Origin of the sequence: Paraburkholderia nodosa, from assembly GCF_001718195.1 — a bacterium.
Taxonomy (GTDB): Bacteria; Pseudomonadota; Gammaproteobacteria; order Burkholderiales; family Burkholderiaceae; genus Paraburkholderia; species Paraburkholderia nodosa_A.
The window spans coordinates 516,600-573,158 of the sequence record NZ_MCNV01000002.1 but is presented as its reverse complement, the minus strand read 5'-3'; the positions used below and the strand labels follow the sequence as shown (position 1 = coordinate 573,158).

50 protein-coding genes and 1 riboswitch (2 of these 51 running past the window's edge) are annotated in these 56,559 nt (G+C 66.5%); of the genes, 26 read left to right on the top strand and 24 right to left on the bottom strand.

Translation table 11 applies throughout. From position 1 onward, the window contains the following. On the bottom strand, window positions 1-537 hold the start of the coding sequence (locus BFD71_RS05850) for an FAD-dependent monooxygenase (protein ID WP_069262313.1). Its footprint begins 681 nt before the window's first position; 537 of the gene's 1,218 nt are visible here — the first part of the coding sequence; the start codon lies at window positions 535-537; its stop codon lies beyond the left edge, outside the window. Window positions 538-675: 138 nt separating this feature from the next. Between BFD71_RS05850 and BFD71_RS05845 the strand changes: the two genes are divergently transcribed. Continuing rightward, window positions 676-1,620 (top strand): LysR family transcriptional regulator, encoded by a 945-nt coding sequence (locus tag BFD71_RS05845; protein ID WP_069262312.1) that lies wholly within the window; start codon window positions 676-678, stop codon window positions 1,618-1,620. 16 nt (window positions 1,621-1,636) lie between these two features. Here the strand turns inward: BFD71_RS05845 and BFD71_RS05840 are convergent, their stop codons facing one another. Together BFD71_RS05840 and zwf are read right to left on the bottom strand one after the other, a co-directional pair. After that, window positions 1,637-2,476 (bottom strand): ROK family protein, encoded by an 840-nt coding sequence (locus tag BFD71_RS05840; protein ID WP_083245078.1) that lies wholly within the window; start codon window positions 2,474-2,476, stop codon window positions 1,637-1,639. Between the two features lie 22 nt (window positions 2,477-2,498). Then, the gene (zwf, locus tag BFD71_RS05835) at window positions 2,499-4,133 is read right to left on the bottom strand and encodes a glucose-6-phosphate dehydrogenase (protein ID WP_069262311.1); all 1,635 of its coding nucleotides are present in this window, start codon (window positions 4,131-4,133) and stop codon (window positions 2,499-2,501) included. A gap of 223 nt (window positions 4,134-4,356) precedes the next feature. Between zwf and BFD71_RS05830 the strand changes: the two genes are divergently transcribed. The 4 genes from BFD71_RS05830 to BFD71_RS41335 all read left to right on the top strand — a co-directional run bounded on the left by BFD71_RS05830 (window position 4,357) and on the right by BFD71_RS41335 (window position 8,489). Beyond that, window positions 4,357-6,111 carry an IlvD/Edd family dehydratase gene (locus BFD71_RS05830; RefSeq protein WP_069262310.1) on the top strand — a complete coding sequence of 585 codons (1,755 nt, stop codon included), beginning with the start codon at window positions 4,357-4,359 and terminating at the stop codon, window positions 6,109-6,111. Between the two features lie 104 nt (window positions 6,112-6,215). After that, window positions 6,216-6,319: riboswitch (SAM-I-IV-variant riboswitch) on the top strand. 42 nt (window positions 6,320-6,361) lie between these two features. After that, the gene (locus BFD71_RS41340) at window positions 6,362-6,679 is read left to right on the top strand and encodes a hypothetical protein (RefSeq protein ID WP_176732832.1); all 318 of its coding nucleotides are present in this window, start codon (window positions 6,362-6,364) and stop codon (window positions 6,677-6,679) included. A gap of 43 nt (window positions 6,680-6,722) precedes the next feature. Next, entirely contained in the window at window positions 6,723-7,691 is a 969-nt protein-coding gene (locus tag BFD71_RS05820; protein WP_069262309.1) for an ROK family protein, read from the top strand. Between the two features lie 111 nt (window positions 7,692-7,802). Beyond that, entirely contained in the window at window positions 7,803-8,489 is a 687-nt protein-coding gene (locus BFD71_RS41335) for a hypothetical protein (RefSeq protein ID WP_176732831.1), read from the top strand. Window positions 8,490-8,500: 11 nt separating this feature from the next. Here the strand turns inward: BFD71_RS41335 and BFD71_RS05810 are convergent, their stop codons facing one another. The 5 genes from BFD71_RS05810 to BFD71_RS05790 form a co-directional block, all read right to left on the bottom strand. Then, window positions 8,501-9,598: an enolase C-terminal domain-like protein gene (locus BFD71_RS05810; RefSeq protein WP_069262307.1), complete on the bottom strand. Its 1,098-nt coding sequence runs from the start codon at window positions 9,596-9,598 to the stop codon at window positions 8,501-8,503. Between the two features lie 19 nt (window positions 9,599-9,617). After that, entirely contained in the window at window positions 9,618-11,897 is a 2,280-nt protein-coding gene (locus BFD71_RS05805; RefSeq protein ID WP_069262306.1) for a xanthine dehydrogenase family protein molybdopterin-binding subunit, read from the bottom strand. Next, on the bottom strand, window positions 11,894-12,925 hold the full coding sequence (locus BFD71_RS05800; protein WP_069262305.1) for an FAD binding domain-containing protein: 1,032 nt from the start codon (window positions 12,923-12,925) through the stop codon (window positions 11,894-11,896). The genes BFD71_RS05805 and BFD71_RS05800 overlap by 4 nt, the downstream gene beginning before the upstream one ends. Further along, on the bottom strand, window positions 12,922-13,503 hold the full coding sequence (locus BFD71_RS05795; RefSeq protein WP_069262304.1) for a (2Fe-2S)-binding protein: 582 nt from the start codon (window positions 13,501-13,503) through the stop codon (window positions 12,922-12,924). The genes BFD71_RS05800 and BFD71_RS05795 overlap by 4 nt, the downstream gene beginning before the upstream one ends. 111 nt (window positions 13,504-13,614) lie before the next feature. After that, window positions 13,615-14,607, bottom strand: coding sequence for a cation diffusion facilitator family transporter (locus BFD71_RS05790; protein ID WP_256094502.1), 993 nt, complete (start codon window positions 14,605-14,607; stop codon window positions 13,615-13,617). A gap of 172 nt (window positions 14,608-14,779) precedes the next feature. Between BFD71_RS05790 and katE the strand changes: the two genes are divergently transcribed. Continuing rightward, a complete protein-coding gene (gene katE, locus BFD71_RS05785) occupies window positions 14,780-16,876 on the top strand; it encodes a catalase HPII (protein ID WP_069262302.1) in 2,097 nt (698 codons plus the stop codon). Window positions 16,877-16,900: 24 nt separating this feature from the next. Further along, entirely contained in the window at window positions 16,901-17,725 is an 825-nt protein-coding gene (locus BFD71_RS05780; RefSeq protein ID WP_069262301.1) for a CHAD domain-containing protein, read from the top strand. On the opposite strand, the gene BFD71_RS05775 is transcribed toward BFD71_RS05780, so the two are convergent. Genes BFD71_RS05775 through BFD71_RS05765 form a run of 3 tightly spaced genes read right to left on the bottom strand, consistent with a single transcriptional unit; the run spans window position 17,722 to window position 22,055 of the window. Further along, window positions 17,722-19,290: an efflux transporter outer membrane subunit gene (locus BFD71_RS05775; protein ID WP_069262300.1), complete on the bottom strand. Its 1,569-nt coding sequence runs from the start codon at window positions 19,288-19,290 to the stop codon at window positions 17,722-17,724. The genes BFD71_RS05780 and BFD71_RS05775 overlap by 4 nt on opposite strands. A 1-nt stretch (window position 19,291) precedes the next feature. Continuing rightward, on the bottom strand, window positions 19,292-20,872 hold the full coding sequence (locus BFD71_RS05770) for a DHA2 family efflux MFS transporter permease subunit (protein ID WP_069262299.1): 1,581 nt from the start codon (window positions 20,870-20,872) through the stop codon (window positions 19,292-19,294). 10 nt (window positions 20,873-20,882) lie between these two features. Then, window positions 20,883-22,055, bottom strand: a complete 1,173-nt coding sequence (locus BFD71_RS05765) for an HlyD family secretion protein (RefSeq protein WP_069262298.1) — start codon at window positions 22,053-22,055, stop codon at window positions 20,883-20,885. 255 nt (window positions 22,056-22,310) lie between these two features. On the opposite strand from BFD71_RS05765, the gene BFD71_RS05760 reads away from it, so the two are divergent. The 4 genes from BFD71_RS05760 (at window position 22,311) to BFD71_RS05745 (ending at window position 27,756) form a co-directional block, all read left to right on the top strand. Continuing rightward, window positions 22,311-24,104 (top strand): thiamine pyrophosphate-requiring protein, encoded by a 1,794-nt coding sequence (locus tag BFD71_RS05760; protein WP_069262297.1) that lies wholly within the window; start codon window positions 22,311-22,313, stop codon window positions 24,102-24,104. 21 nt (window positions 24,105-24,125) lie between these two features. Continuing rightward, window positions 24,126-25,091: an NADP-dependent oxidoreductase gene (locus tag BFD71_RS05755; protein ID WP_069262296.1), complete on the top strand. Its 966-nt coding sequence runs from the start codon at window positions 24,126-24,128 to the stop codon at window positions 25,089-25,091. Between the two features lie 271 nt (window positions 25,092-25,362). Further along, window positions 25,363-27,150: a glycoside hydrolase family 15 protein gene (locus BFD71_RS05750; RefSeq protein ID WP_069262295.1), complete on the top strand. Its 1,788-nt coding sequence runs from the start codon at window positions 25,363-25,365 to the stop codon at window positions 27,148-27,150. Between the two features lie 294 nt (window positions 27,151-27,444). Beyond that, window positions 27,445-27,756 carry a hypothetical protein gene (locus BFD71_RS05745; RefSeq protein WP_069262294.1) on the top strand — a complete coding sequence of 104 codons (312 nt, stop codon included), beginning with the start codon at window positions 27,445-27,447 and terminating at the stop codon, window positions 27,754-27,756. A gap of 63 nt (window positions 27,757-27,819) precedes the next feature. Here BFD71_RS05745 and BFD71_RS05740 read toward each other — a convergent pair whose 3' ends face one another. The 4 genes from BFD71_RS05740 to coxB are packed head-to-tail and all read right to left on the bottom strand — an operon-like array spanning window position 27,820 to window position 33,233. Continuing rightward, window positions 27,820-29,118: a c-type cytochrome gene (locus BFD71_RS05740; RefSeq protein WP_069262441.1), complete on the bottom strand. Its 1,299-nt coding sequence runs from the start codon at window positions 29,116-29,118 to the stop codon at window positions 27,820-27,822. Continuing rightward, window positions 29,115-29,549: a hypothetical protein gene (locus BFD71_RS05735; RefSeq protein WP_083245077.1), complete on the bottom strand. Its 435-nt coding sequence runs from the start codon at window positions 29,547-29,549 to the stop codon at window positions 29,115-29,117. The genes BFD71_RS05740 and BFD71_RS05735 overlap by 4 nt, the downstream gene beginning before the upstream one ends. Continuing rightward, a complete protein-coding gene (gene ctaD / locus BFD71_RS05730; RefSeq protein ID WP_083245076.1) occupies window positions 29,546-32,200 on the bottom strand; it encodes a cytochrome c oxidase subunit I in 2,655 nt (884 codons plus the stop codon). The genes BFD71_RS05735 and ctaD overlap by 4 nt, the downstream gene beginning before the upstream one ends. 1 nt (window position 32,201) lies before the next feature. Further along, window positions 32,202-33,233, bottom strand: a complete 1,032-nt coding sequence (gene coxB / locus BFD71_RS05725) for a cytochrome c oxidase subunit II (protein WP_069262293.1) — start codon at window positions 33,231-33,233, stop codon at window positions 32,202-32,204. A gap of 95 nt (window positions 33,234-33,328) precedes the next feature. Here coxB and BFD71_RS05720 point away from each other — a divergent pair, with 95 nt between their 5' ends. Further along, on the top strand, window positions 33,329-33,511 hold the full coding sequence (locus tag BFD71_RS05720; protein ID WP_069262292.1) for a hypothetical protein: 183 nt from the start codon (window positions 33,329-33,331) through the stop codon (window positions 33,509-33,511). A 55-nt stretch (window positions 33,512-33,566) separates the two neighbouring features. On the opposite strand, the gene BFD71_RS41330 is transcribed toward BFD71_RS05720, so the two are convergent. From BFD71_RS41330 to BFD71_RS05705, 4 genes are read right to left on the bottom strand one after another with little or no spacing between them, the layout of a single operon-like run. Continuing rightward, window positions 33,567-33,719 (bottom strand): DUF6496 domain-containing protein, encoded by a 153-nt coding sequence (locus BFD71_RS41330; protein ID WP_176732830.1) that lies wholly within the window; start codon window positions 33,717-33,719, stop codon window positions 33,567-33,569. Between the two features lie 60 nt (window positions 33,720-33,779). Continuing rightward, window positions 33,780-35,441, bottom strand: a complete 1,662-nt coding sequence (locus BFD71_RS05715; protein WP_069262291.1) for a GMC family oxidoreductase — start codon at window positions 35,439-35,441, stop codon at window positions 33,780-33,782. Continuing rightward, entirely contained in the window at window positions 35,431-36,102 is a 672-nt protein-coding gene (locus tag BFD71_RS05710) for a gluconate 2-dehydrogenase subunit 3 family protein (protein WP_069262290.1), read from the bottom strand. The genes BFD71_RS05715 and BFD71_RS05710 overlap by 11 nt, the downstream gene beginning before the upstream one ends. After that, the gene (locus tag BFD71_RS05705) at window positions 36,099-37,031 is read right to left on the bottom strand and encodes a hypothetical protein (RefSeq protein ID WP_069262289.1); all 933 of its coding nucleotides are present in this window, start codon (window positions 37,029-37,031) and stop codon (window positions 36,099-36,101) included. The genes BFD71_RS05710 and BFD71_RS05705 overlap by 4 nt, the downstream gene beginning before the upstream one ends. Before the next feature lie 150 nt (window positions 37,032-37,181). Between BFD71_RS05705 and BFD71_RS05700 the strand changes: the two genes are divergently transcribed. The 3 genes from BFD71_RS05700 to BFD71_RS05690 all read left to right on the top strand — a co-directional run bounded on the left by BFD71_RS05700 (window position 37,182) and on the right by BFD71_RS05690 (window position 42,952). After that, window positions 37,182-38,171 (top strand): chemotaxis protein CheB, encoded by a 990-nt coding sequence (locus tag BFD71_RS05700; protein WP_069262288.1) that lies wholly within the window; start codon window positions 37,182-37,184, stop codon window positions 38,169-38,171. Window positions 38,172-38,244: 73 nt separating this feature from the next. Further along, entirely contained in the window at window positions 38,245-42,324 is a 4,080-nt protein-coding gene (locus tag BFD71_RS05695) for a CheR family methyltransferase (RefSeq protein ID WP_069262287.1), read from the top strand. A gap of 34 nt (window positions 42,325-42,358) precedes the next feature. After that, window positions 42,359-42,952 carry a recombinase family protein gene (locus BFD71_RS05690; protein ID WP_069262286.1) on the top strand — a complete coding sequence of 198 codons (594 nt, stop codon included), beginning with the start codon at window positions 42,359-42,361 and terminating at the stop codon, window positions 42,950-42,952. Here BFD71_RS05690 and BFD71_RS05685 read toward each other — a convergent pair. Then, the gene (locus tag BFD71_RS05685) at window positions 42,945-43,283 is read right to left on the bottom strand and encodes a hypothetical protein (RefSeq protein WP_256094501.1); all 339 of its coding nucleotides are present in this window, start codon (window positions 43,281-43,283) and stop codon (window positions 42,945-42,947) included. The two genes, BFD71_RS05690 and BFD71_RS05685, sit on opposite strands and share 8 nt — an antisense overlap. Window positions 43,284-43,580: 297 nt before the next feature. On the opposite strand from BFD71_RS05685, the gene hpnJ reads away from it, so the two are divergent. Continuing rightward, window positions 43,581-45,002 carry a hopanoid biosynthesis associated radical SAM protein HpnJ gene (gene hpnJ / locus BFD71_RS05680; protein ID WP_069262284.1) on the top strand — a complete coding sequence of 474 codons (1,422 nt, stop codon included), beginning with the start codon at window positions 43,581-43,583 and terminating at the stop codon, window positions 45,000-45,002. Window positions 45,003-45,253: 251 nt separating this feature from the next. Next, window positions 45,254-46,948 carry a hybrid sensor histidine kinase/response regulator gene (locus BFD71_RS05675; RefSeq protein ID WP_069262283.1) on the top strand — a complete coding sequence of 565 codons (1,695 nt, stop codon included), beginning with the start codon at window positions 45,254-45,256 and terminating at the stop codon, window positions 46,946-46,948. On the opposite strand, the gene BFD71_RS41325 is transcribed toward BFD71_RS05675, so the two are convergent. From BFD71_RS41325 to BFD71_RS05660, 4 genes are all read right to left on the bottom strand, one after another. Then, entirely contained in the window at window positions 46,945-47,100 is a 156-nt protein-coding gene (locus BFD71_RS41325) for a hypothetical protein (RefSeq protein ID WP_169739106.1), read from the bottom strand. The two genes, BFD71_RS05675 and BFD71_RS41325, sit on opposite strands and share 4 nt — an antisense overlap. A 347-nt stretch (window positions 47,101-47,447) precedes the next feature. Then, entirely contained in the window at window positions 47,448-47,708 is a 261-nt protein-coding gene (locus BFD71_RS05670; RefSeq protein WP_028204289.1) for a DUF1488 domain-containing protein, read from the bottom strand. Between the two features lie 81 nt (window positions 47,709-47,789). Then, window positions 47,790-48,053, bottom strand: a complete 264-nt coding sequence (locus BFD71_RS05665) for a hypothetical protein (protein WP_069262282.1) — start codon at window positions 48,051-48,053, stop codon at window positions 47,790-47,792. An 83-nt stretch (window positions 48,054-48,136) separates the two neighbouring features. Further along, window positions 48,137-49,393, bottom strand: a complete 1,257-nt coding sequence (locus BFD71_RS05660) for an MFS transporter (RefSeq protein ID WP_069262281.1) — start codon at window positions 49,391-49,393, stop codon at window positions 48,137-48,139. Window positions 49,394-49,550: 157 nt separating this feature from the next. On the opposite strand from BFD71_RS05660, the gene sufB reads away from it, so the two are divergent. The 9 genes from sufB to BFD71_RS05615 all read left to right on the top strand — a co-directional run. Further along, a complete protein-coding gene (gene sufB / locus BFD71_RS05655; protein WP_069262280.1) occupies window positions 49,551-50,999 on the top strand; it encodes a Fe-S cluster assembly protein SufB in 1,449 nt (482 codons plus the stop codon). A 13-nt stretch (window positions 51,000-51,012) separates the two neighbouring features. Further along, the gene (sufC, locus tag BFD71_RS05650; protein ID WP_069262279.1) at window positions 51,013-51,825 is read left to right on the top strand and encodes a Fe-S cluster assembly ATPase SufC; all 813 of its coding nucleotides are present in this window, start codon (window positions 51,013-51,015) and stop codon (window positions 51,823-51,825) included. Then, window positions 51,822-53,147 carry a Fe-S cluster assembly protein SufD gene (sufD, locus tag BFD71_RS05645; protein ID WP_069262278.1) on the top strand — a complete coding sequence of 442 codons (1,326 nt, stop codon included), beginning with the start codon at window positions 51,822-51,824 and terminating at the stop codon, window positions 53,145-53,147. Before sufC ends, sufD begins: the two co-directional genes overlap by 4 nt. Further along, entirely contained in the window at window positions 53,144-54,397 is a 1,254-nt protein-coding gene (locus tag BFD71_RS05640) for a cysteine desulfurase (protein ID WP_069262277.1), read from the top strand. Before sufD ends, BFD71_RS05640 begins: the two co-directional genes overlap by 4 nt. Next, a complete protein-coding gene (gene sufU / locus BFD71_RS05635; protein WP_069262276.1) occupies window positions 54,394-54,846 on the top strand; it encodes a Fe-S cluster assembly sulfur transfer protein SufU in 453 nt (150 codons plus the stop codon). Before BFD71_RS05640 ends, sufU begins: the two co-directional genes overlap by 4 nt. Window positions 54,847-54,874: 28 nt before the next feature. Continuing rightward, entirely contained in the window at window positions 54,875-55,201 is a 327-nt protein-coding gene (locus BFD71_RS05630; protein WP_083245094.1) for an SUF system Fe-S cluster assembly protein, read from the top strand. A 1-nt stretch (window position 55,202) separates the two neighbouring features. Continuing rightward, on the top strand, window positions 55,203-55,535 hold the full coding sequence (locus BFD71_RS05625) for a non-heme iron oxygenase ferredoxin subunit (RefSeq protein WP_069262274.1): 333 nt from the start codon (window positions 55,203-55,205) through the stop codon (window positions 55,533-55,535). A 143-nt stretch (window positions 55,536-55,678) separates the two neighbouring features. After that, window positions 55,679-55,894, top strand: a complete 216-nt coding sequence (locus tag BFD71_RS05620) for a hypothetical protein (RefSeq protein ID WP_069262273.1) — start codon at window positions 55,679-55,681, stop codon at window positions 55,892-55,894. A 69-nt stretch (window positions 55,895-55,963) separates the two neighbouring features. Next, window positions 55,964-56,559, top strand: partial view of an SDR family NAD(P)-dependent oxidoreductase gene (locus BFD71_RS05615; RefSeq protein ID WP_069262272.1) — the 5' portion only. Its footprint extends 151 nt past the window's final position; 596 of the gene's 747 nt are visible here — the first part of the coding sequence; the start codon lies at window positions 55,964-55,966; its stop codon lies off the right edge, out of view.

Genomic DNA, 56,559 nt, shown 5'->3' with positions numbered 1-56,559 from the left:
CGAATACAGGGCGTCGTCGTAACCCAGCATCCAGCGCCGGGTGATCGAGCGCGCGCCGTCCGCGCCGATCACGAGATCGGCATCGACGTGTTCACCGTTGGCGAATGTCAGGCTCACGTGGTCGGGTTGCTGCGCGAGATCGACGAGCCGATGACTGAGTTTGATGCGCTCGAGCCCGACCGCGCCCGACAGCACCGCTTGCAGATCGGCGCGATGCACGCCCCAGTACGAGCCGCCGAATTGCCCGCGGGAGTCCGGTGCGCCGCGATGGTGGCCGATCACCGCGCCGCTGCGGCCGTCACGATAGACGAGGCCCGGCACTTCCGCGCAGACTTTCTCGAAGGCCGGTCGCAGGCCCATGCGCTCGTAGAAGCGCGTGGCGTTGGCCGAGAGGGCGACGGCCGCGCCCACTTCGCGCAGCTCGTCGGTCTGCTCGAAGAGTTGCGCGTCGATGCCATGCTCGCGCAGCGCGAGAGCCAGTGTGAGGCCGCCGATGCCAGCGCCGACGATCGCAATCTTCAGATCACGTGATTTCATGACTGTGTCTCCGATATTCATATAGGTGGGGTCGGCTGGCGCTGCTTCGTCACGCTCACACCGTGTCCGTATTCTCGGCAGCCGCTTCTCATTCCACAATAAAATGGAAGGAATCTGCTTCATCACTGGATTGAATGAATGGAACTGGGCGACATCGATCTCAATCTGCTGCTGCTTTTTCATCGGCTCATGCGCGAGCGGCGCGTGGCGAGCGTGGCCGAGCAGATGAACATGAGCCAGCCCGGCGTGAGCAACGCGCTCGCGAAGCTGCGCCGCCTGCTGGGCGATCCGCTCTTCGTGCGCGGGCCGGGCGGCGTGGTGCCCACGCCGTTCGCGCTGCGTCTCGCAGAGCCGGTCGCGCAGGCGCTCGCCACGCTGCACGGCGCGCTCAATCCCGTGACCGGGTTCGATCCGTTGCGCGCCACGCGCACCATGACGATCGGCATGACCGACATCGGCGAGGTCGTGTTCCTGCCCGCGCTGCTCGAGCGTCTCGCGCGCGAAGCGCCGGGCGTCGCGCTCAACACCGTGCGCAATACGGGCGTCAATCTCAGCGAAGAGATGGCCGACGGCCGGGTCGATCTCGCCATCGGATTGCTGCCGCAACTCAAAGGCGGCTTCTATCAGCGGCGTCTCTTCGATCAGCGCTATGTCTGCCTCTTCAGGCGCGGGCATCCGCTGGAGAATGCGCCGCTCACGCTCGCGGCCTGGCGCGAGGCCGAGCATCTGGTGGTGGTGTCGGCGGGCACGGGGCACGGACAGGTCGACGAATGGCTGAAACGGCGCGGCGTGAAGCGCCAGGTGCGGCTCTCGGTGCCGCACTTCATGAGCGTGGGCTACATCCTCGAGCGCACTGATCTGATCGCCACGGTGCCGGAGCGGCTGGCGCTGCAACTGGCGAAGCCGTTTTCGCTGAGCCTGAGCGCGCTGCCCATGAAGCTGCCCGCCGCGCCGATTCATTTGCTCTGGCACGCGCGCGTGCAGCACGACGAAGGCAATCGCTGGCTGCGCGAACGCGTGATCGAACTCTTCGCGGATGGCGGCGGGCAAGCGCGCAAGGGTAGCGGCGCAGCCCGCGCCTAAGCCTCGAGCGATCCCGCTAGCGGAATTTGCCTGCGCGCTGCGTGGCCGCGGGCAGCTGCCGCGTTTCGCGCACCGAACGCGGATGCCACAGGCGCGCGCCGCCTTCGATGCCGCGGTCGTTCGGCACGGTGGCCACGTTCGGCGGCAGATCGAACGTGAGGCGCGCCGCGTTGCCGCCGCCTATCCAGAGCTTGTCGTAGTGCACGAGCGAGTCGAGTATGCCGATGATCTTCTCGACGCGCGCGTTCCAGCGCTTGTTCCCCGCCTTGCTGCGCGCGGCGTCGCCGATGTACTCGTCGTAGGCGCGCTTCCGGCTGACCGGATGATGCGCGAGTTCGAGGTGCGGCATCAGTTCGCCATCACGGAACATGGCCGTGCCTACCCCCGTGCCGAGCGTCATCACGAACTCGAGGCCTTGCCCTTCGATCGCGGCGAGGCCCTGCATTTCCGCGTCGTTGATCATGCGCACCGACGCAATGCCCAGGCGCTCGCCGAGCATCTGCGCGAGCGGCACGTCGTTCCAGTCGTCGGGGCCGAGATGCGGCGCCGTGATCACATGATTGTTGCGCACGACACCAGGAAAGCCGATCGAAACGTGGGTCGCCGGATACTGCTTGAGCAGCGGGCCGACGAGCGTCGCGAGCGTTTCGACCAGCAAGGCGGGCGGGCACGGATGCGGTGTCGCCACGCGCACGCGCTGCGTGCGCATTGCGCCGCTCGCGTCGATGATCGCGGCCTTCAGGCCCGTTCCGCCAACGTCGATCGCGAGAATATTTTCGATGTCGTTCGAGGTGTGCGTTGCACTTACCGCGCTTTTCACAGCGCTTTTCTTGACCGCTTTTTCGATTTTGGTCATACGTTCTCCTTGGCTGTCTGGTTCACGTCTTCTTCGCCGGCGCCGGCGCGAGGGTGCGCCACGCGCGGCCGTCGCGCGCGAGCAGTGCATCCGCCTGCGCCGGGCCTTCGCTGCCCGCGGCGTACTCGTACACGGGAAGCGCGGCGTCGAGTTCCGGGTGCAATACGCCATCCACCGTCGACCATGCCGCCTCAATGCCATCGGCGCGTTGAAAGAGCGTCTGGTCGCCGAGCATGCAATCGTAGAGCAGGGTTTCGTAGCCGACATTGGCACGCTCCGCGAAGAAGTCGTCGTAGTCGAACGACGAATGCACCGGGCCGATCTGCACGACTGGCCCCGGCGTCTTCACGTTGAAGTCGAAGCTCGTGCCATGCGACGGATCGATGCGCAGCGTCAGCACGTTGGGCGTGAGCGTATCGACCGGCGTGTCGCGAAAGAGCAGAAACGGCACGCTCTTCAGCTGCACCGAAATCCCCGTGCGCCGCGCGGCGAGGCGCTTGCCGGTACGCAGATAGAACGGCACGCCCGCCCAGCGCCAGTTGTCGATCTGCACGCGCGCGGCGGCATAGGTTTCGGTGCGGCTGTCCTGCGCCACGTCCGGTTCTTCGCGGTAGCCCACGCCCGCCGGGCCCTTCGCGTATTGACCGAACACCACGTCGTCGGGCGTGAGCGGCTTGAGCGCATCGAAGATGTCGGCCTTCTTGTTGCGCACGGCTTCGGCGTCGAACGAGTTGGGCGGCTCCATGGCGACCATGCCGAGCAGCTGAAACAGGTGATTGGGCACCATGTCGCGAAACGCGCCGGTCTGCTCGTAGAACTTGCCGCGGCCTTCCACGCCGATCACTTCCGAAGCCGTGATCTGCACGCTGTCGATGTACTCGCGCCGCCAGACGGGCTCGAACATGGCGTTGGCGAAGCGTAGCGCGAGTATGCTCTGCACCGTGTCCTTGCCGAGGAAGTGGTCGATGCGATAGACCTGCGATTCGCTCGCGAAGCGCAGCACATGCTCGTTCAAGTCGCGCGCCGAAGCGAGATCGGCGCCGAAGGGCTTTTCGATCACGATGCGGCGGAACGCGCCGTTGCGGTCGTTGCCCTCGTCGAGCAGCCCCGCCTTGCCGAGACGCTCGATAATCGGCTTGAAGAAGCGCGCGCCCACGGCGAGGTAGAACACGACGTTGCCGCGCGACTTGCCGTTCAGCTGCTGCGCGAGGCGCTCGAATGCGCTGTCGTCCTCGAATTCGCCTGCCATGTAGGTGAGCCGCTGCGCGACCCAGTCCCACGCCTCGTCGTCGAGCTTGCCGGCGTGGAAGGTACTCGCCTTGTCGGCGGCGAATTTCTCCAGCGCGGCGTGCAGATCGTCGACCCACGCCTTCGTTTCGCGCTCGCCATGATTCACGCCGATGATCTTCATGCCGTCGTCGAGCAGGCGGTCGACGGCGAGGTTGTAGAGCGCCGGCATCAAAAGGCGCTTGGTCAGATCGCCGCCCGCGCCGAAGATCACGAGCGTGCAGGGCGGTGCGGGACGCTTGCCAACGGGCGAGGCGGGCGCGGCCGGTGCGCCGTGCGGATGCGCAGGCACTTTCGCGCTGGGGGCCGCGCGGGAAGCTTCGTTGGAAGCGTAGGGCTGGGTCGCGGGGTGGGTCGGTTTCGTCGACATGATTTCGCTTCAGTGGGCCGAAATGAATACAGCGAGCAAGTCCGGTTCCTTGACTGACCGAGTTTGCGCGCATTGAGTTCATTCCGCCATCGAAGGCGTTTTGTAATATCGTGGGTACTCATGTCACGCCGTTCTCCCCCGCGCTGATTGCGCAATTCGCAGTACCCTTACCGGCGGCGGCAACTTCGACCAGGCTGATTGAACCGACCCGAGGATGGTGGCTATGTCCGATAAGCACTCCCCCGACGAAAAAGATTCCCATGATCCGCAGGGCATGCGCGGCGGACTCACGAACTACGGCGACACCGACTTCTCGCTGTTCCTTCGCAAGGCCTTCATCAAGGGCGCCGGATATACCGACGACGCGCTGGCGCGACCCGTCATCGGCATCACCAACACGGGCAGCGCGTACAACCCGTGCCATGGCAACGCGCCTCAGCTTCTCGAGGCGCTCAAGCGCGGCATTCTGCTGGCGGGCGGCTTGCCGATGGAATTCCCGACCATTTCCATCCACGAAAGCTTTTCGCAGCCAACCAGCATGTTCATGCGCAACCTCATGTCGATGGATACGGAGGAGATGATTCGCGCGCAGCCCATGGATGCGGTCGTGCTCATCGGCGGCTGTGACAAGACGGTGCCCGCCCAGTTGATGGGCGCGGCGTCGGCGGGCATTCCGGCCATTCAGCTCGTTACCGGGTCGATGATGACGGGCGCGCATCGCGGCGAGCGCGTCGGCGCGTGTACGGATTGTCGCCGCTACTGGGGCAAGTTTCGCGCGGGCGAAGTCACGGCGGACGAGATCGCCGAGGTGAACGACCGCCTCGTGCCGAGCGTCGGCACCTGTGCCGTCATGGGCACGGCCAGCACGATGGCTTGCGTGGCGGAAGCCATGGGCATGACGATGCCGGGCGGGGCCTCGCCTCCAGCGGTGAGCTCGGACCGCATGCGCGTGGCCGAGCAGACCGGCGCGCAAGTCGTGGAGATGGCGCGACGGCGGCTCACCATCGACCAGGTGCTCAGCGCCGAGTCGTTCGAAAACGGCTTGCGGGTGCTGCTGGCCATCGGCGGGTCGACCAACGGCATCGTGCATCTCGCAGCGATTGCCGGGCGCATGGGCTTCGACATCGATCTGGACGCCGTGGACCGTATGGGCCGCGAAACGCCCGTGCTGCTCAACCTGAAGCCGTCCGGCGAGCACTACATGGAAGATTTTCATCGGGCGGGCGGTATGGCCACGCTGCTTCACGAACTGAAGCCCTTGCTGCATCTCGACGCCATGACCGTGACCGGCCGCACCCTCGGGGAAGAGATGGAGCGCGCCGGGCCGCGCTTCGCGCAGGACGTGGTGAAGCCGCTCAGCGCGCCCATTTACCCGCAGGGCGGCCTGGCCGTGCTGCGCGGCAATCTCGCGCCGGGTGGCGCGGTCATCAAGCAATCGGCCGCCTCGGCGGCGCTCATGGAGCACGAGGGCCGCGCCGTGGTGTTCGAGGACGCGACCGATATGGCGAACCGTATCGACTCCGATGATCTCGACGTCCACGCCGACGACGTGATCGTCCTCAAACGCATCGGACCCAAAGGCGCGCCGGGCATGCCCGAGGCCGGCTACATCCCGATCCCGAAGAAGCTGGCGCGGGCCGGGGTGAAGGACATGGTGCGGATTTCGGACGGACGCATGAGCGGCACGGCATTCGGAACCATCGTGCTGCACGTCACGCCGGAAGCTGCCATCGGCGGCCCGCTGGCGCAGGTCCGTAACGGCGACAGCATCCGCTTGAGCGTGGCCAACCGCGAGATTACGCTGCTCGTGGACGACGAAGAACTGCGGCGCCGGGCGCAGGCGAACCCGGTGACTGCGCCCACGGCAAGCCGCGGTTATCACAAGCTCTTTCTCGACGCCGTGACCCAGGCAGACAAGGGCGCCGATTTCGATTTCCTCAGGGCGGTCGAATCGCGTGGCGCAGTGCCCAGGAAGTAGCTTGCGGGCCGGGAGAGCCGGGTGGCCGCACTTCTTGCCCGGCGTCCTGATTTCGGTATAATGAAAGCTCGTTCGGAATATCGAACAAGAAAAACCACGCAGCAGCAAAGCATCCAGAGTCGGACTGACCGACGCCAACCTGCCCTCCCGGGCAAGGTGGAAGCCCTCGAGGCGATGCGGCCGATTCACGGCAACGAAACGGGAACAGCCTGGCTGGCACCGGTTCGATCAACTTTCATCCGGAGCCACCATGCATCAAGATATCTCCTCCTCTTCGACCGTCTGTGAAGACCTGTCGCACTGCCTCCCCGGTTTCACGCTCACTCACACCGTGCATCTGGTGTCCGGTCTGGATCTCGGCGTCGTGTCGACCGCCGCCGGCGTGCTCGACGGCGAACAGGTGGTCGTCGACCGATGGGCCGTGACCCGCTTCGGCGACGTGCTCGAGCAAAAAATCGTATTTGGCGACATGACCGAACGGCGGGCGGCCCGGCTGCGCGAACAGCTCGCGGCCGTCGACGGCGTGTTGCGCGCGAAGATAGAGCATCATTTCGTGCGCGCCCGCTGAAACCAAAGGCTGGCGTCGCCGATGCACTTAACGAGGAGCCAGGGTGCCAGACACCAGCGTTGAACAAGGGCAACACTCACGCGTCTTTGTCGCGGACATCGGCGGCTCCTACATCAGGCTCGGTGTATCGGACCGTCCGCGCAGCGTGCGCCTCGTCGAAAGCGTGCCGACCCCCGTCGACAGTTGGGAGGCGTTCGGCGCGACCCTCGAAGCCCTGGCGGCCCGGCATATTGGCGAGACCCGCTCGCCTCTCGTCATCTCGATGGCAGGCGCGATCGATCCCGCAAGCGGCGTGATTTGCGCGTCCAACGTCCCCTGTGTCTCGGGCCGCGTGCTCGGCGCGGAGTTGTCCTCCCGGCTCAAGCGGCGCATACGCATTGCAAACGACGCGGACTGCCTCGCGTTGGCCGAGGCCGTCGAGGGCGCGGGTGCCGGCCACGATGTCGTGTTCGGCGTGGTCCTCGGCTCGGGTGTCGGCGGCGGGCTGGTCGTGGGCGGCCGCGTGGTGGGCGGCGCGAGCGGCATAGCGGGAGAGTGGGGCCACGGGCTGTCGGTCAGCGCGCGCGTCGACTTCGACGGCATGGGCCACGCGGAGCCCGTGATGGCATTGCGTTGCGGCTGCGGGCGAGTGGGCTGCGTCGACACCATCGGCGCGGCACGCGGTCTGGAACGGCTCCACGCACTCCTGAACGACGAGCAGAAAGACAGCCACACCGTTCTCGACGACTGGCAGCAAGGCGGCGAGCGCGCGAGGCGCACCGTTTGCGCGTGGCTCGCGCTGGTATCGGAGCCGCTCGCGGCCGTGGTCAACATCACGGGCGCTTCGGTCGTCCCGGTTTGCGGCGGCCTTTCAAATGTGGCCCCATTGATCGACGCGCTGGACGCGGCCGTGCGCAAGCGCACGCTGCGGCGGTTTCGCGAACGCGTCGTCGTTCCGGGCGCGTTCCGGCAGGACGGCGGACTCATCGGTGCGGCCATCATCGCGCGGCAGGACGACTGGCGCGAGCCGTAGCGCGCCGTGTTCGCCCGCACAGGAAAAATGGGCTTCCGACGCCTAAACTAATCTATGAAGCCAGACGGCTATCGGTCAGCGTTTCGGTCAGCGGCTACCGGGGTAAGCATCATGAAAGCGCGTGAATTGTGCAGACTCCTGCTCGTGCTCGTGGCGCTATGCATCAGCGCCGGGGCAAGCGCGGGTCGAGGCGGCGGTTGGGTGCATGGCGGCGGTGGCGGCTGGGGCGGCGGTGGCGGCGGCGGCTGGGGAGGCGGCTACGGCGGCGCGAATCACAGCAGCGGCTGGAGCGGCGGCTACCACGGTGGCTATAACGGCGGCGCCTGGTATCACGGCGGTTATTACCACGGCGGCTACTACCATGGCGGCTACTACCACGGCTACGGCTGGTATCACGGCGGCCACTATCACGGCTGGTATGGCTGTTGCGGATCGGCGAGCGTCGGCTTCTACTTCGGCCCCGGCTTCATCTACGGCTCTCCGTTCTATCCGTACTACTATCCGCCGTACGTCGCGAGCGTCTACTACCCCTACGTTTCCGGCGACTTCTCGCAGCCCACGCAGTGGATCGAACAAGGCCAGGGTCAGGCCCAGGTCGAGCCCCAGTACGGCGGCGCCAATATGTACGATCAAAACGAGCAGTACGGGCAAGGCGATCAAGCCGGCCAGGGCGGCCAGGGCGGCGAGGCGCCATACGGCGTGTGGTACTACTGCGTCGCGTCGCAGACCTACTACCCGTACGTGCGGACCTGCCCAGGCGGCTGGCAGCAGGTGCCCGCGCGGCCACCTGACAGTTGAATGACTGCGCGTCAGCGCACCGCGTAGCGTTCGGCGTCGGCGTGCCGGAACGTCAGGCCATGGCCGTGGCGCGCGAGGTCGGGCGCGATATGTCCGGCGTGCAGGCGCGGCGCGCCCTCGAACAGCATGGCCTCGATGCGCGCGTGATCGTGAAACCATTCAATATGCACGAGGCGCCGCGCCGAGCATGCTACATGCAGATGCAGCGCCGGCGCGCAATGCGCCGAGAGCGGCGTATGCCACGCATCGCACAGCGCGTCGGCCTGCAGAAAGCCGGTGATGCCGCAGCAGCGCGTGGCGTCGGCCTGAAGCACATCCACGGCGTGGGTTTCCAGCAGCGCGCGGAAGTCGTCTGCCGTATAGCCGTATTCGCCCGCGGCGAGCGCCATGCGCGCGGGCAGGGCGGCGCGCAGCGCGGCGAGGCCGCGGCGGTCGTCCGAAGAAAGCGGCTCTTCGAACCACTGCACGTCCTCTTGCGCGAAGCATTGCGCGAGCCGCTGCGCCTCCTCGATCTCATAGGCGCCGTTGGCGTCGACGAACAGGCCCGCCGTGCTGCCTATCGCCTCGCGCGCCGCCGCCACGCGCGCCGGATCGTCGGCCGGGTGCGAGCCGACTTTCATCTTGACCCACGCGCAGCCGTCGTTCTCGACCCAGCCGCGCAACTGCTTCGTGAGCGTTTTCAGGTCGTAGCTCGTGAAGCCGCCGCTGCCGTACACCGGCACGCGCTCGCGCTGCATGCCGAGCAGCGCGCACAGCGGGATGCCGAGCGCCTTCGCCTTGAGGTCCCAGAGCGCGGCATCGACGGCCGATATTGCGCAGGCCGCGAGGCCCGGCCGGCCGATGTTGCGCACGGCCCGCTGCATTTCGAGGTTGATGCGCGCGGTGTCGAAGAGGTCGTGCTGGCGCACGGCGTCGCCGAGCACGCTCTCCACGAGCGCTGTGGCGCCCGCATGCGCATAGGTATAGCCCACGCCGGTGAAGCCGAGCGCATCGATTTCAACCAGCACGAGCGTGGTGGAACGCCAGGCGATGGTGCCGTCCGCTTCGGGCAGGTCGGTGGGGATCGTATAGGCGCGCGCTTCGAGGCGCGTCAATCGGGTGGCATTCATGATGTCTCGCGCGTGTGCCTCACAGCAGCTTGTCGAGCGTGATCGGCAGATCGCGCACGCGCTTGCCCGTGGCGTTGTAGATCGCGTTCGCCACGGCGGCGGCCACGCCCACCACGCCAATCTCGCCCACCCCCTTCGCGCCGAGTGGGTTCACCACGTCGTCGTGCTCGTCCACGAACAGCACGTCGATCTCGCCGACGTCGCGATTCACTGGCACGTGATATTCCGCGAGGTTGTGATTCATGATGCGCCCGAGCGTATGGTCGAACTGCGCTTCTTCGTGCAACGCCATACCGATGCCCCATACCACGCCCCCGGCGATCTGGTTCGCGGCCGTCTTCGGGTTGACGATGCGGCCCGCCGCAACGGCGCTCACCACGCGCGCCACGCGCACCATGCCGAGCGCTTCGTCCACGCGCACTTCGGCGAACACGGCCGAATGCGTCGCCATGGAATACTGCTTCTGGAGCGCCTCGGGCTTCAGTGTGACCTGCGCTTCGAGCGTTTTCATGCCCGCGTCGGCGAGAACGTCGGCAATGCGGGCGCGCGTTTCGGGCCGGCCGGCGCTCTCGCTCAACCTCACCTCACCGCCTTCGATCACGAGCGCTTCGTCCAGCATGCCGGGGTCGAGATTGGCGAACGCCACGCCGCCGTGCGCGGGCAACAGTTGTGCGAGGCGCGAGCGCAGCTGCGTGCAGGCGAGCGATGCGGCGCTGCCCACGGAAGCCACGGTCCACGAGCCGCCTTCGATCGGCGCGGGCGGTAGCGATGTGTCGCCGAGCGTGAACTCGACATCGTCGATGGCCATGTGCAGCGCGTCGGCGGCGATCTGCGAAATGGCGGTGTAGGTGCCGGTGCCGATATCGGCCGTGGCGCTGGCGAGTTCGAGACGGCCTTGCGCATTGAGCACGGCGCGCACGGTCGCTTCGGTCTGCAGCGCTTCCCAGATGCCCGTGGCCATGCCATAGCCCACCAGTTCGTGGCCCTCGCGCATGGCGCGCGGCGTGGCAATGCGCGCGCCCCAGCCAAAACGCTCGGCGCCTTGCGCGTAGCAGTCGAGCAGCGCCTTGCTCGAATACGGCAACTGCTTGTTCGCGTCCTCGTCGGCGTAGTTGCGGATGCGCAGTTCGAGCGGGTCCATGTCCAGCGCGACGGCCAGTTCGTCCATGGCGCATTCGAGCGCGTAGAGACCTTGCGCGGCGCCGGGCGCACGCATATCGAGCGGCGTGTACACGTCGAGCCGCCCAAGCTTGTAGCCGAGCTGGACGTGCGGCGCGCGATACAGCCGGCCCGACCAGTTGACGACCACGTCAGTGAAGTCCTCGAACTGCGAGGTTTCTCCCACGGCTTCGTGGATGATCGCTTCGAGGCGGCCATCGCGTTGCGCGGCAAGCGCAACGTGCTGGATCGAGGCGGGCCGGTGTCCGAAGGTGAACATCTGCGCGCGCGTGAGCGCCACGCGCACGGGCAGGCGCAGCACGCGCGCCGCCATCATCGCCAGCGGCAGATGGTATTGCGGCCGCAGGCCGGAGCCAAACGCGCCGCCCACGAACGGCGAAATCACGCGTACGCGGTCCTGAGACAGGCCGAAGACCTTCATCAGGTACTGCTGAGTATTGCTCACGCCTTGAGTCTTTTCGTAGACGATGTAACGCCCGTCGGCGGAAGGCACGACGGTGCAGCCGTGCATCTCCATAGGCTGATGAAACTCCGCGGGTATGCTGTAAAACGCGTCGGTGCGGGCGGGGGCGCGCGCGAGCGCCCGGTACGCGTGGCCGCGCGGTGCCGGCGGCGGCTCGAAGCCGCCCTTCTCGGTGGAGGGGGCGACCGCATGCTCCAGGGCGCGGGCCAGTTCGGTCTGATGCGCCTCGCTGCGATAACGCACGCGCACGAGCGAAGCCGCGTAGTGCGCGAGTTCGGGCGTCTGCGCCACCACGAGCGCGACGGGCTGGCCCGCGAAGGCGACGTGCGTGTCGGCGAGCGGGCGAAACGGCTTGCCGCCCGGTGCGATCTGATCCTTCCAGGCCGCGTCGTCTTCGGCGAGCGTGGGGCGGTTCTCGTGCGTGAGCACGTGCAGCACGCCTGGCAGCGCGAGCGCCGCGGACGCGTCGATGGCGACGATCTTGCCGCGCGCGATGGTGGCGTTGACGACCGCGCCGTGCACGAGCCCTGTGGCCGTGAACTCGGCGGCGTAGCGCGCGGCGCCCGTGACCTTGCTGCGGCCATCCACGCGCGAGAGCGGCGCGCCGATGCGTGCGACCGGGCTCGCGTCGCGGCGAGCTTCATAGGCGGTACTCATGCTGATTCCTCCCCGGAGTCTTCTGCGCCATCGCCCTCGGCTCGGGGCGCCAGCGCCTGTTCGAATGCGCGCACGATCGCACGTCGCGCGAGATCCACCTTGAACGCATTGCCGGGACGCGGGTCGGCGTGCGCGACCACGGCGTCGGCGTAGCGTTCGATGGCGCGTGTATCGTCGACAGCGCGGCCGATCAGACGCTGTTCCGCTTCGCGATCCCGCCAGGGCTTGTGCGCGACGCCGCCCAGCGCGCAGCCTAGCGCGCGCATCGTGCCGTCCTCCACGCGCACGCCGAGCGCGACCGAAACGAGCGCGAACGCATACGACTGGCGATCGCGCAGCTTCAGATAGGTGAAGTGCTGCGCATAGCCCTCGCGCGGCAATTCGACGGCGGTGATGAGTTCCTCGTCGGCGAGCGTCGTTTCGCGGTGCGGTGTGTGACCGGGCAGGCGGTGCAGGCTGTCGAAGGGCAGCGTGCGCGTGCCGCGCCGGCCCGCCACGTGCAGCGTGGCGTCGAGCGCTTCGAGCGCGACGCACATGTCCGATGGATGCGTGGCGATGCAGTGTTCGCTCGCGCCGAAGATCGCGTGCATGCGGTTGACGCCGTCCAGCGCGGCGCAGCCGGTGCCCGGCGCGCGCTTGTTGCAGCACGTGGCGGGATCGTAGAAGTAGAGGCAGCGCGTGCGCTGGAGCAGATTGCCGCCCACGGTCGCCGCGTTGCGGATCTGCGCGGACGCCCCGGCGAGCAGCGCCTGCGCGAGCAGCGGATAGCGCTCGATCACGCGCGCGTCCCATGCCAGCGCGCTATTGGTGGCGAGCGCGCCAATGCGCAAGCCGCCGTCCTGCGTCGCCTCGATGTCGCGCAGCGGCAGCCGTGTGATGTCGATGATCGCGGCGGGGCGCATGACGTCCTCACGCATCAGATCGACGAGATTCGTGCCACCGGCGAGGAATTCGGCGCCGGGGGTGGCGTAGTGCAGCCGCACGGCGTCGTCCACGCTCTTCGCGCGCGCGTACGAGAAGCGGTTCATGGTGCGTCTCCTTCGTCCTCTTCGCCGCCGGCGAGGTCCTGCGCGCGGCGCACGCCTTCCACGGCGTTCGCGATGTTCACGTATGCCCCGCAGCGGCAAAGATTGCCGCTCATTTGCTCGCGCACGTCGTCGCGGCAATGCGCGTGGCCTTCGGCGAGCAGCCCCACGGCCGAGCAGATCTGGCCCGGCGTGCAGTAGCCGCACTGAAACGCATCGTGGTCGATGAAGGCCTGCTGCACGGGGTGCAGCGCGCCGTCTTGCGCGAGTCCCTCGATCGTCGTGACGTCCGCGCCGTCGTGCGACACGGCGAGCGCGAGACACGCGTTGATGCGCACGCCGTTCACGAGCACCGTGCACGCGCCGCATTGGCCGTGATCGCAACCTTTCTTCGTGCCGGTGAGATGAAGCTGCTCGCGCAGCAGGTCGAGCAGGCTGGTCCACGGTTCCACGTGCAGCGCGTGGTGCGCGCCGTTGATCGTGAGTTCGATCGGCACGGCTTCGCTGCGAAGATGCGTGTCATCGTGCCTCGCCTTTGCGTCGTGTGCGCGCGGCGCGGGGTTGCGGGTGGCTGTGTGCATAACGGCCTCGTTATCAGGGCGGGTTGGGCTGGAATGGTCGCGATCATGCAATGCGCAATGCGCTTGCCTGGTAGTTCGGGTGCGTATGGGGGCCCGATCGCGCCCTCAAACCTATAGCGGATGCTCCCCGTGTTCCGGCAACTCGGGCTCGAAAAACACCCAGCGCGCCGCAGGAAACGCCGCCTGCAAGTCGTTTTCGACACGGTCGATGATGCGCACCAGCTCGACGGCGTCGCAGCGCTCGGCGAGTTCGGCCTGGACTGCTACGAGCAGGCTGTCCGACCAGCGCAGCACGACGAGGCTGACCACGCGGCCGATCTCGGGGCGCGCTTCGAGCCACGCGCGCATGTCCCGGCGCACGCTCGCGCGCGCCGCTTCGCCCACGATCAGCGACTTGATCTCGCGAAGCGCGAACACGGCCGCCGCCATCATCACGCCGCCCACGCCGATGCTGCCGAGCGCGTCGAAGCCCGGCCAGCCGGTGAGGGCGGCCAGCCCCGTGCCGGCAATCGAGACGACGAGGCTTGCGAGCGCCGCGGCGTCCTCGCCGATCGAGAGCATGTTCTCCAGTTCGCCGGTTTCGCGAAACCAGCGCCATAGACCGCCCGCGCGGCGCCGCCGGTCGACGGAGCGGATCGATGCGCGCAACGCGGTGCCCTCGGCGAGCGCCGCAACGGCCAGCACGCCCAGCGCGATCTGCACATGATCGACGCCGCTGTGATGCCAGAGCCGCCATGCACCGATCGCCATCGAAAGCAGGCCGCCCACGAAGAAAAACTGCAGCGCGACGAGCATGGCGTAGAAGTGCGTCTCGCGGCCAAAGCCAAGCGGATGCTGTTCGTCGGGCCGGTTGCGGGCCGCGCGCCGGCCCGCGATGAGCAAAAACTGATTCAGGCAGTCGGCGCTGGAGTGCGCGGCCTCGGCAAGCGTGGCGCCCGAATTCGTGTAGGCCGCGGCGGCGAACTTGCACAGCGCCACCACGACGTTGGACGCGAGCGCGTAGTAGACGGCGCGCGGGACCTTCACGCTGGCCTGCCCAGTCGCGCCGCGCTCCATCAGAACCCCGGGATGTCGCGCGCCGCAACGTCTATCGTCTTGGTCCATGCAGCCATCGTGCGCTCCCGTTCACCCCCTTATTGCGGGCGCGCAAATCGCATGCCCCCTGCGCGCGTGCGCCGGCGCGATTGCGAGGGCACATCGCTTGCGCTCCGGATGATGTTGTCGCTCGCCTTCACCTTGTGGCGAGCCATTCGGAACACTCACCAGGAGCCACCCCATGACAAAACACAGAAGCCCTCAAGGCAAGCATCAGCCCACCGACGCGAAATCGCAGAGCCTCGAATCGTTTCGCGCGCATGCGGACGGCGAGGCGCTGCGCACCAACCAGGGCGTGAAGATCGCCGATAACCAGAACACCTTGCGTGCAGGTGCGCGCGGCCCTTCGCTGCTCGAAGACTTCATCATGCGCGAGAAAATCACGCACTTCGACCACGAACGGATTCCGGAGCGCATCGTGCACGCGCGCGGTTCCGCTGCGCATGGGGTTTTTCGTGTATACGAGTCGCAAGCCGAACTCACGCGCGCGGGCTTTTTGCAGGACCCCGCCAAGGAAACGCCTGTCTACGTGCGATTTTCGACGGTGCAGGGGCCGCGCGGCTCGGCGGACACCGTGCGCGACATACGCGGCTTCGCCACCAAGTTCTACACAGACGAGGGCAATTTCGATCTGGTGGGCAACAACGTGCCCGTGTTCTTCATTCAGGACGCGATCAAGTTCCCCGACTTCGTGCATGCGGTGAAGCCCGAGGCCCCCGACGAAATGCCCACGGGCGGCACCGCCCACGATACGTTCTGGGACTTCGTCTCGCTCGTGCCGGAAAGCGCGCACACGGTCATCTGGGCCATGTCCGACCGCGCGATCCCGCGCAGCCTGCGCACCATGGAAGGGTTCGGAGTGCATACGTTTCGCTTCGTCAATGCCAAGGGCCACGCGCGCTTCATCAAGTGGCACTGGCGGCCCGTGCTGGGCTCGTACTCGCTGCTGTGGGACGAAGCGCAGAAGATCGCTGGCAAGGACCCCGACTTTCATCGGCGCGACTTGTGGGAGGCGATCGAGCGCGGCGCCTATCCCGAGTTCGAACTGGGCGTGCAGGTCATCGAGGAGAGCGACGAACACAAGTTCGACTTCGATCTGCTCGATCCGACCAAGCTCGTGCCCGAAGAAGAGGTGCCGGTGAAGATCATCGGCAAGATGACGCTCAACCGCAATCCGGACAACTTCTTTGCGGAAACGGAGCAGGTCGCGTTCCATCCCGGCCATATCGTGCCGGGCATCGATTTCACGAACGACCCGTTGCTGCAAGGGCGGTTGTTCTCCTATACCGATACGCAGATCAGCCGTCTCGGCGGCCCGAACTTTCACGAGATTCCGATCAACCGGCCGGTTTGCCCGTACCAGAACAATCAGCGCGATGCGATGCACCGGCAAACCGTCAACGTCGGCCAGGCTTCGTACGAACCGAATTCGGTGAGCGGCGGGTGGCCGAAGGAAACGCAGCCGAAGGACGGCGGCTTCGAAAGCTACCAGGAACGCATGGACGGCGTGAAGATACGCGTGCGCAGCGAGTCGTTCGCGGACCACTTCTCGCAGGCCACGATGTTCTACCACAGCATGTCGGAGCCGGAGAAGGACCATATCAAGGCCGCCTATACCTTCGAACTGGGCAAGGTCACGAAGCCCGAAATACGCGAACGCCAGGTCAACGCCATTCTCGCGAACATCGACGCGGACCTCGCTGCGAGCGTGGCGCAAGCGCTCGGCTTGCCGAAACCAAAAGCCGGCGCCAAACCAGGCAAGCCGCGCACGGCCAGTTCGCCCGCGCTCAGCCTGCTCAACCGCGTGCAGCCCGGCATCAAGGCGCGCAAGATCGCCTTGCTCACCGCGCCCGGCGCGGACCCCGCCATGCTCACGCGGCTGCGCGATGCCTTTGCGCTGGAGGGCGCAACGGCGCTCGTCATCGCGCCCACGCTCGCGCCGATCGGCGATCTCGCGCCCGATGCGACTATCACCGGCATGCCCTCCGTCATGTTCGACGCGGTGTTCGTCCCCGGCGGCGAGAAGGCCACGGAGGCATTGACGCAGTCGGGCGATGCGCGTCACTTCGTGCTCGAAGCGTTCAAGCATCTGAAGGCGATCGGCTCGGTCGAGACGGGGCGGCTCGTGCTGTCCGCCGCGCAGTTGCCCGATCACGCGGACGGCGTCGCGAACGGCGATGAAGCCGAACTCGAGCGCGTGCTCAAGGAATTCATCGAAGCGGCGGGGCAGCATCGCGTATGGTCGCGCGTGGCGCAGACGCTGGCGGTGCCGGCGTGAGCGTCAACGGGAGGGCACAAGCAAATGGACAAGCCGGCTACACGATCGAAGAACGCGCGCAGCGACGCGCAATCGCAGTTTTCGCGCTATGCGCAGCCGCTGGTGAGGGAAGCGCTTGCGCGTGTCACCGCGCTCGACACCGAGCCGGAAACGATGCACCAGCTGCGCGTCGCGTTGCGGCGGCTGCGCACGCTGTTGTGGGCGTGGCGGCCGCTGCTCGGGCGCGCGAGGATCGAGCCGCAGCGGGCGTTTCTCAAGCGTGCGGCGTCGGCCGCGGGCGAGGTGCGCGATTGGGACATTGCCGTCGCGCTGCTCGGCACGGACGGCGGCGCACTCGCGAACGGGCACCTTGCGCCGGTACGACAAGCGGCGCGCGAGCACGCCCGGCAGACGCTCTCTGCCGCCGATCTCAAACACGCGCTGCGCGACATGCTGCATGAGGTGAACCGGGCGTTGAACACGTCGCCGCGCCGCACGCCGCTCAAGCGCCTCGCGCGCGAACGCGTGCGAGCGGCGCGCCGGTCGCTGGCTAAGCGCATGCGGCGAGCGCGCAGCGCAAAACGCCGCGATTACGCCTCGTGGCACGAGGTGCGCAAGGGGGCGAAGCGCCTGCGCTATCTGCTCGAGTTCTTCGGATCGATACTGCCGCGCCGCGAAAACCGGGGTATGAAGTCGCTCAAGAAACTTCAGGATCGTTTCGGCAAGCTAAACGATGCGGTCGCGAGCGAACAGCTGCTCGCCCAACATCGCGAGATCTTCCCGGACGGTGCGAAGGCCGATGCCGCGCTCGCGACGCTGCGTCGCGAACGCAAGAAGCGCCGGCGAATGGCGGCAAAGCTGCTCGATTAGCGCGGCGGTGGAGGGGCGGACGAGGCGATCGGCCCCGCTTGCTCCCACCCGCCGCCCAGCGCCTTGTACAACGCCACGAGGTCGGTGCATACCTGCAGTTGCTCCTGCTGCGCGTTCTGCTCGGCGCTGCTCAGTTGGCGCTGCGCATCGAGCACGTCGATGAACGAGACAATGCCCTTGCGATAGCTCTCGCGTGCGAGATCGAACGCGTGGCGCTGGGCTGCCGCGCTCTCGTCGAGCGAGACGAGGCGCGTCTGATCGGTGCGATACACATCGAGCGCGTTGTTCACGTCGCGCAGCGCATCGAGCACGGTTTTGCGGTAATCGAGCGCGGCTTCGACCTGCTGGAGCTTCGACAGCCGCAAGTTCGACACGAGCGCGCCGCCCTGGAAGACGGGCAGCGATACGCTCGGCCCCCATGACCAGAAAAGGTTCGCCCAGTGCGTGAGATCGTGCGGCGAGGTCGCGCGCGTGCCGACCTGCCCGGTGAGCGAGATGTCCGGATAGAACTGCGCCACGGCCACGCCCACGTTGGCCGTGGCCGCGTGCAGCGAAGCTTCGGCGCGGCGGATGTCGGGGCGCCGGCGCGCGAGCGTGGCGGGCAGCCCGACCGGCACTGCGGGCGGCGTGCCGGGCAGTATGCCGGGCGGCGTGAGTTCGGTGTCGAGCGCACCCGGCGCTTCGCCTACCAGCACCGCGAGCGCGTTGAGCGACTGCGCGATCTGCTGATCGTATTGCGGCAGCAGCGCCTCGGTTTGCGTACGCTCGGCGTGCGCGCGCGCGACATCGAGTTCGCTTTCGAGGCCGTGCATCGCGGCGCTGCGCGCGAGGTCCTCGGTCTCGCGCTGCTCGGCGACGAGGTTCTGGGCCGTCGCGTGCAGCATCTGGGCGCCGCGCAGCTGCAGATAGGTCTCGGCCACTTCGGCTTCCAGCGAGACCTGCGCATCGCGTTGCGACTCGAGCGCGACATCGGCCTGCGCATTTGCGGCTTCGACGGAGCGTCGCACGCGCCCGAAGAGGTCGAGTTCCCATGACGCGTCGAAGCCCGCTTGCCACAGGTCCACGGGCGCGGTGAGCCGGTCGAGCGCGCTTTGCGCGCCGCGCTCCACGCCTGGGCCCGCACCCGGCGCGATCTGGTTGACGGGCGAGTTGGGCGCGCCGAGCGCATCGACCTTGTTGTAGACGCCCGCCGATTCGAGCAGGCCCTTCGCGCCCAGTTGTTCGCGCTTGTAGCTCGCGCTCGCGCGCACGTTCGGCAGGCCTTGTGCGGCGGCCTGCTGGGTTCGTTCGCGTGCCTGCGCGATGCGCACGACCGCGATCTGCAGATCGGGGTTGTCGCTCAATGCGCGCTCGATCAGGGCGTCGAGCGCGGGGTCGCGGAAGCCGCGCCACCACTGCGGATCGGGATTCGATTCGACGGTGGGCGTCGATGCGCCGCCCGGTCCGTTCGCCGTGCGTTGCGTCGCATGCCAGTCTGCGGGCGCGTTGGCCTGCGGCGGCTGGAAGTCGGGGCCTACGGTGCAGGCACACAGTGAAGCGGCGAGAATGACGGCGAGCGCTCGCATGTCAATGGCCTCCTGAACCCGCCGCTTTCGAGGGCGAGAACAACAGCGCGAGCGGCGCGAACACCGCGCAGAAGCAGGCGAGTATGCCAAATACGTCGATATAGGCAAGGATGGTGGCCTGCGAAACGAAGGTCTCGTAGAGATGGCCGTTCGCCGTCTGCATGGCGTGCGCGAGCGGCGTTCCGGTGCTTTGCATGACCGTTTGCGCCTCGCGCGCGAGTGTGTCCTGGTAGTTCTGCGAGAACGGCGACATATGGGCCGAAAGATGCGCCATCCATGCCTGCGAGCGCTCGCGAATCAACGCGGTGGAGACCGAAATGCCGATCGAGCCGGCCACGTTGCGGAACATGGTGAACAGTGCGGAGGCGTCGTTATTGAGCTCCTTCGGCACGGTGAGGTAAGCGAGCGTCGTGACAGGCACGAACAGGAATCCGATGGCGAGCGACTGCGCGCTGCGCAGCTTCACGAGCGTGAGGTAGTCGATATCGGGCGTGAGCGTGCGCGCGTAGATGAGCGCCACGGTGAGCATGATGAAGCCGGTCAGGATGAGCATGCGCGTCTGGATATGCGGCATCAACCGGCTGACGATGGGAATCTCCATCGTAATGAGCAGCGCGCCCGGTGACAGCACGAGGCCCGCGAGCGTGGCGGTGTAGCCGAGCTGCTGCTGTGCGAGTTGCGGAATGATCACGGCGCTGCCATAGAGCACGGCGGCGAACGCGGCGATCATGCAGCAGCCCAGCGCGAAATTGCGGTCGCGCAGGCAGCGCAGATCCACGACGGGATGCTTCGCGTAGATAAGGCGCAAGGTTGCCCCCACGATGCCGAGCACTGCGAGCACGGCGAAGGTGACGATGAACGGCGACGAGAACCAGTCGTCGTCCTCGCCGCGATCGAGCGTGACCTGCAGGCAGCCGAGACCCAGGGCGATGAGCCCGATGCCCCAGAAGTCGACCGTGCGCCAGTTCATGCGTTGGTGTGTCTCGCGTTTGACCCATGGCGGGTCTTCCACGAGCTGGAACACGGCGAGGGTCGTGAGAATGCCGACCGGCACGTTGAGCAGGAAGACCCAGCGCCATGAGACGTGGTCGGTGATCCAGCCGCCCAGCGTCGGGCCGAGCACAGGGGCGACGACGATGGCGACGGCGGAGATCGAAAACGCGCGGCCGCGCTGGCTGGGTTCGAAGGTGTCGAGGATGATGGACTGCTGGTTCGGCTGCAGGCCGCCGCCAAAGAAGCCTTGCGCCACGCGGAAGATCACGAACTGGCCGAGGCTCGTGGCGACGCCGCACAGGAAAGAGCACACCGTGAACGCGACGATGCAGAGCATGAAATAGCGCTTGCGGCCGAGCACGCGGGCGAAGAACGCCGAGATGGGCAGCACGATGCCATTGGCGACGAGGTAGGACGTCAGCACCCAGGTGGCCTCGTCGTAGCTCGCCGACATCGTGCCGGCGATATGGGGCAGCGCGACGTTCACGATGGTCGTGTCGAGCACTTCCATGAACGCGGCGAGCGTGACCGCGATCGCGATGAGCCAGGGGTTGCCGGCGGGGCGCCAGTTGCTCTGCGAATCGCTCATGGCCGCGCCCTCAGTCCGCCAGATACACCGTAGGCTCGACCGAAAGCCCCAGCGGCAGCGGCCGGTTCCCCGGCAAGCCGCTGTCGATCACGATCTTCACCGGCACGCGCTGCACGATCTTGACGAAATTGCCCGTCGCGTTCTCGGCGGGGAACGCCGAAAAGCGCGAGCCGCTGCCGAGCTGGATGCTGTCCACGTGGCCGCGTAATTCGAGCTTCGGGTAGGCGTCCACGCTGATCTTGACCTTGTCGCCCGGGCGCATGCGCGTGAGTTGGGACTCCTTGAAATTGGCGGTGATCCACATTTGCGGCGTGACGATGGAAAAAAGCGACGTACCCGCCTGCAAGAACGTGCCGTACTGCACATTGCGGCGCGTGACCCAGCCATCGGAGGGCGCGCGCATGTCGCACCAGGCGAGGTTCAGTTCCGCCGTGTCGAGCTGCGCCTCGGCCTGCGCCACCTCTTCGCGGCGCGCCTCCACGGCGGCCACGGCCTGGCGGATCTGCTGCGGCACGAGGCTCGCCGTCTTCAGTTGGGCACGGGCGCTCATGACGCCGGCATGCGACACGCGCTGCTGGTCGTTGGCCGTGTCGATGTTCTGTTGCGTGGTTGCGCGGGGATCGACGCCGTGCTGGCGTTCGTAGTCGGCCTGCGCGCGCGCGTAGTTCGCGCTGGCTGTTTCGATCTGCGCCCGCGCCTGGTCGTACTGCGCGGGGTACTGCACGCGCGCGATGTCGAGCTGCGCTTGCGCGGAAAGCAACTGGGCTTTCGCGAGGCCGAGTTGCGCGCGCGCCTGGTCGACCTGGGCCGCGTAGTCGCGCCGGTCGATCTCGACCATCAGGTCGCCCTTGTGCACGTAGACGTTGTCGTCGACGTTGAGTTGCGTCACATAGCCCGATACCTTCGGGGCGATGGTGATGGCGTTGCCATCGGTATAGGCGTCGTCGGTGCTGACCTCGTTGCGCGTGACGAACCACCAGACAAGCGCGCCAATGGCGATCACGAGCAGCACGATGCCGATCACGATGAGCGGCTTCTTGCCGGGTCGCTTGCGGCCCTGATTGTCATTCTTCTCACTGCGGTTCGCACCGTTTTTCGATTTTTCGGCATCCGTGCGGCGCGCTTTGCCCCGGTGTGTGCGCGACCAGGCGCCCACGCCGCCCGAGCCTTCTTGCTCAGCCATGCGCGGCTCCTGGCTCACCGTTGAAATCGGCTGAATGGGGGAAGGCTTTCATGCGGCTCCCGGTGGATTCGATTTGCGCGAAAAGGGCAACTCCCTGCAGGCAGCAATCGCTATGCCTATGCAGAGGGTGTCGAACGAAAAAAGACGCGCATCGAGGCGCAAAAGCCGCCAGTCTCACCCGGCGCCAGGTTCGGCGTTTGCGCGGGTGACGCCAACACGGCAAACGACTCGGACTATCCGTAAGGAGAACGGCACATGGCGACGACTACGGTGAGCGACTTCATCATCGAGCGGCTGCACGAATGGGGCGTGCGACGCATCTACGGCTATCCCGGCGACGGCATCAACGGCATGTTCGGCGCGCTGCAGCGCGCGCAGGGCAAGATCGAATTCGTGCAGGCGCGCCACGAGGAAATGGCCGCCTTCATGGCGAGCGCCCACGCCAAGTTCACGGGCGAGCTGGGCGTGTGCATCGCCACGTCGGGGCCGGGCGCGGCGCACCTGCTCACGGGGCTCTATGACGCGCGGCTCGACCACATGCCCGTGCTGGCCATTGCGGGCCAGCAGGCGCGCGCCGCGCTCGGCGCGCATTATCAGCAGGAACTCGACCTCGTCTCGATGTTCAAGGACGTCGCGGGCGCCTACGTGCAGCAGCCCAGCGTGCCTGCGCAGGTACGCCACGTGGTGGACCGCGCAGTGCGCATCGCACTCTCGCGGCGCACGGTCACGGCCATGGTGCTGCCCAACGACTTGCAGGAACTCGAATATGAGCCGCCCGCGCGCAAGCACGGCACGGCGCATTCCGGCGTGGGCTACAGCGCACCCGAAGTGGTGCCGCGCGAGGCCGACCTCAAGCACGCGGCCGAGGTGCTCAACGCGGGCCACCGGGTGGCGATACTCGTCGGCGCGGGCGCGATGCACGCCGGCGACGAGGTGGTCGCCGTGGCCGAGCGCCTGCACGCGGGCGTTGCCAAAGCGTTGCTCGGCAAAGCCGTGGTGCCCGACGACATTCCCTGGGTGACGGGCAGCATCGGCCTGCTCGGCACCAAGCCGACCGACGAGATGATGTCCTCTTGCGACACCTTGCTGATGATTGGCTCCGGCTTCCCGTATTCGGAATTCCTGCCGAAGGAAGGCGACGCACGCGCGGTGCAGATCGACATCGACGCGGGCATGCTCAGCGTGCGCTATCCGATGGAGGTGAGCCTCGTGGGCGACAGCGCGGCCACGCTGCGCGCGCTCTTGCCGCTGCTCGAGCAGAAGAACGCCGGAAGCTGGCGCAACCGCCTCATCCATGCTGGCGAGCGCTGGCAGCGCGTGCTCGAGGATCGCGCGCACGCGGCGACGAGCGGCAAGGTGAACCCGCAGCGCGTGGTGACCGAGCTGTCGCCGCGTCTGCCCGATGGCGCGATCGTCACGAGCGACTCGGGTTCGTGCGCGAACTGGTATGCGCGCGACCTCAAGATCCGGCGCGGCATGATGTGTTCGCTGTCGGGCGGTCTCGCCTCGATGGGGGCGGCCGTTCCCTATGCCATCGCGGCGAAGTTCGCGCATCCCGAACGGCCCGTGATCGCGCTCGTGGGCGACGGCGCCATGCAGATGAACAACATGGCCGAACTCGTGACCGTGGCGAAGTACTGGCGCCAATGGGCGAGCCCGCGCTGGATCTGTTGCGTGTTCAACAACGAGGACCTGAATCAGGTGACCTGGGAGCAGCGCGTGATGCAGGGCGACGCGAAATTCGAAGCCTCGCAGGACATTCCCAATGTGCCGTATCACCGTTTTGCGGAACTGGTGGGGCTCACGGGCATCTACGTGGACAACGCGGAGCAGCTGGGCGACGCCTGGGACCAGGCGCTCGCATCGCCGCGCCCCGTGGTGCTCGAAGTGAAGACCGATCCCGACGTGCCGCCGCTGCCGCCGCATGTGACGATCGAGCAGGCGCGCCATTTCGCGCGCGCGCTCATGGAAGGCGACCCGGACGAGGGCGGCGTGATTGCGAACACGGCGCGCCAGGTGATGGCGAGCGTCATTCCGGGCAAGAAGTGATGGGCGCACAAGGAGCCATCGATGGACGCTGATATTCCCGAGACGATGCTCGCGTGGCGCGTGCCGCGCTTTGGCGGCGTGGAGTCGTTGCGCCAGGAAAGCCTGAGCGTGCCCGAGCCCGCGCATGGAGAAGTGCTGATCGAAGTGCAGGCTGCCGCGCTCAATCCCGTCGATCTCAAGACGCTGCAAGGCCGCTATCCGCTCGTTACGGAAGGCGATTTGCCGTATACGCTGGGCCGCGACGTGACGGGCGTGGTGGTGAGCAGGGGCGAAGGCGCACAGGCATGGCCGCAAGGCGCGCGCGTCTGCGCGTTCGTGGGCCAGGGGTCTGGCGCGCTCGCCGATTACGTGGTGGTCGACGCAACCGCGCTGGCGGGCGCGCCTGCAACCTGCGCCGTGGACGCGGCGGCCGCCATTCCGCTCGCCGCGCTCACGGCGTGGCAGGGTTTGTTCGAGCACGGCAAGCTGCAAGGCGGCGAGCGCGTGCTGATTCAAGGCGCGAGCGGCGGCGTGGGGCGCTTCGCCGTGCAGTTCGCGCGCCATTGCGGCGCGCGCGTCGTCGCGACGGCCTCGGCGAGCGAACGCGACGCGCTATTGGCGCTCGGCGCGAGCGAAGTCATCGACTATCACGCGCAGCGCTTCGAAGAGGAGGCAGGCGAGGTGGACCTCGTGTTCGACCTCGTGGGCGGCGAAGCCCAGCAACGCTCGTGGCAGGTCGTCAAGAACGGCGGGGCGATGGTCTCGACGCTGGGCGAACCTTCGCAGGCGCAAGCGAGCCGCCACGGCGCGCGCGCTACGCGCTACACCGCGCGAGCGGACGGCGCGCAGCTCGCCCATATCGTCGAGCTCGTCGAGAAGGGCGCGGTGAAGGCCGAAGTGGTCGAGCGCTTCGACTTCGACGACACGCCAAGGGGCTTCGAGCGGCTCGCCGGGGGGCACCTGCGCGGCAAGCTCGTGGTGATGCGTCAGTGGCACGACGCCCTTTGATCTTCGATGCTCACGCTGCGCGCACGCGACGCTGCGAGATGTCCTGGAGTGTATTCGTCGCATTGGCAAGCCGGGTGTGGGCTGCGCACGCGTTTCAAGCCTTACACGTAATCGATGCAAGTTCGCGCGCGGCCGACTGCAGCGCGAAAAGACGGTGTGCGCAGCCATTGCAAAGGGACGCGCCCTCATTGGGCTTGCAAACCTTTCGGGAATCCGAAGTGCTCGCACGGATTCGAGCGCGCCCATTCGTGCGCGGGTAGCGCTATCGTCCATGACCCGAACACGCCTCATCGAAGATTACGCATTGCTTGCCGATGGCCGCAGCGCGGCGCTGCTCGCTCGCGATGGCTCGATCGACTGGCTCTGCTGGCCGCGTTTCGACAGCGAACCCTGCTTTGCCGCGCTGCTCGGCCGCGAAGAGGATGGCCACTGGCGCCTTGCACCCGCCGATCCGGCGCGCCGCGCGAGCCGCAGCTACCGGCGCGACACGCTCATGGTCGAAACCGCCTGGAAGGGCACGCACGGCAGCGCGCGTGTGATCGACTTCATGGCGGCTGATAGCGCTGAACCGTGCATCATGCGCATCGTCGAAGGCGTGGACGGCAGTGTGGATATGCACATGATCGCGCAGCCGCGCCGCGCGGATGGGCACGCTGCGCCACACACGATAGACGCAAGCGGCGCGGCGACCGTGCACGCCGCGTGTGGCCCGATGACGTTGCGCGCGGAGGTGCCGTTGCGTGTCCACGCGCAGGCGCTCGAAGCCGCGTTCACGGTGCGCGCGGGCGAGCGCTTCGTTTTCACGCTATGCCCGGGCGAGGCCGTGGGCGTCGATCCCGCATCGGCCGTCACGGCGCTGCACGACACGCAACGTCACTGGCGCCGCTGGATCGACCACTTCGACAACGATCGAACGCTCTGGCCGCAAGCGGTGCGGCGCTCGCTCCTCACGCTCTACGCGCTGGTCTACCGTCCGACGGGCGCGATGGTCGCCGCGCCCACCACGTCTTTGCCGGAGGCGCCGGGCGGCGAACTCAACTGGGACTATCGCTATTGCTGGCTGCGCGACGCGAGTTTCGCGCTGGAAGCGTTGCTCGAAGCGGGCTTTCACGACGAAGCGCGCGCCTGGCGCGACTGGCTGCTGCGTACGATCGGCCATGTGCGCGGACACATTCACGTCATGTATTGCGTCGATGGCTGCCACGTGCCGCGCGAGCGCGAGGTCGACGCCCTGGCGGGCTGGCAGGGCGCGAGGCCCGTGCGCTTCGGCAATGCGGCGTGCATGCAATATCAGCCGGATGTGTTCGGCGAGGCGTTCGATTGCCTCTATCTCACGCGGCGCGCCGGCATCGTCGCGGCGCAGGAGGAGGCCGAACTCGAAGCGCGCTTGATCGGCTGGCTGCTCGATCATGGCGGGAAGCCGGGCTCGGGAATCTGGGAGACGCGTGGCCACGCGCGCCACTACACGCTTTCGCGCGTCATGGCGTGGGTGGCGCTCGACCGCTTCATCAAACACTGGTGTGAAGACGGCCCGGGCATAGGCGACCCGCTGGTGCAACGCGCACTGCAGATGCGCAAGGCCCTGTACGAGGAGGTCTGCGAACACGGCTGGAGCGCGCGGCGCGGCGCCTTCGTCCGCGGTTACGGCGAAGAGGCGCTCGATGCGAGCGTGCTCCTCATGCCACTCGTGGGCTTCATGCGCGCCGACGAGCCGCGCATGTCGGCCACCATCGACGCGATTCGCGCCGAACTGGGCGAAGGCGGCCTGATTCGTCGCTGGCGGCTCGGCGGGGACGAAGCGCCCGACGAAGGCGCCTTCCTGGCGTGCTCGTGCTGGATGGCCGACTGTCTCTACCTGCGCGGCGACGTGGACGAGGCCATCGCCCAGTTCGAGCGCGTGCTGGCCGTGGCCAACGACGTCGGTTTGCTCGCCGAAGAGTATGACGTGGGGGCGCAGCGGCTGGCGGGCAATTTCCCACAGGCGCTCAGTCATCTGGCCGTGGTCAAGACGGCAATGCTGCTGAGCGGATCGGCGAAGGGTCATCGCCGCGCCAGGTGAGCCGGCGCGGGTCGTCAGGCCGATTGGCCCGCCGGCCACGATCGCCCCGATCAGCCGCGCCGCGAAATCGGGCCGGGTAACGACGAGCGGCATCGGGTTCATGAGATCGGCAGGGCTCATTGCAGGCTCGGCCCATAGCGACGCAAACGTGCGCGCAAGCCGTATGCCCCTGCGCTGCGGCAGACGCTCGCATGCGTGGCACACCATGTGCGCTGCGAAGGGCTAGCGCGCGGGTGGTTTTCAGCACGCACCGCCCGTTTTTTCTTATCCAGACGATGACGAGGAAAGCCAACCATGAAGCCACGACACTATTTCATTTCTGCACTAGCGAGCGTGACGCTTGCTACATCGGGTCTCGCGCTCGCCCAGGGTTCAGGCGGCGGCAGCAGCAGCACGAGTCCAGGCGCTGCGACCGGCGGCGCGAGTGACGTGTATCCGGCGCAGACTCAGGGCGTCGAGCAGAATCCTGCCGCTACCGGTACGACACACAAGTCGACTCATCACAAGAAGCACACGAAGGCGATGTCCAAACCGATGAACGACACGACCAACACCCCGGGTGCGGACGCAAGCAGCGACAGCAAGGGCAATAAGCTCGTCAGATAGCCCCTGACCCGGATGGCGCGCGGTCGTTCCCCACCGCGCGCCATGTTTGACTGGAAGGAACGCTCAACGGTGGATCGCGCCGCGCAGTCGCGTGACTTCGGCGGGTGCGATGGGCGCCGCGTCGTTGCCCCACGCGCCGCGCACGAAGCTCGCCACCTGGGCGACCTCGCTGTCCGTGAACTGGGTGCGGAACCCGGGCATCTTGCGCGGCATGCCGCCATTACCGGTTTGCGGACTCTGGCTGCCTTCGACGATGAGGCGCAGTACGCTTGTCGCGTCGGACGAGAGCGCGAGCGAACTGCCCGCAAGGGGCGGCGCCTTGTCGGGTTTGCCGGCGCCGTCGGCGCCGTGGCATTTTGCGCAGTACGAGAGATAGAGGCCGGCGCCGGGCCGCTCCGGCGTGCCGCCGTGCAATGCCGCCATGGTCGAGGCGCGCGCGGCCGCGGAATCGGCATACTGGCCACTCGCCTCGCGTGCGGGCAGCGATTTCAGATAAGTGGCGATGGCGTGCAGATCGTCGTCGCCCAGGTATTGCGTGCTCGCGCCCACCACGGGCGCCATCGCGCCGAATGCATAGGCGCGGTCGTTGTGCCCGTCGCGCAGGAACGCGGCGATGTCGTCGGCACTCCAGCGGCCCAGGCCGCTGCCGGGGTCGCCCGTGAGATTCGGCGCGTACCAGTGGTCGTTCACGCCGCCCGTGAGGTAGAGCGGGCTGCTTTGCGTGTAGCCCATTTCGTTGTAGGCGGGCCCGCGCGGCGTGTGGCACGCGCCGCAGTGGCCGAGACCCTGCACGAGCCAGGCGCCGCGATTCCACTGCGCGGTCTGCCCGGGGTCGGGCTCGAAGCGGCCATGCTGTGCGAACGCGAGACGCCAGAACATCATCACCCAGCGCTGGTTGAACGGAAACGGCAGATGCGTTTGCGGCGCGGCATTCGGCACCGGCTTCACGCCATACATGAAGTACTGGTAGAGCGCGTTCACGTCGCTTGCCGCCAGCGCCGCAAACGACGGATAAGGCATCGCGGGATAGAGCCGCTTGCCGCCACGTGCTTCGCCGCGCTGCAAGGCCGCGGCGAACTGCGCGGGCGTGTAGTCGCCGATGCCGTGCACGGGGTCGGGCGTGATGTTGCTCGCGTAAATCGGACCGAACGGCGAATTCACGGCGAGACCGCCGCCGAAGGGTTCGCGCTTGGCGGAATCGTGGCACGAGGCGCAATCGCCCGCTTTCGCGAGCTTTTCGCCGAGTGCGATCTGGGCGGCATCGGGCGGCGGTTTCGTCGTCGCGAACGGCTCGTCGCGGTGGCAGCCGGCGAGCAGCACGAGGGCGGCGAGCACAGCGCTCGAACCAGCGCGGGTGTTCATCGCAACGCCCCGCATAGCCGTTCGAGCGGCAACGCGAACAGCACCGAGATCGTGAATACGAGCGCGATCGTGAACGCCACGGCAACGGCCATGCTGCTCCAGGCGAGAAAGCGGAAGGTGTCGCGCTGCGGCGTGTCGACGGCGGCGCTTTCGCGCCACGTGCGTCGCGCCAGCAGCGCGCCGGTGAGCGCCAGAGCGAACGCAGCGGCGGAGACGAGCGCAAGCGTCCAGTGCACGACCTCCCAAGGCTCGCCATTGCGTTGCGGGACGCCGCCGGCACACGCGGTGGCCGCGAGCGTCTGGCAGACCAGCACGTGGACCGCCCAGATGGCCGGCACGCCAAAAATGCCGTACCACACGGCAATATGCTGCCGCAGCGTGGGCCGGATGCGTGCGGGCACGGGTGCTGGAGACGCGGCGGAGTGCATCATCGTCCTCGCATCCAGTAAGGCGAGAGATAGAGCACGGAGAAGATGAAGAGCCACACCACGTCGACGAAGTGCCAGTACAGGCCGCCAATGGTGAGCGCCGCATCGCGTCTGCCGTCGAAGTAGCCGCGCGCGATCCAGAACGCGAGCGCGGCGAGCATCAGCACACCCGCCATCACGTGGGCCATGTGAAAGCCCGTGATCGTGAAGTAGAGCGAACCATACAGATGCGTCGCAAGCCCGTAGGGCCGGTCGTGCCACTCGAAGAACTGGATCGTGACAAACGCGATGCCGAGCGCAATGCCGGCGATCATCGACCAGAACGCGGGCCAGGAGCGCGCGCGCCGCACAAACGCGCCCGCGAGCCATACGAACACGCTGCTCGTGAGCAGCAGCGCCGTGTTCAGTCCGCTCATGCCGAGCTTGGGCAGGCCATCGGGCGGCCAGGGCTGTGCGCTCTGCGAAGCGAGATAGAGGTACGAGAAGATCAGGTAGCCGAACAGCGCGGTTTCCGTCACGACGAGCGTGAGCACGCCCCACCAGCCGCCCGCATGTTCGCCGGCGCTGCCCACGGGCAAGGCAAGGGTTTCGTCTTCGCTTCCTGTCGTGATCGACTCGGCAGTCGTCTCGGCGACTTTGCCGGCGGGCGTCGTGCCTTGCGGCGCGAACGGTTCGCGCTGTCCTAGCGAGCGCCGCGGCCACAGCCACGAGAGCAGCGCGAGTCCGCATGCGAGCCCGGCGAGCGCGGTGAACTGAGTCGAATGGAACAGCAACCCCACGAACACGAGCGTCGAAGCCACGCCCAGCACGAAGGGCGCGTAGCTGTCCTCGGGCATCTTGAGGATGACGTCGGGCTCGCCCATGAGGGGCGTGACGCCGAGCGCTTCGCGCCCGCGATGGAGCAGATAGCCGGGACGCGGCACATTTGCATCGGGCTGCCAGAGCGGGTCCCGCGAGCGCACGCTCGGCAGGATCGCGAAGTTGTACGGAGGCGGCGGCGACGAGGTCGCCCACTCGAGGCCCGCCGCATTCCATGGGTTCGCGCTCGCGCGTGCGCCGCGCCGCGCGCTCACGAGCGCATTGCCGATGAACATGGCGATGCCGATCGCGAACACGAACGCGCCGATGCTCGTGAGCAGGTTGGCCGTGTCCCAGCCCATGCCTTCCGGGTAGGTATAGATGCGCCGCGGCATGCCGAGGAGCCCGGAGATGTGCATCGGAAAGAAACCCAGGTTGAAGCCGACGAACGTGACCCAGAAGGTCCACTTGCCGAAGCGCTCGTGCATGAGCCGTCCGGTGAACTTGGGAAACCAGTACGTGAGGCCGCCGAGCACCGGAAACACGTTGATGCCGAGCAGCACGTAGTGAAGGTGGGCCACGACGAAGTAGGTGTCGGTGAGCTGCCAGTCGAGCGGCACGGCGGCGGTCATCACGCCGGAAACGCCGCCCACGGTGAACATCAGCACGAATCCCGCGAAGTAGTAGAACGGCGTCTTGAACACGGGCTTGCCGGTCCAGATCGTGGCGATCCACGCGAACACCGCAATTGCGCTCGGCACGGAAATCACCATGCTCGCCGCACCGAAGAAGGCCAGGGCGAGCGGCGGCAGGCCCGTGGCGAACATGTGATGGAGCCACACTTCGAAGCCCACGAGCATGGTCGCGACCGTTGACAGCGCAACGGCCGCGTAGGCGACGATCGGGCGGCGGCAGAAGGTGGGCAGCGCGTCGGACACGATGCCCATGGCGGGCAGCACGACCACGTAGACCCACGGGTGCGCGAAGATCCAGAAGAGGTGTTGCCACAACAGGGGGCGCCCGTCGGCTGTCGTATCGAAGAAGTGCGAGCCCGCGTTGCGGTCGAGCCAGAGCATAAAGAACGCGAGGCTCACGGAGGGCACGGCGAGCAGATTGGCGGCCGAAGCCGTGAGCGTGCTCCAGACGAGGATGGGCAGGCGCGCGACCGACATGCCGCTGGCCCGCATGCGCAGGAACGTGATGACGAAGTTCCCCGCGCCCACTGTGGTGGAAATGCCGAGCAGCACCATGCCGAGCGCGTAGACGTCGATGTTCGGCCCGGGGTCGTAGGCGGCCGTGGAAAGCGGCACGTAGTTGAACCAGCCCGCATTGGCTCCCTGTCCCGCGGGAAAGCTCGCGTAGAGCAGAATGCCCGCGCCGAGAAAGACCCAGTACGAGAGCGCGTTCAGGCGCGGGAACGCCATGTCGCGCGAGCCGAGCACGAGCGGCCACAGGTAGTTCGAAAAGCCGCTCAGCACGGGGAGCGCGTAGAGAAAGATCATCGTGACGCCGTGCATCGTGAACAGCTGGTCGTATTGCTCGGGCGTGAGCAGCGTTTCGTTGGGGCGCGCGAGTTGCGCGCGCATGATGAGCGCCTCCACGCCGCCCAGCACGAGGAACACGAACGCCGTGACGAGATAGCGGAGGCCGATGGTCTTGTGATCCACCGTGGAGAGCCAGCCGCGCCAGCCGGCGCGCGTTTCCCACATCTCTTCGAGGCGGCGCAGGGTGGCTTCGTCGAGCGGCGCCGTGCCCGTTTCCGGCACGCGCGAGAGGCGCCCGGCACGCGGACGGCGCGGCACCGTCGCGCTGGCGGGACGGTCGGAAGCTGCGGGGGAGGCCGGGATATCGTTCATGTCACTGGAGTGTGTCGAGCCACGCGCCGAGGTCGCTCGCCTCGGCCGGAGTGAGGGCAATGTCGGGCATGAGCGATTCGGGTTTGCGCTGCTGCGCGTGCGCGACCCAGTCGAGCCGGTTGACGGATGTGTTGGCGAGCGTGCCCGCGGCGATCAGGCGCCGCGAGGCGAGATGCGTGAGGTCGGGCGCCTGCATGCCGCCCGACTGCGTGCCGCGCACGGCATGGCAGCCGCCGCAGCGCGCGGCGAAAAGCTGCTCGCCGCGCTGCGCCGCGCCGCTTTGCGCGGCCGCTGCGGGCTGCCGTTGCGCATCGAGCCAGCGCGAGAAATCGGCGGGGGCTTGCGCGACCACTTCCATGGCCATGTGCGCGTGCTGTGCCCCGCAGAACTGCGTGCACTGCCCGCGCCATACGCCGGGATGGTCGGCCTCGATCCACTGGTGATTGACCTGGCCGGGTATGGCCTGCGTCTTGCCCGCGAGCGCCGGAACCCAGAACGCGTGCACGACGTCGGCGCTTTGCAGATCGACGCGCACGGGCTCGCCCGTGGGAATGTGGATTTCGTTGGCGGTTTCGAAGCTCGCGCCCTCGGGCGTTCGATAGCTCACTTTCCACCACCAGTCGTAAGCCGTGACGGTCACGGTGAGCGAAGGCTCGCGCGGCGGGTCGGCCACGGCGGCCAGCACGCGCAGCATCGCCACGAGCGCGCCCAGCAACAGGACCGATGAAATGGCCGTGCCGACGGCAACGATGCGGTTCGCCGTGCGCTCGCCTTGCTCGTCGGCCACGTTGGTTTGTAACAAAGCTTCATCTTGCGCCGCGCCACCGCGACGCCTGCGCCGGATCGCCAGATAGAGCAACGACGCTATGACGATGCACACGCCCACGCACAGGACGGCGAGGCCCCAGTCGAGCGCCTGCACCGGACCCGATGCGGGGCCCGCGCTGTGCAGGAAGTAGGCAAGAGGGGTCATGAGCGGCGCAGCAGCGTAGGCGTCCAGAACGTTTTTCGCCTGCGCACCCGGCATGCCCATGCACGCCTCATCGCTGCGCGAGCCAGGCACACGCGCTGCGCGATCCCGGCAGTCCCGCTACGCGCTTTTACCGGCGTTTTTTATGGAGATCGAGCATGCAAAGCCCTTACGACCTGCCCCGTTTTCGACGCGTCCAGATGGAGCCCGTCACGCCGCCGAAAAAGAACGATCCGGGCGGCGGCGCAGAACCCGACGAGCGCGAATCCGGCGCCCCTCAGGCGGAGCCGCACCAGTTGCCGGACCTGCCGGAACCTGCCGAAGTCGGCGAGGATGGCTAACTCACGAAACACGAAACGCGTGATGAAAGACGCGCCGCGTGCGCGGCGCGCCCGATCACTTCTGGTTCTTCTTCGGAATCTTCGCGCCGGATTTGCGCGCCTGGTTCAGCGCGATGGCAACGGCTTGCTTCTGCGACTTGCCTTGCTTCACTTCCGTCTTGATGTTCTTCGAGATCGCTTCGCGAGTTTTTCCCTTGCTGAGTGGCATGATGGCCTCCTTTTGAAAAACATCTGCGTCAACGCACGACGCGTGCCCGCGCGATGGTCATCAAAGCTCGCCGCGCGCGGCCAGCGTCTTGATGCGGTCGGCGGTGCGGCACGCAACGGCCTGGATGGTGAGCGAAGGATTGACGCCGCCTACGGTCGGAAACACGGAGCCGTCGCAAATCCATAAATTCGGAATGTCCCATGAGCGGCAGTCCGCATCGACGACGCTCGTTTGCGCGTCGCTGCCCATGCGCGCCGTGCCGTTCAGGTGGCAGGTGTCGTCGTCCTGGGTCCAGATGTCGCGCGCGCCCGCCGCCTCCAATGCACGGCTCATATAGTCCAGCGCGTGGTTCACGAGCCGGCGGTCGTTCTCGCCCATCGACCATGTGACGCGTGCGACGGGCAGGCCGAGCGCGTCTTTCTCGTCGGCGAGCGTCACGCGGTTGCGTTCCTGCGGGAGCGTCTCGCCCACCATCTTGAGACCCGCCTGATGGTTGTACTTCGTCATCTCGCGCATGAGCGCGTCGCCCCACAGGCCGCGGCTCGTTTGCGTCGCCGCCCAGACGAGCGGAAGCGGGCCCTGGCTCATGTAGCAATAGCCGCCGTGAAAGTCCTTGCCTTCGTCCTGATAGTTCCAGTGTTCGGTGAGCGCCAGCGAAGGCGGCCCCTTGTACCAGCGGATTTCGTCGTCGAATACGCCCCACGCGGCCTGGTTCGTCTGCACCATGAGATTCTTGCCGACGAGTCCCGAGCGGTTCGCCAGGCCTTCGGGAAAGCGACCGTTCGCGGAGAGCAGCAGCAGGCGCGGCGTTTCGATGGCGTACCCCGCCACGACCACGTTGCGCGCGCGCTGGAAATGCCAGCGCCCCTCGCGATGAAAATGCACGCCGGCGGCGCGAGCCAGCGCGTCGGTTTCGATGCGGCCCACCATCGCGAGATCGCGGATTTCCGCGCCCGCGCGCACGGCGCGGGGAATCCACGTGACGAGCGCGCTCTGCTTCGCGTTGGTCGCGCAGCCCGACACGCAAAAGCCCCGATAGACGCACTGATGCGCGTCGCCGCGCGGCGCGGAGAGCGTCGCGAGCGGCGTGGGCGCCCAGGGAATGCCGAGCGCCTCGCAGCCGCGGGCGAGCACGAGGCCCGCGCCGTTGATTTCATGCGCGCGATACGGATAGCGCGGGCGTTTGGGTCCCCACGGATAGTTCACCGGCCCGGAGATGCCGAGCGCCTGCTCGACCTCGGTGTAGTAGCGCCACATCTCGCGCCAGTCGAGCGGCCAATCCACGCCATAGCCGAGTTTGGTGCGCGATTGAAACCACTCGGGCCGAAAGCGCAGCGAGACCATGGCGAAGTGGACGGTGCTGCCGCCCACCGCACGGCCGCTGTTGTTGCTGCCCAGCTGCAAGGGGTTTTCGCCGTCGCAGATGCGTTCGTCGGTCCAGTAGAGCTTGGCCTGGTGGGTCTCGTCGGAGGCGAATTCTTCGAGGGGCCGCCACCATGCGCCCGCGTCGAACGCCACCACGCGAAAGCCCGCCTCCGCAAGCCGGCAGGCGAGCGTCGCGCCTCCCGCGCCGGTGCCGACGATGGCGAAATCCACCGGATCGTCGAGCGCGTATTCGTGCATGGGGATCCAGCCACCGCGCCGGAACACGTCGGGCGCGCGGCCGTGTTTGCCGCGCGGCGCTTCGCTGGCGTCGGTCGAGTCGGCGAGATCAGCGCACACGCTCGTTCTCCCTGCGGGCGGCCTCGTGCGCCGCGTCGCTTTCGTCGGCGGCTTCGACGGCTTCCCAAGGATCGCGCCGGTTCGTATAGAGGCGCACGTAGCCGCGCGGATTCGCCGGGCCGCCAAAGCCCATCGCATTCCACGCGAGCGGGTGCGACCAGTACGCGGCGCTCACGTCGTGCAGCACGCGCTTCGCGAAGAACAGGTCGCACGGCATGCCGTGCCAGGCCCGGCTGCGCAGCTCGCCACGCTGCATGCGGGCGACGAGCGCACGCCGCCGTTCGTCGTCCAACTGGGCAAAGGGCTCCCCGGAGGCTTTCACGCTTTCCGCATCGAGGGCGGCGAGCCCCGTCTCCCAGGCGGCGCGCAACGGCGGCAGGCGGGCGTCGCGAAACCCGTCGCGGCGGTCGTCGAGCAGTTTGCCTTCCACGAGCGCGGCGACCGGCACGCCCGGAGCGTGCACGCCATTGACGTTGCCGGGCTGCGGCACGATCGTGTCGCACAGCGCGAGCAGCGTTTGCCACTGCGATGGACCGAGATAGCGCGCCTGGTTCGGGGTGTTCAGGCGCGCCGCGATCACCGCACGCGTGGGGGCGTCCCACGAAGGCGTGTCGCGTTTGGCAAGCACGTCGTAGCCGGGATAGGTCGGCGTTCGGGTCATCGTTCGGTCTCCCGCATGCGCAACGCCGCAAGCCCCGCGAGCGCGAGCGCGCTGAAGGCGGGCGGCGCGGGCAGGGGCGGCCCCGCGAACAGATTTTGCGACCAGTTGCGCCAGCCGCCCTGCGCGCGCGCCACGCCGTTCGCATGAAAGCCGAAGCCCGCAAAACCGAGCGCCGCCGTGAGCCGCAGCCAGAAGCGCGCGAACACGCTCGCGCGGGCCGCATGGCGGGGCGGGGCCCACGCCGCATGCGCGAGCAACGCGCTGCTCACAGGCACGATGGTCACGGGCGCGTACATCGCCGGATGCTGGAACGCGCCGCGAAAGTGCAGCAGCGCCGCCTCGGCCGCTGTGCCGAGCAGCCCCACGCCCGCCACCAGCGCGAGCGCCTTGCCCGCGGGCATGCCGAAGAGCTGCGGGTCGTGCCCGGGCTCGTCGCGCAACTGCTCGGCGACTGCGCCCAGCACGCCGGAGAGCACCAGCGCGAAGGGTGCGCCCGCCGGCGCGCCGTAAAAGGCGTTATGCCAGCTGAATCCGCCGGGCCGCTTCGTCACGTTGTAAAGATGGAAGGCGGTGCCCGTCACGCCGGTCGCGGCGCTGGTGAGCTGGATCGCGTGACGCAGCCCGTGCGAGGCCGCGCGCCGGTCCGCGCCGCCATGCAGCGCCGCGGCGAGCGAGCAGAGCGCCACGGCGGGCGGCAGGTACATCGCACGGTTTTCGAACGAGCCGCGATAGTGCTCCATGGCGCTGTCGGCCAGTACGGAGAGCGCGAGCAGCGCCGACCCATGATTGAAGCTGCGCGCTGCGGCCACGTGCTTGCCGCTCGCACGTGCGTGCGCAGCTTCGCGCAGGCTGCGCGTGGACCACATGGCGAGCGCGGCGCCCGCCGCGACGCTCGCCATGGCCGCGGCGGCGCGCGTGGATCGTGTCATCGGCCTGCCCTCCGTCCTGTTCGTCAGTCCCCGACGAAACAGCAAGGCAGATGCCGCGGCCCCCGCGCTCGCTCTCTGCCACCCCTGCAGGCACGGCAATTGCGCAAAGTGACGGATTGATCCCGATTCACCTGCCAGCCTGGACACCAATTGATCTACCGAGACTTCATCGCCATAGGCACATCGTCGGGCGGCGTCGATGCGCTTCGAAGTCTTGTGTCCGCGCTTCCGCCCGACTTGCGGGCGACGATCGCAATCGTGCTCCATGTGGGCAGCCACTACAGCCATCTGCCTTCGCTGCTCAACAGCGCAGGCCCGCTGCGCGCAGTGCATGCCGCGGACGGCGAAACCTGGGCGCGCGGCAGGATTTACGTGGCGCCCCCCGACCAGCACATGATCGTGGAGGGCTCGCATCTGCGGCTCGTGCATGCCGCGAAGGAAAACTTTGCCCGTCCGGCCATCGACCCGCTCTTTCGCAGCGTGGCCGCGGAACTGGGCCCGCGCAGCATCGGCGTGATTCTTACGGGCCTGCTGGACGACGGCGCGGCCGGTCTCGAGGCCATCCAGGCCTGCGGCGGCACCGGGATCGTCCAGGACCCGTCCGACGCCTTCGCCAGCGAAATGCCGCTCAACGCTGCGCCGTTCGCCGACTACATCCTGCCGCTCGCGGGCGTGGCCCACCGGCTCGTGGAATTGACGGACCGCGCGCCGCCCGCAACGGCCGAGGAAGGCGTCGCGAGACGCCGCGCCGCCGGGCTCGTCAGCACGGAGCTGCGCGCCTGGCGCGAGGGCAATGGCCTGGCCGGCGATCTGACCAGCATCGGCACGCCTTCGACGTTCACCTGCCCCGAGTGCAACGGCACGCTCTGGCGCCTCGACTACTCGCGTCTGCTGCGCTACCGCTGCCATACGGGCCACGCCTACACGGCGGCCTCGCTCAACCGGGGCCGCAGCCGCGACGTGGAGCGCTCGTTGCGCGACGCGCTGCGCGCGCTGCGCGAGCGCGAATCGATGAGCCGTGCCCAGAGCGAACACTACCGGCAGTGCGGCGACCGCGATGCGCAGCAGCGGGAGGAGGAAACCGCGCGGCGTGCGGGCGATGCGGCAGGACTATTGCAGTCGATGCTCCTGGAGGGATAATGTCGGCGCAGCACCCGCGGCCTGAGCGCGCGAGTGCGAACGCGATTCATTCCAACTTCAGGACCTGGCGATCATGCCGAAACGACGTGGCCATATGCCCCGCAGCCAGACCAATTATCCGATCGTCGGTATCGGCGCATCGGCAGGCGGCCTTAGCGCGCTGCTGGCCTTCTTCGAATCCCTTCCCTCCCACACCTCGATGGCGTTCGTCGTGGTCGTCCATCTCGCGCCCGACCACGAAAGCAGTATGGCCGCGCTGCTGCGCAAGGCGACCGACATGCCCGTGGTGGAGGTGACGAGCCCGACGCCCATCGAGCCCGACCATGTGTACGTCATCACACCGTCACTCGATCTGGCGATGGTGGACGACTATCTGCGCGTTTCTCCCAGTCAGCCTCAGGAGGGCCGCCGCGCGGCGATCGACGTGTTCTTCCGCACGCTCGCCGAAACGCATCACGAGCGCGCCATCGGCATCGTGCTCTCGGGCGCGGGCTCGGACGGCTCCGCCGGCCTCTCGCGCGTCAAGGAGATGGGCGGCATCACGTTTGCCCAGGATCCCGCGGAGGCGGAATACGACAGCATGCCGCGCAGCGCCATCGCCACCGGCATGGTCGACTTCGTCACCACGGCGGCGGAGATGCCGCAGCGTCTGATGGACCTCTGGTCGACGACGAAGGAAATTCAACTGCCGGTCGCGGAAAGCGAGGAGCGGCGCGAAGAGCATATCAACGAGGCGGCCGAGCGGGCGCTGCGCGAGATCATGATCATCCTGCGCACGCGCACGGCGCACGATTTCCGCCACTACAAGCGCGCCACCGTCCTGCGCCGCATCGAACGGCGCTTGCAGGTCAACGGCATCACCGACCTGCAGGCGTACCGGGACCATCTGCATCTGCATCCCGAGGAAACCCAGGCGCTGCTGCAGGACATGCTCATCAGCGTCACCAACTTCTTCCGCGACAAGGAAGCGTTCGACGTGCTCGAGCGCGAGGTCCTGCCGCAGCTGTTCGAAGGGCGCGGCGAACAGGACCGCATCCGCGTGTGGTCCGTGGGCTGCGCCACGGGCGAGGAAGCCTATTCGCTGGCGATGCTGCTCCAGGAGCGCTCGCTCAAGTCGACGGAAGGCACCTCGTTCCAGGTGTTCGCAACCGACATCGACGAACGCGCGATTTCGTTCGCGCGCACGGGGCTCTTCCCTGACTCGATCCTCGCCGACGTCACGCCGGCACGCGTGCGCCAGTTCTTCTCCAAGGACGCCGCGCATTATCGTGTGAAGAAAGAACTGCGCGAGCACATGCTGTTCGCGCATCACAACGTGCTGAGCGATCCGCCGTTCTCGCGCCTCGACCTGATCTGCTGCCGCAACCTGCTGATCTATCTCGACCGCGAAGCGCAGATCGAAATCCTCAAGATGTTCCACTTCGCACTGCGGCCGGGCGGCGTGCTGTTCCTCGGCAGTTCCGAATCCGCGGACAGCGTGAGTTCGATGTTCACCGTGGTGGACAAGCGCAACCGCATTTACCGGGCGAACATGGCGGTGCGCGGCGACACGCCCGTGCCCGTGGCGATTGCCGGCACGATGAACGCGCGGCCCGTGGTCGCGACTGTGCAGCCGCCGGGGCGCCGCCGCTTTTCGTTCGGCGACCTGCACCAGCGCCTCGTCGAACAGTACGCGCCGCCTAGCGTGCTGGTGAGCCGCGATTCGGAAATCGTGCATCTGTCCGACCGCGCGGGCCGCTTCCTCCAGTATTCGGGCGGCGAGCCTTCGCACAACATCGTCGCCGCCGTGCGCCCGGAATTGCGGCTCGAGCTGCGCACCGCGATCTACCAGGCGCTGCACACGAACCGCAGCGTCGAGGCGCGGCGCGTACGTCTGGAGCGCGACGGGCGCTCGTATTTCGTCAACATGACGGCGCGGCCGGTGCACGACCCCGAGGCGAACGCCGACTTCGTGCTCGTGCTCTTCGACGAAGTCGAAGACAGCATGAGCGGGGTGGAAACGGCTTCCGTAGACGTGCAGAAGGACCCGATCATCACCCAGCTCGAACGCGAACTGCAGCGCACCAAGGAGCAGCTGCAGTCGACCATCGAGCAGTCGGAAACCTCGACGGAAGAACTGAAGGCGTCCAACGAGGAACTGCAGGCGATCAACGAGGAACTGCGCTCGGCGACCGAGGAACTCGAAACCAGCAAGGAAGAGCTGCAGTCGATCAACGAGGAGCTCACCACCGTCAACGCGGAGCTGAAGTCGAAGGTCGAAGAGACCAGCAAGATCAACGACGACTTGCAGAACCTGATCGCGGCGAACGATATCGGTACGATCTTCGTGGACCGCAACATCTGCATCAAGCGCTACACGCCGCGCGCGACCGACGTGTTCAGCATCATTCCTTCGGATATCGGCCGCTCGCTGCTCGACATCACGCACCGGCTCGAATACGACAAGCTCGCCGACGACGCCGCCGAAGCCTTCGACTCGCTGCGCCTGATCGAGCGCGAGCTGAAGAGCAACGACGGGCGCTGGTATCTCGCGCGCTTCGTGCCGTATCGCACGACCGAAGACCGTATCGACGGCGCGGTGCTCTCGTTCATCGACATCACCGGGCGCCGCCAGGCCGAAGACCAGTTGCGCGAAGGCGAGCGGCGCATGCGCATCGTCGCCGAGGGCACGAAGGACTACGCGATCATCACGTTCGACGACGAAGGTTACATCACGAGCTGGAACGCGGGCGCGGAACGCATTTTCGGTTATACGGAGGCCGAAATGATCGGTCAGTCCGCCGATCTGCTCTCGACCGAAGAAGACCGCGTGAACAAGGTCGCCGACCGCGAGTTCGCGCTCGCGCGCCAGCATGGCCGCACCGACGAGGAACGCTGGCACCTGCGCAAGGACGGCACGCGCTTTTTCGCGAGCGGCGTGCTCTCGCGCCTCGACGAAGCGGGCGTCAGCGGCTTTGCCAAGATCGCGCGCGACCTGGGCGAGCTCGTGCCCGCGGACGCGGACCTGCACAACGCCACCCTCGAACAGGTGCGCGACGCCGGCGAGCGCGACGGGCAGCGGCGCCAGGACGAGTTTCTCGCGGTGGTGTCGCACGAACTCAAGCATCCGCTGAACTTGATCTCGGCGAGCGCCGAACTCATTGCGCGGGCGCCGGAAACGCGCCAGAGCCTGAACCTCACGCGCGCGGCGGACACAATCCGGCGCACCGTGGTCGGTCAGGCGCAGATCATCGACGACCTGCTGGATATTTCGCGCGTGCGTACCGGCAAGCTTTCGGTCATGCGCTCGGCGGTGGACATGCGCGAGATCGTGCAGCGCGTTTGCCACGCCGTGCAGTTCGAGGCGCAGCAGCGCGGCATTGCGCTGAACGTCTCGGTCACACAGACGCCGGTGATCCTGCATGCCGATTTCACGCGCATCGAGCAGATTGTCTGGAACCTCATCAGCAATGCCATGAAGTTCACCCATCGCGGTTCGGTGGACGTCTCGCTGGAGGTCGCCGAAGACGAAGCCGTGCTGCGCGTGAAAGACACCGGCACCGGCATCGAACCGGCGCTCCTGCCGCATATCTTCGACATGTACAAGCAAAGCCGGCAGTCCGCCGCGCGGCGCTCGGGTCTCGGCATTGGCCTTGCGCTCGTGCGGGAACTCGTGACGATCCACGGCGGCAGCGTGCGCGCGGAGTCGCAGGGCCTGGGGCGCGGCGCGACGTTCACGGTGACGCTGCCGATGCAGCGTTCGTTCGCGCATGCGGAAAGCCACGACGGCGCGGCCGTGGCGTCGCTGCAGGGGCTCCATATCCTGATGGTCGACGACGACGCCACCACGGTCGAGACGTTCAAGCTGCTGCTGGAGAGCGAAGGCGCGAATGTGCAGACGGCCACGAGCGGCGAGGAAGCGCTGACGCTGCTCAACGGCAACGCGCCGGATCTCGTGCTCTCCGATCTCGGCATGCCGGGCATGGACGGGTACGAGTTCATTGGCAAGCTGCGTTCGCAGCCCGCGCTCGAATCCGTGATCTGCATCGCGCTGAGCGGCTTTGGCCAGGAGGCCGATGTGGAGCAGTCCGAGCAGGCGGGTTTCGACGCGCACCTCAAAAAGCCGGTACAGCTCGAAGATCTGCTGGCGACTTTCGCGCGCTTGAGACGCTAGTTCGCGAGCCTCCGGGCGAGTACGGGAGCCACGTGTGCAACGGACGTTCTTCTACATCAACGGCGCGAGCGACGGCGAGTTTCCCGAGCGGGAGCTGATCCAGCTCGACAAGGCGGGCTACACCGTGGCGCTCAGCCGCGTGGCCATCGACGCGGTGGCGCCGTATGTAGCCGCCGCCGAACGGCCCGCGTTGACCAGGCTGCTTGGACGCATCGATGCCGAGGACGAGTTGGTGGTCCTGCAGCTTTCCGCTTTGGGCTGCAACGCGCGCGACGTGCTCGCTACGCTGCTCAACTGCCGCAAGGGGAAAATTGGCGTGCGCTGTGTCGAACTGGGCGGCGTCGATCTCACGGGGCGCCCCGAGCCGCAAGCGGTCAAGATGCTGCGCGCGGTGGTCCGCATGGAGGCGGCCGCGCGCAGCGAACGCAGCCGCAACGGCCTGAAGCTCGCGCAGCGCAGCGGGCGTCCCACGGGCAGGCCCGCCTCGCTTTCGGCGCACGACCGCGCGCGCGTGATGAGTTCGCTGGGCAGCGGACTCTCGGTGAGCGAAGTGGCACGGCGCTTCGGCACTTCGCGGCAGACGGTTCTGCGCATACGCGCCGCCGCGGGAACGCCGGATCTCAAGTAATCAGCGTATAAGGGTCGGCTTCCAGCGCGACGCCCGCCCCGCGGATCACCTGCATGTAAGCGAACGTGTCACCCACTGCAGCGCTGGCTTGCTCCGCGAGACTGCGCACATCTGCCGATTTCTCTGCACTCGCCATCATGGATTCCAGCGCTGCCGAGTCCGCGAAGCCGTGCGCGGCCGCGGCACAGAGAACCGCATCGAGAATACGTCGGGCCGCCGCGCGGGCATCGACCGACGCGAGCGGGGCGCGGTAGGCGAGAAAGCCCGCCATCAACAGAAAGTCCGCTGGGCTGATACGGTGGCCATTGCCAACCGGCACGCCTTCCGGCATGTCGTGATGTCGCGACATACTTCGCCTCCCGCGTTGGAGCGCTGTGAATGCTGCTGCGGCTGTCAAAAAATATAGTACAGAAAGCATCGCTCATGCCGACGAATGCGGTTGTTCTGCAGTGTTCCAACCGGCGGCGGCCTTGTTAAGTGGGGGTTTCGATAAGTGGTACAGACATTATTTCGACGTGCCGCGGCAGCAAGTCGTAGTATTCTTGACCCGGGCAAAGCTGCCATCCAGCAAAGTGTCATGTTTTTGTAGGCTTCGAGACAAATTCACGATTTTTCTCCGAGGGCATTCATGAAAACGCTGTTTCTGCAGGCACCTTCGTACGAAGGCTTCGATGGCGGCGCGGGCTCGCGCTTTCAAACGAAGCGCGAAATCCGCTCGTTCTGGTATCCCACGTGGCTCGTTCAGCCCGCCGCGCTGGTCGAAGGCAGCCGCGTGGTGGATGCTCCCGCAGACGACCTGACGCTCGAAGCGACCCTGGATATTGCACAGGAATACGAACTCATTATCATTCACACGAGTTCGCCCTCGTTCCAGAGCGACATCCAGTTCGCCGAGCACCTGAAGCGGCGCAAGAGCACGGTCCTCATCGGCATGATCGGCGCCAAGGTGGCGGTCGATCCGCATGGTTCACTGACTGCGAGCGACGCGCTCGATTTCGTGTGCCGCGAAGAATTCGATTTCACCTGCCTCGAGATCTCCCAGGGGCGGCCGTTCGAATCGATCCTGGGCCTGAGCTATCGGCTGCCCGACGGCGGCATCATGCACAACGACGCGCGGCCGATCCTCGAAGACATGGATCAGCTTCCTTTCGTCTCGCCGATCTACAAGCGCGACCTCACGCCCGAGCATTATTTCAGCGGCTATCTCAAGCATCCGTATCTCTCGCTCTACACGGGGCGCGGCTGCAAGTCCCGCTGCACCTTTTGCCTCTGGCCGCATACGGTGGGGGGGCATCGTTATCGCACGCGCTCGGTCGAGCACGTGCTGGAAGAGGTGAAATGGATTCGGGACAACATGCCCGAAATCAAGGAGATCATGTTCGACGACGACACGTTCACCGATCTCAGGCCGCGCGCCGAAGAGATCGCGCGCGGGCTGGGCAAGCTGGGCGTGACGTGGTCGTGCAACGCCAAGGCGAACGTACCGTACTCGACGCTCAAGGTGATGAAGGACAACGGCTTGCGTCTGTTGCTCGTGGGCTTCGAATCCGGCGACGACCAGATTCTCGTGAACGTCAAGAAGGGCGTGCGCACGGACTTCGCGCGCCAGTTCAGCGAGGCTTGCCGCAAGCTCGGCATCAAGATTCACGGGACCTTCATCCTCGGGTTGCCGGGCGAGACGCACGAAACGATCCAGAAGACCATTCAGTACGCAAAAGAGATCAATCCCCATACCATCCAGGTCTCGCTCGCCGCGCCTTATCCCGGTACCGTGCTTCATAAGCAGGCGGTCGAAAATGGCTGGCTGAACGATACCAAGGTCATCACGCTCATCAATTCGGCCGGTACGCAGGCCTCGACGATCGGCTATCCGCACCTGTCGCGCGAAGAGATCTACCTTGGCGTCGAGGAGTTCTACAAGCGCTTTTATTTCCGGCCGTCGAAGATCTGGGAGATCGTCCGCGAGATGCTGGTGAGTTGGGAAATGATGAAGCGGCGCCTGCAGGAGGGCGCAGAGTTCTTCAAATATCTCCGCGCGCGCAAGGTCTGAAGCAGCAGCGTCCCCTTCGAAAAAAACGCCCGGAATTCCGGGCGTTTTTGTCACTCGCCGTCACTGTTTCCGTTTTTTTCGTCCGCTGTATTGCGCGTAATTCGCGCTGCGGTGTGCAGTGAGCACCTGTCCGGAATGCTGCCATTACGAACATCCTGCGGCAATTAACATTCTCTTCGGCGGTGCATAAAATGTCTCAGCCCCATTACCACGACATAAATAGCTTCATCGGGCCACCGGAGGAGACCGCAATGGCACCGAAACGCAGGTCGCCCGCTATCGCCGATATCGATGCGCGACCGTCTCGCGCGCCCGACCATGCGCGCGAGAACCAGGCGCTTCTCGCGTTGGTCACCGCGCAACTGGACTCGCGCGAAGTGCTGTTGCAGAGGATTGCAGACTTTGCGATGCGTTTGTGCTGCGCGCAATCGGCCGGCATCAGTTTGCTGGAGCGCGAAGGCGAAGAGCGCTACTTTCGCTGGCACAGCGTGGCCGGCAAGTTCGCGAACCTGTGCGGAAGCCGAATCCATTGGAGCGACTGTCCGTGCGCCGCCGTGCTCGAAGCCGGCAAGCCGCTGCTTTTCACCGCGTTGAGCGACGATTTCCCAATTCTCGCCCCCGCATGCGCCGACGTCCAGGAGGCGCTCATTCTGCCTATCGTTTCGAAAGGGCGGCCACTGGGCGCGATCTGGGTCGCCTCGCTCGAGGAACGATCGCGTTTCTCCCGCGAAGACCAGCGGGTGCTCGGCGAGTTTGCCGCCGTGGCCGGCTCGGCGCTCGATCTGGTCGAGGCGCGCGACCATAGCCGCATGCAGACACAGCGCTATTCGGAAGTGATCGCCGTGCTCGCACACGAGTTCCGCAATCCGCTCGCGCCGCTCGAAAACGCGTTTCAGGCGCTCCAGATGATCTGCAAAGATCGCGCGCCGCAGCGCGAATACTTCGCGGTTGCGCAGCGCCAGATCGCGCAGCTCAAACGTCTGATGGACGAACTACAGGATGCGTCGCGCCTGGACCATGACAAGTTGAACGTCGATCCCACCGATGCGTCGTTGAACGAAATCCTCTCCGACGCGCTCGCCTCCATCCGCGAGCGTGTGCAGGCGCGCAGGCATACGCTGAGCGTGCGGCCGCTTGCCGGCGACCTGCGGTTGTTCGCAGACCCGACGCGGCTCACGCAGGTGATCGTGAACCTGCTTTCCAATGCCGTGCGCTATACGCCTGACGGCGGCGAGATTACGCTCGTCGTCGAACAGAAGAGCACGGGCGGCGCGCGCTGTGTCGAGATCTCGATTCGCGACAACGGCATCGGGATCGACCCGGCCGTGCTCTCGCGCATTTTCGAGCCGTTTGCGCAATTCGCGGGCAAGAGCGCGCGGCTGGAAGGGGGCCTCGGCATCGGACTTCCCATTGCGCAGCGTCTCGCACAGTTGCATGGCGGCGAGATTCTCGTGACGAGCGAGGGAATCGGACGCGGCACGCTGGCGCGCCTCTCGATTCCCGTGCGAACCGGCAGCGCCGAAACCGTCAAGCCGCTCCCCGCCGTGCTGGCGGGCAACGGCCCGGCGCGCGTGCTCATCGTCGACGACAATGCCGACGCGTGTTTCGCACTCGGCGCGTTGCTCGAACTGGAAGGGCATGAAGTCAGAACGGCCGGCGACGGCGCGAGCGCACTGACTATGCTGAGGCAATGGAAGCCGCATCTTGCGCTCGTCGATATCGGCATGCCGGGCATGAACGGCTACGAACTGGCGGAGCGCATGCGCGCCATGCCGGATCACGCCAACGTGATGCTGGTCGCGCTGAGCGGGCATGTTTCGGACAGCGACCGGGCGGCGGCGCTGGCGGCCGGTTTCCATGCGCATCTCGCGAAGCCCGCCGATATCGGACGGCTGCGCACCATGCTCCAGATGTGCGCGCAAGACGGCTGGCGTATGACTGGCTAGCGCAGGTGCGAAGAGCGGATGCCGTTGTGGTGGTGGAGGTTGCGCAACAGACTTGCGCGGCGCCGTTCGCGGCGATAGTGCGCAATCACGGCCGTGGCCGCGATGACCAATACCATGACGCCGATGGCGGTTCCCCACTGTAATGCGTCCATGTCTGCCTCCTTGTCACGTCAGGGCCGTCGCGTCGAGGCGAACGGGTTCAAGCGTAGTGCGGCTGGCAGGTGCGTTCCGCGGCAAGCGCCGGGGGAAACAACGCGACGCACACGAAAGGGTGGCGCTGGTCGCGGACGCAAGAAAAGATTAGCCGATTGCGATGCGCAATTGAACCGAGCGGCAGTGTACGGATGCCAGCCATTATGGACACCTCGGCTTCGCCAGACTTGCACCCGGGCGAGCGCTCTTCAGTTCTTTGGGAAGTCTCGAGCCCTGCCGGGAGCAGGCCCGTTCGGCTGACGACTCGAACCCGGTTGCGATTGCCATTGCGCTTGCGTCGGCGCGCTTACTCGAGATCGCGCGTTTCGAGCTCCACGGACTGGCCCCCGTTTTTCTCCAGCGCGTGCCGCGCGGCCAGTTCGATGCTCGGGCGGTTTGCCTCGAAGGCGCTCAATAGCGCATGCGCCGATGTGCCGGTGTTGCCGAAGCGGTCGTTCAGCGCGTCGAGCGACACGCTGCACCATACCGGGCGGTTGTCCACGTTGGCTTCGAACGCGACGCGTGCGGCAGCCACAGCGTGACGGCGACTCGTGAATTCGATTCTCATCCTGGTCCTCCGTGAGTTCTATTGTTAAAGGGTAGAGCCTGGCGCAGCCAGGGGTGAGTCCTATTTGCGCTTCTTTTTGTGCTATTTGGCCTGAGCGTCGCTGGCGGGGTCGCTGCGCATCATCTTGTCGTGGGTGGCGGGCCCCTTGGGTTTCTTCACAGGCATGTTATCGGGGTTGGCGGGGTTCGATTCGCTTGCCGTGCCTGGCACGGCTGCCGGCGGTTTCACCATCGGCGGCGCAGGGGGATGAGCGGGCGTTTGGGTCTGTGCGTTGACGGACAACGAGGAGGCGGCGAGCGCCAAACAGGCGATCGCGCCCCAGACGGGAACATGCAGTGGCTTCATGGCTCCTCCCTGGTCTTCATCGTCATGCCCTGCAAGGTGCCGCGAATCGCGTGCCCGCAAGCGTGGACGTGCGGCCATCGTCGTCAGTGAAACAACGCCGACGTGTCGACGTCGGCGAGTTGTTCCAGTTCGTCGCGGCGCATGTCGCACGACCCGCGGATGGTCGCGCCCTGCGTGACCCAGATGGCCAACGCGACGACGGCGAGGCTGCCGAGCGCGAGAAACGCCGCTGGATAGCCGAAGCGGTTGGCGAGCCACCCGCCCAGCAGCGGACTCAGGCAGCCGCCCGCTGCCTGCACCGCGAGCACCGCACCCTGACCGAGATTCACGCGGCCGCTGCCATGCAGCAAATGCACCACGAGCGCGGGGATGGCGACGCTCTGCAAACCGGAGCCGAGACCGTCGAGGACCTGCACGGGCAGGATGCCCCACGGCGACGCCAGCCACGCGGCGAACACGCCGCGCAGCGGCAGCGTGAGGAGCGTCGCGAGAATGACCCGCCAGAAGCCCCAGCGGCGAATGATGCGGCTTGCGAAGACCGCGGCCGTGAGCATCACGATCTGCGAGATGATGATGTTGGCGGCGGTGATCTGGTTAGCGTCGCCGTGATGGGCTGCCGCGACGGCAAGACTATAGAGCGGCAGCATGGCGGAATTGCCGAGACTGAACGCGGCAAGCGACGCCGCGAGCAACAGCAGGGGGCGGCAATGCAACAACATGCGCATGCGTTCGGCGCGCACCTGCGAACGATCTTTTTCGTCGTCGTGCACGAGGCCGCGCGCGTAGTGCCGGTGCACCGAACGCGGGGGAATGAGCAGCACGGACGCGATACACGCGAGACCGAATGCCGCGCCCAGCACGAACACATAGGCAATGCCGAGCCACCATCCGAGCGCGCCGGACAACGCCGCGGCGATGATGTTGCCGGCATGGTTCGCGACCTGGTTGCGCCCGTATTGCCGGTCGAAGTTCTTGCGGCCGACCATGCCGAGCGTCAATCCCGTCAACGCGGGGCCCATGACCGAACCCCCGACGGCTGTGGCGATCTGCGAAAACGCGATCGGCCAGTAGCCGTGCGAAAGCCAGATGACGCAAGCGGCCACGATGGTCAACAGGCTGGCGCCGACGACCACCGCGCGGCGGTGATAAATGGCGTCGACGAGCGCGCCGCCGGGCACTGTCGCGAGCGTGCCGATCACCGCGCCCATGGTCAGCACGGTGCCGATCGTTTCCGGCGTCCAGCCATGGGCCTGGAGATAGATGCCGAGAAAGGGGCCCGCGCCCGCCTGCACGTCCGCGGCGAAGAAACTGACGGCCAGTAGTGGAAGGGTCGGCTTCACGCGGATGCGTTGTCATTTCTCTCTTGTCAACAGGGTCTTCCGCATCGCGCGTGCCTGCTTCGCGCCTTATGTGCTCTGCTTAAACCCCGGCCATGCCAGGGTTTTGCCAGGGGTTCTAGAATGAGCTCATGAGTGTAAAGGAGACCGTAATAACGTCATGGATACACAAGCGAAAACATTCGAGGAATTGCTGCGGCGGGAATATCGTCACGGTTTCGTTTCGGACGTGCAGTCGGACACGTTGCCGCGCGGTTTGTCCGAGGACGTGATCCGTCTTATCTCGGCGCGCAAGCAGGAGCCGGACTTCATGCTCGAATGGCGGCTCGCCGCCTACCGGCATTGGCTCACGATGGCCGAGCCGCATTGGGCGAGCATCGAACACCCGCCCATCGACTTCCAGGACATCGCCTACTACTCGGCGCCGCTTACCCAGGCAAACCGCCCGAAGAGCCTCGCCGAAGTCGATCCGGAACTCCTGCGCACCTACGAAAAGCTCGGCGTGCCGCTGCAGGAGCGCGAGATGCTCGCGGGGGTGGCCGTGGACGCGGTATTCGACAGCGTGTCGGTCGCCACGACGTTCCGGCGGCAGCTGGGCGAGCTTGGCATCGTCTTCTGCTCGTTTTCGGAAGCGGTGCGCGACCATCCGGACCTCGTGCGCCAGTATCTCGGCTCGGTCGTGCCGTACACCGACAACTTCTTTGCGACGCTCAACTCGGCTGTCTTCAGCGATGGCTCGTTCTGCTATATCCCGCCGGGCGTGCGCTGCCCGATGGAGTTGTCCACGTACTTCCGCATCAACGCGCGCAACACGGGCCAGTTCGAGCGCACGCTCATCGTGGCCGACAAGGGCGCTTACGTGAGCTACCTGGAAGGCTGCACCGCGCCGATGCGCGACGAAAAACAGCTGCACGCCGCCGTGGTGGAACTCGTCGCGCTGGAAGGCGCGCAAATCCGCTATTCGACGGTGCAGAACTGGTATCCGGGCGACGCGCATGGGCGCGGCGGCATCTACAACTTCGTGACGAAGCGCGGCGACTGCCGCGAGGCGAACGCGCGGATTTCGTGGACCCAGGTCGAAACCGGCTCCGCCATTACGTGGAAGTATCCGAGCGTGATCTTGCAGGGCGACAATTCGATCGGCGAGTTCTATTCGGCGGCGCTCACCAATCACTATCAGCAGGCCGATACCGGTACGAAGATGGTGCATATCGGTCGCAACACGCGCAGCACGATTCTCTCGAAGGGCATCTCGGCCGGCCGCGGCAAGAACGCCTATCGAGGCCTCGTGAAAATGGCGCGCTCGGCCGAGAACGCGCGCAACTACACGCAGTGCGATTCGCTGCTGCTCGGCGATCGCTGCAGCGCCTTCACGTTTCCGTATATCGAGGTGAAGAACCCGAGCGGGAAAGTCGAGCACGAAGCATCGACGTCGCGGATCGGCGAAGACCAGTTGTTCTATTGCCGCCAGCGCGGGCTCAGTGAAGAGGACGCGGTGTCGATGATCGTCAACGGCTTCTGCAAGGACGTGCTCAAGGAGTTGCCGATGGAATTCGCCGTGGAAGCGCAGAAGCTGCTGGGCGTGAGCCTGGAAGGCAGTGTAGGTTGAGAGGGAGAAAAGGATGCTGGAAATCCGCAATCTGAATGTCGAAGTGGAAAGCAAGCCGATTCTGCGCGGAGTGGATTTACGCGTGAATGCGGGCGAGGTTCACGCGATCATGGGGCCGAACGGCTCCGGCAAAAGCACACTCGCCCATGTGCTGGCGGGGCGCGAGCAATACGTGGTCACGGGGGGCAGCGTGCACTACGACGGCTGCGACCTGCTCGCGCTTGCGCCCGACGAGCGCGCGCGCCGCGGGCTCTTTCTCGCGTTTCAGTATCCGGTGGAAATACCGGGCGTGAGCAATATCTATCTGCTCAAGGCCGCGCTCAACGCGCAGCGCAAGCATCGTGGCGAGGCGGAACTCGACGCCATGGACTTTCTCGCACTGGTGAAGGAAAAAATGGCGGCCATGGAGATGAAGGAAGACCTGCTCTACCGGGGCGTGAACGAAGGGTTTTCGGGCGGCGAGAAAAAGCGCAACGAGGTGCTGCAGATGACGGTGCTGGAGCCGCGTCTCGCCATTCTCGACGAGACCGATTCCGGGCTCGATATCGACGCGTTGCAACTCGTCGCCCGTGGTGTGAACCAGATGCGCAGCGCGGACCGGGCCATCGTGCTCGTGACGCACTATCAGCGCCTGCTCGACTACATCGTGCCGGACCAGGTACACGTGCTTTCACAGGGGCGCATCGTGCGCTCGGGTTCGCATGAGCTTGCGCTCGAGCTGGAGCGCAAGGGTTATGGCTGGCTCGGCGGGCAGGATGGCGACGAACCGGCAGCGGGGCAGGGCGCCGGCACGCAACACACGGCAGCCGCCAGGGAGCAACGATGAGCGAATCAACGCGCGAGCATTACCGCGACGCCTTCCGCACGATGGCGGGGACGCTGGCTGGCGTCGAGCTGCCGTGGTTGCGCAAGGCGAGACGGCACGCGTTCGACCGGTTCGAGACGCTGGGCTTTCCCGGCACGCAACTCGAAGCGTGGAAATACACCAATGTGATGCCGATTGCGAAGCCGCATTGGCATTTCATGCCTTCGGACGGCGAGCAGACCGACTACGCCCGCCTGATCGACGACCTCGTGCCCGCCGACGCGGGCGGGCGTATCGTGTTCGTGAACGGCCGCCACGTGCCGAAGCTCTCGTCGTTGCCGCCCTTGCCGGAAGGCGCGTTCGTCGGCACGCTCGCGCAGGCAATGCGCAGGATTCCTGAGCGGGTCGAATCGATCATGGCGCGGCGTGCGCCCGAGGACGGCTTTGCGGCGCTCAACGGCGCGTTTCGCAGCGACGGCTACATGGTCGTGCTGCCGCCCGGCTGCGCGCTGGACTGGCCGCTGCACGTGCTGTTCTTCAGCAGCGAGGCTGCGCTTGCCATGCATCCGTTCAACGCGGTGGTCGCGGAGCGCGGGGCGCGTTGCTCGATCGTCGAGCAGTTCGCGGGCATTACCGACGAAGCCTATTTCGTCAACACCGCCACGGAAATCGTCGCCGACGAAGAGGCCGACGTTCAGCATTGCCGCATCCAGCAGGAGGCGCGCAGCGCGTTTCATATCGCGCACGTCGGTGTTTCGCAGCGGCGGGCGAGCCACTTCACCTCGCACTCGTTCGCGTTCGGCGGCGCGTTGTCGCGTACGCAGATCGACACGCGTCTGGACGCAGAAGACGCGCAAGTCGACCTGAACGGCCTGTATTTCGTGAGCGCGCGGCAGCACGTGGATCATCACACGCGCATCGACCATGAGATGCCGCGCGGCACCAGCCGGGAATACTATCGCGGCGTGCTCGACGGCGCGTCGCATGCGGTGTTCGACGGCCGCGTGATCGTGCATCAGGACGCGCAGCAGACGAATGCGCATCAAGGCAACGACAATCTGCTGCTCTCGCGTAACGCCGAGATCGACACGAAGCCCCAACTGGAGATTCACGCCGACGACGTGAAGTGCACGCACGGCGCGACCGTCGGCCAGCTCGACGAGAGCCCGCTCTTTTACCTGCGCTCGCGCGGCATAGACGAGCGCATGGCGCGCGCGCTCCTCGTGTGGTCGTTCGCGCGCGTGAGCGTGGATCGCGTGGAAAGCGCCGCGCTGCGCGGCCGGCTCACGCAACAGTTGCTCGCGCGCCTGCCCGGTGGCGAGTACCTGCGGGGACTGTCATGAATCTACTCGAACCGGTGGGCATTCCCGACGCCGAAGCGGTCGTGGCCTGGCGCCGCGACTTTCCGATTCTGCGGGAAAGCGTGCACGGCAAGCCGCTCGTGTACCTCGACAACGCGGCGACCACGCAGAAGCCCGCGAGCGTGATCGCCGCCGAGCAGGCCTATTACGAGCACGACAATGCCAACGTGCATCGCGGCGTGCATCTGCTGTCGCAGCGCGCGACCGATGCCTACGAGGGCGCCCGCGCGCGCATTGCGCGTTTTATTCACGCGACGCACGAGAAGGAGATCGTGTACACGCGCGGCACCACGGAAGCGATCAATCTGGTGGCGCAAAGCTACGCGCGGCCGCGCCTTGAGCCCGGCGACGAAGTGCTCATCACCGCGATGGAGCATCACTCGAATATCGTGCCGTGGCAACTTGTCTGCGCGCAGACCGGCGCGGTGCTGAAGGTGGCGCCGATCGACGACGACGGCACGCTCGACTTCGACGCCTACGCGCGCCTGCTCGGCTCACGCACGCGCATGGTGGCGGTGTCGCATGCGTCGAACGCGCTGGGCAGTGTCAATCCGCTTGCACAGATGATCGAACTTGCGCATGCGCGCGGCGTGCCGGTGCTGGTCGACGGCGCGCAGGCGATCGCGCATGTTCCCGTGGACGTAGTCGCGCTCGATTGCGACTTCTATGCGTTCTCGGGTCACAAGGTCTATGGCCCGACCGGCATTGGCGCGCTGTACGCGAAGTCTGCGCTACTGGAAGCCATGCCGCCATGGCAGGGCGGCGGCGACATGATCCGCTCCGTGACGTTCGAGAAGACCGAGTACAACGTGATTCCATGGCGGTTCGAAGCGGGCACGCCGAACATTGCGGGGGCGATCGGGCTCGGCGCGGCACTGGACTACATAAGTGCAATTGGCCTGGAAGTCGCGCAACGGCACGAGGCCGATCTGCTCGCGTATGCCGACGAAGCATTGCGTGGAATGCCTAACGTGCGAAGGATCGGAACGGCGAAAGAAAAACTCGGCATCCTCTCGTTCGTCATGGAGAACGCGCACGCCCACGACATCGGCACGATACTCGACCAGTGCGGCGTGGCGGTGCGCACGGGCCATCATTGCGCGATGCCGGTGATGGACCGCTATGGCGTGCCGGCCACGGTGCGCGCTTCGTTTGCGCTGTACAACACACGCGCCGAAGTCGACGCGCTGCTCGACGGCCTCGCGCGTGTAGAAGAGGTGTTCCCGCTATGAGCGATTTGCGCGACCTGTACCAGGAAACGATCTTCGACCACTACCGGCGGCCGCGGAACTGCCACACGGTGCCCGGCGCGACGCATAGCGCCGAAGGCTACAACCCGTTGTGCGGCGACCGCGTCACGTTGTATCTGCGTATCGAGGACGGCGTGGTCAAGGACGCCGGGTTCGAGGGCGCGGGGTGCGCGATCGCCACGGCTTCGGCTTCGTTGATGACCGAAGCGCTCAAGGGCCGCACGCAGGCGGAAGTCGAGGCGCTGTTCGAACGCTTCCACGCGATGGCGACGGCGCCTTCGGACCGCCCGGCCTCTGCCGAAGGTCTCGGCAAGCTCGCGGTGCTCGCGGGCGTGCGCGAATTTCCGGCGCGCATCAAATGCGCGACGCTGGCGTGGCACACGCTGCACGCCGCGTTGCGCGACGAGCGCGGAACCGTATCGACGGAATGAGGCCGCGCGGGCCTGGAGGCATATGACGATGAATACGCAAACGGTGAGCAACGACTTGCGCGAACGCGTGATCGACGCGTTGCGCTCGGTGTTCGATCCGGAGATACCGGTGAACATCTATGATCTGGGGCTCGTGTATCAACTCGACGTGGATGCCGAAACGGGGCACGTGATGATCCGCATGACGCTGACCGCGCCGGGCTGTCCGGTCGCGCAAACCTTCCCTGGCACGGTCGAAGAATACGTGAACGAAGTGGAAGGCGTGAGCGAAACGAACGTCGAGTTGGTTTGGGACCCGCCGTGGACGAGAGCGCGCATGTCCGAAGCGGCGCTGCTGCAACTGGGGATGCTCTGATATGGCCGACTGGGTGGACGTGGCGCCATACGCCGAGTTTGAACCGGGTTCCGTACGCAGCGTCGATGTGGACGGCACGGCGGTCGCCGTATTCAATCTCGAAGGGACCTGTTATGCGATCGAGGATACCTGTCCGCACGACGGCGGCGTGCTGACGGGCGGCGCCGTGGAGGGCGACGAGGTGATTTGCCCGCGCCATGGCGCCCGTTTTTGCATCAAGACGGGCAAGGTTCTCGCGCCGCCCGCGTATGAGGACGTCGCGGTGTTCGCAGTGCGCGTGGAAGCGGGCATGGTGCAAGTGCGCGATACACGCTGGGATGAGGGCTTTTCCTGAGAGCGGAAGCCATGCAGGCGCCTCACGCACAGTTGTCAGCGGCATAATGGCTGCGCGGATCGATGCAATGGCCGGTCGACTCAATCAAGTCGACCGCGCCGCATTCCGCGCTTTGCATGCGTTGCAACTATCGAGAGGCATCCATGAAGGCACTGTTCCATCTCGCAGCGGCCGCCGCGGCAGGCACGCTCGTCATGTTTTATCTGGACCCGGTTTCCGGGCCGCGTCGCCGCGCGAAGCTGCGCACGCCGCCGTTTTCGCGCCGTGGCGGCCGTGTGAACGCCCACGGCCACGCGGCTGAGCTGGGCGTAGACGGCGAACTGGCGGGCCCGGGCGGCGGCATTGGCACGGCGCCGTGATCGCGTCGAGGCGAGCGTCATGCGCAAGGGCGGCTGTAAAATGCAAACCGACCGCAGAAGGAGCCCACCATGTCCGCTCTGTTGCCCGACCTGAATCATCGCGTTGCGCTCGTGACTGGCGGCTCGCGCGGGATCGGGCGGGCCATTGCCCTGGCACTGGCTTCGGCTGGCGCGGCGGTTGGCGTGAACTACCGGCAGCGCGCTGACGAAGCGGACCAGGTCGTCGCGCAGATCGAAAGCGCCGGCGGCCGCGCGCTCGCGGTGCGCGCCGATGTGTCGTCGGCGAGTGACGTCACCAGCATGATTGGCGAGATCGAGCGCCGCCTCGGCGCGGTCGATGTGCTCGTGAACAACGCCGGCACGGGCACGTTCAGCGACATCGAGTCGATTACGGAGGCCGAATTCGACCATACGCTCGCCGTCAATCTCAAGTCGGCGTTTCTTTGCACGCAGGCGGTGCTGCCCGGCATGCGCGCACGCCGCTGGGGCCGCATCGTCAATCTTTCGTCCGTCGCCGCGCGCGGCGCAGGCCTCGTCGGCATTCATTACAACGCATCGAAGGCGGGTCTCGAAGGCTTGACGCGTGGCTACGCCTCACGCGTGGCACGGGAAGGCGTGACCGTGAACGCCGTGGCGCCGGGACCCATCGACACGGAGATGGCCGC

Excerpts from the sequence above, each read along its gene's own strand:
- BFD71_RS05640 (WP_069262277.1), top strand. The coding sequence starts at position 53,144 with ATGAATCTACTCGAACCGGTGGGCATTCCCGACGCCGAAGCGGTCGTG.
- BFD71_RS05765 (WP_069262298.1), bottom strand. The coding sequence starts at position 22,055 with ATGGCTGAGCAAGAAGGCTCGGGCGGCGTGGGCGCCTGGTCGCGCACA.
- BFD71_RS41325 (WP_169739106.1), bottom strand. The coding sequence starts at position 47,100 with ATGGACGCATTACAGTGGGGAACCGCCATCGGCGTCATGGTATTGGTC.
- ctaD (WP_083245076.1), bottom strand. The coding sequence starts at position 32,200 with ATGAACGATATCCCGGCCTCCCCCGCAGCTTCCGACCGTCCCGCCAGC.
- BFD71_RS05795 (WP_069262304.1), bottom strand. The coding sequence starts at position 13,503 with ATGCACACAGCCACCCGCAACCCCGCGCCGCGCGCACACGACGCAAAG.
- BFD71_RS05750 (WP_069262295.1), top strand. The coding sequence starts at position 25,363 with ATGACCCGAACACGCCTCATCGAAGATTACGCATTGCTTGCCGATGGC.
- BFD71_RS41335 (WP_176732831.1), top strand. The coding sequence starts at position 7,803 with ATGAAAGCGCGTGAATTGTGCAGACTCCTGCTCGTGCTCGTGGCGCTA.
- BFD71_RS05790 (WP_256094502.1), bottom strand. The coding sequence starts at position 14,607 with ATGGACCAAGACGATAGACGTTGCGGCGCGCGACATCCCGGGGTTCTG.
- sufD (WP_069262278.1), top strand. The coding sequence starts at position 51,822 with ATGAGCGAATCAACGCGCGAGCATTACCGCGACGCCTTCCGCACGATG.
- BFD71_RS05695 (WP_069262287.1), top strand. The coding sequence starts at position 38,245 with ATGCCGAAACGACGTGGCCATATGCCCCGCAGCCAGACCAATTATCCG.
- BFD71_RS05770 (WP_069262299.1), bottom strand. The coding sequence starts at position 20,872 with ATGAGCGATTCGCAGAGCAACTGGCGCCCCGCCGGCAACCCCTGGCTC.
- BFD71_RS05845 (WP_069262312.1), top strand. The coding sequence starts at position 676 with ATGGAACTGGGCGACATCGATCTCAATCTGCTGCTGCTTTTTCATCGG.
- BFD71_RS05705 (WP_069262289.1), bottom strand. The coding sequence starts at position 37,031 with ATGACACGATCCACGCGCGCCGCCGCGGCCATGGCGAGCGTCGCGGCG.
- BFD71_RS05810 (WP_069262307.1), bottom strand. The coding sequence starts at position 9,598 with ATGAATGCCACCCGATTGACGCGCCTCGAAGCGCGCGCCTATACGATC.
- BFD71_RS41330 (WP_176732830.1), bottom strand. The coding sequence starts at position 33,719 with ATGCCACTCAGCAAGGGAAAAACTCGCGAAGCGATCTCGAAGAACATC.
- BFD71_RS05630 (WP_083245094.1), top strand. The coding sequence starts at position 54,875 with ATGAATACGCAAACGGTGAGCAACGACTTGCGCGAACGCGTGATCGAC.
- BFD71_RS05745 (WP_069262294.1), top strand. The coding sequence starts at position 27,445 with ATGAAGCCACGACACTATTTCATTTCTGCACTAGCGAGCGTGACGCTT.
- sufC (WP_069262279.1), top strand. The coding sequence starts at position 51,013 with ATGCTGGAAATCCGCAATCTGAATGTCGAAGTGGAAAGCAAGCCGATT.
- BFD71_RS05755 (WP_069262296.1), top strand. The coding sequence starts at position 24,126 with ATGGACGCTGATATTCCCGAGACGATGCTCGCGTGGCGCGTGCCGCGC.
- BFD71_RS05620 (WP_069262273.1), top strand. The coding sequence starts at position 55,679 with ATGAAGGCACTGTTCCATCTCGCAGCGGCCGCCGCGGCAGGCACGCTC.
- BFD71_RS05840 (WP_083245078.1), bottom strand. The coding sequence starts at position 2,476 with ATGACCAAAATCGAAAAAGCGGTCAAGAAAAGCGCTGTGAAAAGCGCG.
- hpnJ (WP_069262284.1), top strand. The coding sequence starts at position 43,581 with ATGAAAACGCTGTTTCTGCAGGCACCTTCGTACGAAGGCTTCGATGGC.
- BFD71_RS05675 (WP_069262283.1), top strand. The coding sequence starts at position 45,254 with ATGGCACCGAAACGCAGGTCGCCCGCTATCGCCGATATCGATGCGCGA.
- BFD71_RS05735 (WP_083245077.1), bottom strand. The coding sequence starts at position 29,549 with ATGATGCACTCCGCCGCGTCTCCAGCACCCGTGCCCGCACGCATCCGG.
- BFD71_RS05830 (WP_069262310.1), top strand. The coding sequence starts at position 4,357 with ATGTCCGATAAGCACTCCCCCGACGAAAAAGATTCCCATGATCCGCAG.
- sufB (WP_069262280.1), top strand. The coding sequence starts at position 49,551 with ATGGATACACAAGCGAAAACATTCGAGGAATTGCTGCGGCGGGAATAT.
- BFD71_RS05665 (WP_069262282.1), bottom strand. The coding sequence starts at position 48,053 with ATGAAGCCACTGCATGTTCCCGTCTGGGGCGCGATCGCCTGTTTGGCG.
- BFD71_RS05625 (WP_069262274.1), top strand. The coding sequence starts at position 55,203 with ATGGCCGACTGGGTGGACGTGGCGCCATACGCCGAGTTTGAACCGGGT.
- coxB (WP_069262293.1), bottom strand. The coding sequence starts at position 33,233 with ATGGGCATGCCGGGTGCGCAGGCGAAAAACGTTCTGGACGCCTACGCT.
- BFD71_RS05760 (WP_069262297.1), top strand. The coding sequence starts at position 22,311 with ATGGCGACGACTACGGTGAGCGACTTCATCATCGAGCGGCTGCACGAA.
- BFD71_RS05720 (WP_069262292.1), top strand. The coding sequence starts at position 33,329 with ATGCAAAGCCCTTACGACCTGCCCCGTTTTCGACGCGTCCAGATGGAG.
- BFD71_RS05685 (WP_256094501.1), bottom strand. The coding sequence starts at position 43,283 with ATGCCGGAAGGCGTGCCGGTTGGCAATGGCCACCGTATCAGCCCAGCG.
- katE (WP_069262302.1), top strand. The coding sequence starts at position 14,780 with ATGACAAAACACAGAAGCCCTCAAGGCAAGCATCAGCCCACCGACGCG.
- sufU (WP_069262276.1), top strand. The coding sequence starts at position 54,394 with ATGAGCGATTTGCGCGACCTGTACCAGGAAACGATCTTCGACCACTAC.
- BFD71_RS05710 (WP_069262290.1), bottom strand. The coding sequence starts at position 36,102 with ATGACCCGAACGCCGACCTATCCCGGCTACGACGTGCTTGCCAAACGC.
- BFD71_RS05800 (WP_069262305.1), bottom strand. The coding sequence starts at position 12,925 with ATGAACCGCTTCTCGTACGCGCGCGCGAAGAGCGTGGACGACGCCGTG.
- BFD71_RS05780 (WP_069262301.1), top strand. The coding sequence starts at position 16,901 with ATGGACAAGCCGGCTACACGATCGAAGAACGCGCGCAGCGACGCGCAA.
- zwf (WP_069262311.1), bottom strand. The coding sequence starts at position 4,133 with ATGTCGACGAAACCGACCCACCCCGCGACCCAGCCCTACGCTTCCAAC.
- BFD71_RS05740 (WP_069262441.1), bottom strand. The coding sequence starts at position 29,118 with ATGAACACCCGCGCTGGTTCGAGCGCTGTGCTCGCCGCCCTCGTGCTG.
- BFD71_RS41340 (WP_176732832.1), top strand. The coding sequence starts at position 6,362 with ATGCATCAAGATATCTCCTCCTCTTCGACCGTCTGTGAAGACCTGTCG.
- BFD71_RS05805 (WP_069262306.1), bottom strand. The coding sequence starts at position 11,897 with ATGAGTACCGCCTATGAAGCTCGCCGCGACGCGAGCCCGGTCGCACGC.
- BFD71_RS05775 (WP_069262300.1), bottom strand. The coding sequence starts at position 19,290 with ATGCGAGCGCTCGCCGTCATTCTCGCCGCTTCACTGTGTGCCTGCACC.
- BFD71_RS05670 (WP_028204289.1), bottom strand. The coding sequence starts at position 47,708 with ATGAGAATCGAATTCACGAGTCGCCGTCACGCTGTGGCTGCCGCACGC.